Source organism: Citrobacter sp. On2M (assembly GCF_018035235.1).
Lineage (GTDB): Bacteria > Pseudomonadota > Gammaproteobacteria > Enterobacterales > Enterobacteriaceae > Citrobacter > Citrobacter meridianamericanus.
The window spans coordinates 1-57,671 of record NZ_WPCV01000009.1; the positions used below are offsets into that span (position 1 = coordinate 1).

Below are 57,671 nucleotides of genomic sequence, written 5' to 3' on the forward strand. Positions count from 1 at the left end.
CGAAGTTCTCAGTGGAACCCCGCTGACCCGGCGGCTTGTAATCCGTTGTTCCGTGTCAGTGGAGGCGCATTATAGGGAGTTATTTCAGGCTGACAAGGGGAAATTTAAAATAATTTTCCGAGTGATTATTTTTTATACTTTACGTTTATTTTGACACCGTTTTGTGGGTTAACTGAGCGATTTCCCGCGCGAAACCCGCAACCTGTTCCCAATCGGTATACACCACTTCTTTATTCGCATCCGTTTCACCGCCTGACATCTTCATTATCAGTTGGATCATAACGCGGTCATACCAGCGATAACGGGGATACCGCAAAGCACCGGCAATAACTGCGCTACGATCTGGCCGCCACGGCGAACTCATCAGGAACTTGCGCGCATAGCTGTTAGTTTGAGGCGTACGTTTTTCCGGTTTACGGGCAACCAGGTTAACGGAGTAGAACGCACTCGGCATCGCATTCAATCGCGTGGCATGCTTTTTCACAAATTCCTGGAAAGCAGCATGGTAATGACCATAGCGAATCGAGGCGCCAATCACCACGCTGTCATAATTTTGCCAGTCGGGCTCCGCGGTACGATGCAAATTAAGCACATCCGCCCAAACACCCAGCTCTTTGAGCTCAGAAGCCAGATACTCGGCGATTTCGCGCGTTTGTCCGTCCCGGGAAGAAAAAAGAATCAGTGTTTTCACGTGTTACTCCATTATTCACGCCAGAAGGTAGGTGTAAAAAGTACCAGCAGAGTAAAGACCTCCAGACGACCAAACAGCATATTGGCAATCAGGATCCACTTCGCTACGGGGTTCATACTGGCAAAGTTGTCGGCAACAACCCCCAGCCCGGGCCCCAGGTTATTCAGCGTCGCGACCACAGAGGCAAACGCAGAGAAGTCATCTACGCCGGTCGCAATAATCGCCAGCATACTGATAATAAAGACCAGCGCATAAGCAGAGAAGAATCCCCATACGGCTTCAAGAATTCGCTCCGGCAACGCACGATTCCCCAGCTTGATACTGTAAACCGCATTCGGGTGTACCAGTCGTTTCAATTCACGGTTACCCTGTTTAAACAGCAGCAGGATACGAATCACCTTCAAGCCACCGCCCGTCGACCCGGCACACCCGCCGATAAACGCAGAACACAGCAACAGCACCGGTAGGAACAGCGGCCAGCGGGCAATACTATCTGTAGTAAATCCGGCAGTCGTCGCCATCGACACTACCTGGAAAAAAGCCTGGTTGATGGTCGTGAGCGCCGACCCATAGGTATTATGTATCCACAACACCAGCGTACAGACAACCACCAGCGTCAACTGTACGCCGATGAACATACGGAATTCCGGATCGCGCCAGTAGACCTTCAGACTACGCCCGCTTAATAAAGAGAAGTGCAGACCATAGTTACAGCCGGAGATCAGCAAGAAGATAGCAATAATCGTATTAATCGTGGGACTGTCAAAATATCCCACGCTGGCATCGTGTGTGGAAAAGCCGCCGATAGCAATTGTGGCAAAGCTGTGCCCAATGGCATCAAACGCGGGCATCCCGGCAAACCATAGCGCCAGCGCGCAGGCCACCGTCAGTAATACATAGATAAGCCACAGCGTTTTTGCTGTTTCGGCAATACGCGGGCGCATTTTATTATCTTTCAGCGGTCCGGGCATTTCTGCCCTATAGAGCTGCATGCCACCCACGCCAAGAATAGGCAGGATAGCCACTGCCAGCACGATGATCCCCATCCCGCCGAACCATTGCAGCATCTGGCGATAAAAGAGAATCGCGTGTGGCAATGAATCCAGCCCCACCAGCGTCGTCGCACCTGTGGTAGTTAATCCGGAAAAGGATTCAAAAAAAGCGTCGGTTATTGTGAGGTTAGGACTTTCCGAAAAAATGAATGGCAACGCACCCACGCTCCCCAGCACGGTCCAAAATAAAACAACAATCAGAAATCCTTCGCGCGATTTCAGCTCGCCCTTCTCTTTACGGTTTGGCCACCACAGCATAGAGCCAATAGCCAGAGCAACGAAGAAAGTTTGGGTAAATGCACGCCCAGCCCCATCGCGATAAATGAGCGCTACCAGTCCGGGGATAATCATTGTCCCCGAGAATAAGATGACCAGTAGTCCAACGATTCGGGTGATGGCGCGAAAATGCATCTCTGCCGCTTCCTTAGTTCTTTAAAATGAGGTGGGGATTATTCTTCAATCGCTAACAATTGCAATGAACCACGACTAAAATCCGCCAGTTTTGCCGAAAATCCATCCACTTTGGCATAAGGAAGCGCCACCCTGAGCCGAACAAAAGCCTGGTAATCACTGGCAATGACTTTACCGTCAAACTGCCCCAACAAAGCTTCAATACCTGCCAACTGACCGTACTCACACTGCAAAGTATATTCGGTTAATGGCGTCTTGCGCTGTGTCGTTAACTGCCGCAGCGCCTGATTCACACCACCACCATAGGCTTTTACCAGTCCCCCCGTACCCAGAAGGATACCGCCGTAGTAGCGCACCACCACCGCGGTAATCTCACCGACGCCGCTCCCCATCAGCTGTGCGAGCATCGGTTTGCCTGCCGTACCCGCCGGTTCGCCATCATCGGAAAATCCCAGCTGTTGCGAGTCATTGGGCGCACCCGCCACCCACGCCATACAATGATGACGGGCGTCCGGGTGTTCCGCTTTAACTGACTCAACAAACGCTTTTGCCGCTTCTACACCGTCCGTATGGGCGATCAGCGTAATGAAGCGGCTTTTTTTGATCTCTTCAACGACGCTTACCGGCGCCGCAGGGATTAACCAACTGTCCATTACGCCAGTTTTAAATCCCGGGTCATGTTTTCGATATTGTTTTCGTGGACCACCACGTTGTCCTCAATACGAATACCGCCGAACGGTTTCAGGGCTTCGATTTTCTGCCAATTGAAGTGTTTGCTGAACTGCCCTTCACGCCACGGTGCCAGCAGCGATTCAATAAAATAGATGCCCGGTTCGATCGTCAAAACCATGCCCGGTTGCAAAACGCGGGTGCAACGCAGATAAGGATACTTCGACGGCGCAGCCAGGTGGGTACCGCTGTCATCCTGCATAAAGCCAGCAACATCATGTACCTGCAGGCCCAGCGGGTGACCAATACCGTGCGGCATAAACGGCCCGGTAAGATCGTTTTCAACCATCGCTTCTTCACTCATATCGGTGATAATTTGATGCTTACGTAGCAGTTTCGCGATGCGCTGATGGAACTGAATGTGGTAGTCCACATAGCTGGCGCCCGCTTTCATCGTGGCAATCAACGCCAGTTGCTCGTCATTCACATCCTTCACCAGATGCGCATAGTCGTTGTCGCTTTTCGCCGACCAGGTGCGCGTCAGGTCTGCCGCATAGCCGTTATATTCCGCACCTGCGTCCAGCAGGAAGCTACGGATTTCAGACGGAGCCTGATGATCCAGCTTGGTATAGTGCAAAACCGAAGCATGCTCGTTAAGCGCCACGATATTGCTGTACGGCACGTCGGTGTCGCGATGACCGGTAGCCGTCAGGTAAGCAAGGTTAATGTCAAACTCGCTCATTCCGGAACGGAACGCTTCTTCCGCGGCACGGTGTCCATTCACCGCCATTTTCTGCGCTTCGCGCATACAGGCCAGTTCGTAATCCGTTTTATAAGCACGGTAATAATGCAGGTAGTCGATCACCCCTTTCGGGTTGATGTTACTGGCCGCGATGTCCAGTTGCAGCGCGCGTTCCGGAACGGGACCGATGTAACCGATATTGCCGCGAGCAGCAGGCAGTTGGCTACCAATACCATCCGCTTTTGGCAGCGCGATGATCTCGATCTCTTCCGTCCAGAAGGAGGTCGGCAGCGGCTCAACGTTGTGCCAGTAATCAACCGGCAGGTAGAACCACAGCTTTGGCTTATTCACACCATCCACCAACAACCAGCAGTTAGGAACCTGCGTTACAGGCACCCAGGCTTTGAACTGCGGATTGACCTTAAACGGATATGGATGATCGTCGAGAAAGACGTTAATCAGCTCACCTGAATGAATAAGTAACGCATCCAGCTTATAGCGTTCCAGCGCGTCGCGCGTCCGTTCTTGTAGGGTAACGATATGATTTTTATAGAGTGCGGCCAGTGATTCCATTTTCTATCCTTCTGTTTTTTTGACCTCAAGTCTCCGCATCTTAGCACATCGCCTTGTGAGTGCGTGATTTCTACCGAGCGTGATCAAATCGTCATTTCTTTAATCATTCATTTGCATTTTTTTAACACAAAATACACACTTCGATTCATCTGGTATGACCAGATCACCTTGCGGATTCAGGAGACTGACATGCTTTACAAAGGCGACACCCTGTACCTCGACTGGCTGGAAGATGGCATCGCCGAACTGGTGTTCGATGCCCCTGGTTCGGTCAATAAACTCGACACGGCCACCGTTGCCAGCCTGGGCCATGCGCTTGACGTGCTGGAAAATCAACCGAATTTAAAAGGGCTGCTGCTGCGCTCTAACAAAGCAGCCTTTATTGTTGGTGCCGATATCACCGAATTCCTTTCACTGTTCCTCGTGCCTGCAGAGCAGTTGAGCCAGTGGCTGCATTTTGCTAACAGCGTCTTTAACCGCCTCGAAGATCTGCCTGTGCCGACCCTCTCAGCGGTAAACGGCTACGCACTGGGCGGCGGCTGCGAGTGTGTCCTGGCAACCGATTATCGCCTGGCAACACCAGACCTGCGCATCGGCCTGCCGGAAACTAAGTTGGGTATCATGCCGGGCTTTGGCGGCTCCGTACGTATGCCACGTATGCTGGGCGCAGACAGCGCTCTGGAAATTATTGCTGCGGGTAAAGATGTTGGCGCTGAGCAGGCGCTGAAAATCGGCCTGGTCGATGGCGTAGTGAAGCAAGACAAACTGCTTGATGGCGCGATTGCGGTATTACGACAGGCAATTAATGGCGATCTCGACTGGAAAGCCAAACGTCAGCCGAAGCTTGAGCCGTTGAAGCTCAGCAAAATTGAAGCGGCCATGAGCTTTACCATCGCTAAAGGTATGGTGGCGCAGACGGCAGGTAAGCACTATCCCGCACCGATTACCGCAGTGAAAACCATTGAAGCAGCGGCCCGTTTTGGTCGTGAAGAAGCGCTGAATCTGGAAAATAAAAGCTTTGTGCCACTGGCGCACACCAGTGAAGCTCGCGCGCTGGTTGGGATCTTCCTGAACGATCAGTTCGTGAAAGCCAAAGCCAAAAAACTCACCAAAAATATTGATGCGCCAAAGCAAGCGGCAGTGCTGGGCGCAGGTATTATGGGCGGCGGCATCGCGTACCAGTCAGCCTGGAAAGGCGTGCCGGTTGTGATGAAAGATATCAATGACAAATCATTAACGCTCGGTATGACCGAAGCAGCCAAGCTACTGAACAAACAGCTTGAACGCGGCAAAATTGACGGTCTGAAAATGGCGGGCGTGATTTCCACCATTCATCCTACCCTCGACTACAGCGGTTTCGAACGTGTGGATGTGGTAGTTGAAGCGGTCGTGGAAAATCCGAAAGTGAAAAAAGCGGTGCTGGCGGAGACTGAAGACAAAGTTCGCCCGGATACGGTACTGGCTTCGAATACCTCCACCATCCCAATCAACGAACTGGCCAGCGCGCTCAAGCGCCCGGAAAACTTCTGTGGGATGCACTTCTTTAACCCAGTACACCGCATGCCACTGGTTGAGATCATTCGCGGCGAGAAAAGCTCGGATGAAACCATCGCCAAAGTTGTCGCATGGGCAAGCCAGATGGGCAAAACGCCAATTGTGGTCAACGACTGCCCCGGTTTCTTCGTGAACCGCGTGCTGTTCCCGTATTTTGCCGGTTTCAGCCAGCTGCTGCGCGACGGAGCGGATTTCCGCAAAGTCGACAAAATCATGGAAAAACAGTTTGGCTGGCCAATGGGTCCGGCTTACCTGCTGGACGTGGTGGGTATTGATACTGCACATCACGCGCAGGCGGTAATGTCTGCAGGTTTCCCACAACGGATGCAGAAAGATTATCGCGACGCGATAGACGCACTGTTTGATGCTAACCGTTTCGGGCAGAAAAACGGTCTTGGATTCTGGCGCTATAAAGAAGACAACAAAGGCAAGCCGAAGAAAGAAGAAGATGCCACCGTTGATGGTTTGCTGGCAGATATCAGCCAGCCTAAACGCGACTTCAGTGATGAAGAGATTATCGCCCGCATGATGATCCCAATGGTCAACGAAGTGGTGCGTTGTCTGGAAGAAGGCATTATCGCCAGTCCGGCAGAAGCCGATATGGCACTGGTGTATGGCCTGGGCTTCCCTCCGTTCCACGGCGGCGCGTTCCGCTGGCTGGATACGCTCGGCAGCGCGAAGTATCTCGATATGGCCCAGCAATATCAGCACCTCGGAGCGCTGTATGAAGTTCCGGCCGGCCTGCGTGATAAAGCGCGCCATAACGAACCGTATTATCCCCAGGTTGAGCCTGCCCGCCCGGTTGGCAGCCTGAAAACGGCTTAAGGAGTCACAATGGAACAGGTTGTAATTGTTGATGCGATCCGTACCCCGATGGGCCGTTCAAAAGGGGGGGCGTTTCGTAACGTGCGGGCAGAAGATCTCTCCGCACACTTAATGCGTAGCCTGCTGGCGCGTAATCCGGCACTGGATCCAACCGCGCTGGATGACATTTACTGGGGCTGTGTGCAGCAAACGCTGGAGCAGGGTTTCAACATCGCCCGTAACGCCTCGCTGCTGGCGGAAATCCCGCACTCCGTTCCGGCGGTCACCGTGAACCGCCTGTGCGGTTCATCAATGCAGGCGCTGCACGACGCGGCACGTATGATCATGACCGGCGATGCACAGGCGTGCCTGATTGGTGGCGTGGAGCATATGGGCCATGTACCAATGAGCCACGGCGTTGATTTTCACCCAGGCATGAGCCGCAACGTAGCAAAAGCTGCGGGGATGATGGGCCTGACCGCAGAAATGCTTTCGCGCATGCACGGCATCAGTCGTGAAATGCAGGACGCCTTCGCCGCACGTTCACACGCCCGCGCCTGGGCCGCCACACAGTCCGGCGCCTTTAAGAATGAAATCATCCCAACCGGTGGTCATGACGCAGACGGCGTGCTGAAGCAGTTTAACTACGATGAGGTTATTCGCCCGGAGACAACCGTTGAAGCGCTGTCCACCCTGCGTCCGGCGTTCGATCCGGTGAGCGGAACGGTCACTGCGGGTACCTCCTCCGCGCTCTCCGACGGCGCAGCGGCAATGCTGGTGATGAGCGAAAGCCGCGCCCGTGAGCTGGGTCTGACGCCGCGTGCCCGTATTCGTTCGATGGCTGTTGTCGGCTGCGACCCCTCAATCATGGGTTACGGTCCGGTTCCGGCCTCAAAACTGGCGCTGAAAAAAGCGGGACTCTCCACCAGCGACATCGGCTTGTTTGAAATGAACGAAGCCTTTGCCGCCCAGATCCTGCCGTGCATTAAAGATCTGGGGCTGATGGAGCAGATAGACGAGAAGATCAACCTCAACGGCGGCGCAATCGCCCTGGGCCACCCACTGGGATGTTCCGGTGCGCGTATTAGCACCACCCTGCTCAACCTGATGGAACGCAAAGACGTGCAGTTTGGTCTGGCGACGATGTGTATCGGGTTAGGGCAGGGCATCGCAACGGTATTTGAGCGAGTTTAATCAAAGATAAATTCCCCTAAATAATTCGCGCTGCATCGCGGCGGCAACTGAGCGAATCCCCGGGAACATAGATAACTATGTGACCGGGGTGAGAAAAGGCAGCCAACAAAGAAGCAGTGTGAATTATGACGGGGAAAGGTTTAGTTGCCGTTCTTCCCGCCTGTCAGGGGCGGGTTTTTTATTACTAAATGAATGCAAAAGCATCGCCAAACAGACGGTCTTCACGCGCACTGCGTTCATTGCAGAACAGATCGCGCGCGATTTTGGCCATCTCAAAACGACCAGCAATGTAGATATCGTGTTCCGCCAGAGTACCGTAATCCTGCAATACTGCCGTTAACACGGTGCCCGTACGACCACGCCAGCCGTCTTCAGGCTGTTCCACCACCGGCTCAACGCGCAGGTTCGGGTGATTAACTGACAACGCTTCCAGCTCAGAGAGATCGTAGAGATGTTTCTCTTCGCGCCCACCCCAGTAAATGGTGATATCGCGGTTGGGATTACGCGCCAGCGCGGTGAGCAGAATGGAACGCACGTAAGAAAACCCCGTGCCGCCTGCGATCAGGATCAACGGGCGCTCGTCTTCATCACGCAGCCAAGCTTCGCCATGCGGAATATCGACCTTGATCTCCCGGTCTTTCAGAATGCGGTCCATCACGGCCATGGCATAAAGATTTAGCTCAGAAGCGCCAACGTGCAGCTCAATGAATCCTTTCTCGTCCGGCGTTGATGCCATGGAGAACGGACGCTTATCCCTTTCATCCATCACGACCATTAAATACTGGCCAGCACGAAAGGAAAACGCCGCGTCAGGCACTAAACGAACGCGATATACGGTGTCAGTGATAGCTTCTACCGAGGTCACTTTACAGCTTAAGGTTGTCATGCGCTCTCTCTGTCGGATCAATAGGCAAAATGATCGCGCCTCAGGCGCTTTTGCCGTCATTAAAGATGGCCAGTTCATCCCAAATAGCGTCAATACGCGCAGTCACTTCAGGATCTTTTTTAATCGGACGTCCCCATTCACGTTGGGTTTCGCCCGGCCATTTATTTGTGGCATCCAGCCCCATTTTTGAACCAAGGCCGGAAACCGGCGAGGCAAAGTCCAGGTAATCAATTGGCGTATTCTCTACCAGTACCGTATCCCGGGCAGGGTCCATACGGGTAGTAATTGCCCAAATCACATCATTCCAGTCACGTGCGTTGACGTCATCATCGCAGACAATAACAAATTTGGTGTACATAAACTGGCGCAAAAACGACCAAACACCCATCATGACGCGTTTAGCATGGCCAGCGTACTGTTTTTTCATCGTCACCACTGCCAGACGGTATGAACAGCCTTCCGGAGGCAGGTAAAAATCGACGATTTCCGGGAACTGCTTTTGCAGAATAGGAACAAATACTTCGTTCAACGCCACGCCGAGCACTGCTGGCTCATCAGGCGGACGTCCGGTATAGGTAGAGTGATAAATAGCATCTTCACGCTGGGTAACATGCGTCACGGTAAAGACCGGGAAGCTATCTACTTCGTTGTAATACCCGGTATGATCGCCATACGGCCCTTCCGGGGCCAACTCACCCGGCTCGATATACCCTTCGAGCACAATTTCAGCGCTGGCGGGTACTTCCAAATCGTTGGAAATACATTTGACCACTTCGGTCTTGGTACCACGTAACAGCCCGGCAAATGCATACTCGGATAATGTATCTGGGACGGGCGTGACGGCCCCCAGAATGGTCGCAGGGTCTGCACCCAGCGCAACTGAAACCGGGAAGCGCTCACCAGGATGCGCCGCGCACCATTCCTGATAATCGAGCGCTCCGCCGCGGTGGGACAGCCAGCGCATAATGAGCTTGTTTTTGCCAATCAACTGCTGGCGATAGATACCCAAATTCTGCCGCTCTTTATGCGGGCCGCGCGTTACGGTTAGCCCCCAGGTAATCAGCGGCGCCGCATCTTCCGGCCAGCAGGTCATAATCGGAATACGATTTAAATCAACGTCATCGCCGGAGAAGACCTTTTGCTGACAAGGCGCACCGCGCAACCGCTTAGTCGGCATGTTCAGCACCTGCTTAAACTGCGGCAGCTTATCAAACAGGTCGCGGAATCCTTTCGGTGGCTCTGGCTCTTTCAAAAACGCCAACAGTTTACCGACTTCCCGTAATGCCGAGACATCTTCTTGCCCCATACCCATCGCAACACGCTTCGGTGTGCCAAACAGGTTACACAACACCGGCATTGAATAGCCTTTAGGATTCTCAAACAGTAACGCAGGCCCACCGGCACGCAGGGTGCGGTCGGCAATTTCAGTGATTTCCAGGTGGGGATCCACCTCAAGCGAAATGCGTTTGAGCTCGCCCTGCTGTTCAAGCAGCGTCAGGAAGTCGCGTAAATCGTGATATTTCATGGCGTCCATTGTGGCCTCTTCGTAAGCGCTTCATTATACGGCGTTCATCATTGTGATGCTGTATTTTTGTTAAATTAGCGTGAACTCTGGCGATGCATTTAAGCTCTGGGAGTATATACCCATTGGGTTTCAGCCTGCTTTGAGACAGGTATAATTAACTTAACTCATGGCTTTTGCTATGCTGGCGCTCAGAACAAGCGGATAAGAGTTATTATGCAAGCCTGGTATTTACTGTACTGCAAACGTGGGCAACTTCAGCGAGCCCAGGAACACCTGGAAAGGCAGGCGGTGAACTGCCTGACGCCTATGATCACCCTGGAAAAAATGGTGCGCGGTAAACGTGCCACGGTCAGTGAACCGCTATTCCCTAATTACATGTTTGTCGAGTTCGACCCAGAAGTGATCCACACCACTACCATCAACGCCACGCGTGGTGTCAGTCATTTCGTACGCTTCGGCGCAACGCCAGCGACCGTCCCTTCTCCCGTTATTCACCAGCTTTCCATCTACAAGCCTGAAGGTATTGTTGATCCTCAGACCCCTCAGCCTGGGGACAGTGTGATTATCACTGAAGGGGCGTTTGAGGGGTTAAAGGCGATTTTCACCGAGCCGGATGGCGAAGCGCGCTCCATGCTGCTGCTTAACCTGCTGAATAAAGAGATTAAGCAGAGCGTGAAAAATACTGGCTTTCGAAAAATATAAGCCGTTAGAAGGCCACTTCGAACAGCGTTCTGACGTTAGCATCAATGGTTGCTGACAACCATTGAGGATCTTCTCCGCGCCAGTGTGCAATACGCTCAAGAATATGTGGCAGGTGCGCCGGTTCATTGCGCCGTGAGGCTGGTTTCGGCATTAAGTCGCGAGGAAGTAGATAAGGCGCATCGGTTTCTATCAGCAGTCTTTCCACCGGGATAAACGGCAGCAGCTCCCGTAGTTCCATTCCCCGGCGCTCATCACAGACCCATCCGGTAATACCGATATAAAGTCCTCGGTCCACGCAGTCCTGCATCTCCTGACGCGAGCCGGTGAAACAGTGCAGCACTGCGCCGGGGAGGCTATCCAGCCACGGCTCCAGTAATGTCAGAAAACGCGCATGCGCATCCCGACAATGCATGAAAATCGGCATCTGCAGTTCAGCGGCAATGCGAAGCTGTGCCTCAAACGCACGCTCCTGCTCTTGCGGGGTGGAGAAATTACGATTGAAATCCAGGCCGCATTCACCAATAGCAACCACCTTCGACTGGTTTGCCAGCGCGATAATCTCGTCTTCCGTTGAGGATTGCCATTGACTGCTGTTATGGGGATGCACGCCAGCCGTGGACCAGCAATGCGGATAATGTTGCGCCAGCTTTAACGCTTGCTGACTTTCGTGCAGGTTTGTTCCGGTCAGAAGCATACCGTTTACGCCCGCAGCAAAGGCGCGCGCCACGACCTCATCCCGGTCTTTCGCAAATTGTGAACTGGTTAAATTAACGCCAATATCAAACATGCTTCCTCCCATATGACAACCGCCCTGACGGGCGGTTGAATTTATTCTTCAGTTTTCTCAGTGGCTTCGGCTTCTTTTGCTTCTTCAGCCTCGTTGTCCTCATCTCGCGTACGTCGCTTACCGACATAGAAACGGGAGAAGAAAACACCCACCTCGAACAGGCAGTACATCGGTATCGCCAACAGCGTTTGCGAGAAAACATCCGGCGGGGTCAGTAACATCCCGACGACAAATGCCCCAACTACAACGTAAGGACGTTTCTTGCGTAAATCGTCAGGCGTTGTAATGCCCATCCAGCATAGCAGGACGATGGCAACCGGAACCTCAAAAGAGACACCGAAAGCCATAAACAGCGCCATGACGAAGCTGAGATAGCTGGCAATGTCCGTCGATACCTGTACACCTTGCGGAGCCGTGTTGGCCAGAAAACCAAACGCCAACGGGAAGACGACAAAGTAGGCGAATGCCATGCCGATATAAAACAATAACGAACTGGAAACCAGCAGTGGCACCACCAGGCGACGTTCATGTTTATACAAAGCTGGCGCAATGAATGCCCACACCTGGTAGAGGATCACTGGCGCTGACAGGATCAGCGACACCATGAAGGTCAACTTGATCGGGGTAAAGAACGGCGAGGCCACATCAGTGGCAATCATCGTTGCGCCCTGCGGCATCTGTTTAATCAGCGGCGCTGCAACCATATGGTAAATGTCGTTGGCAAAATAAACCAACGCCAGAAAGATCACGATTACCGCAATAATGCAGTTCAGGAGTCGCTTACGCAGCTCAATAAGATGCGTGATGAGCGGTTGGGTATCTTCTACAGACATGTTTACGGTTTATCACTCGACGAGGGTGAGGATTCGACAACAGGTGCGGCAGCTTTCTTTTCTGCATCCATCAACGTGGCGGAAGCGTTTTCCGTCGGCTCTGGCGTTGTAGCACCCGTGGATTCCGGTTTTTGCTCCGGCGAACTGGCCTGGTTTTCAGCGGCGGCAGGGGTGACCCCTTCTCGCTGCGCTTCACCTTCTTTCACCACCGGATTGTGGATAGTGTGCGCTTCATCGCTCGCTTTCTCAGGATCGTGCACGCTGTATGAACGCTTCATCGATTCTGCCGCTTCACGCAGCTCATCCATTGAGGCTTTCAGCTCCGGGGTCAGATTTGTCAGGCTCGCTTTCTCTACTTTCTTCAGGCTGTCCTGAAACTCCTGAAGCTTAAGCTCCTGGGTCAGTTCATTCTGAACAGTAGTTGCCAGGGAACGTAAAGCACGCACCCAGCCAGCAACCGTTTTTACCGCTACGGGTAATCGTTGCGGCCCCAGAACGATGAGGCCGATCACGAACACCAATAACAGTTCGCTAAAACCGATATCAAACACGGATTATACCTGCTCTTTATCTTGGCTTTTGGCGTCTTCCTTTTTCACTTCGCCCTGCTTATCGGTGATGGATTTAGCTGTAAAATCAGCGTCCTGGCTGGTTTTATCTTGCTTAGGCTCATCATCACCCATCGCTTTTTTGAAGCCTTTAATCGATGCGCCAAGATCGGAACCGATGGAGCCGAGTTTCTTGGTGCCAAATAGCAGTACAACGATGACGGCAATGATCAACAACTGCCAAATACTGATACCACCCATACATGTTCCTCTGTCATAGATGATGAATTAATAAGGCCGTAGTATACGTTACACGGCCTGCCTTGGGCGATGAAAAATTCAGCGCATTTTGCGCCAGCCGATTAACCAGGCCAGGACACCGCCTGCCATCAACCAGCCCGGCATAAGCCCCCACTCAGGACGGCTTACCAGCAGGAATGTTCCACTTAGCAACAATGTTGCGCCAATGCCCAATAAATAACGGGATTGTCCCTGACGTACATGATTCGCGTGAAGCTCGCGGGCAATCTTATCAACACTGTGCTGTAAATATTTGCCCTGGCGCAAACTGTCATACACCAGTTCAGGTATTTCTGGCATTTTTTCGACCCAGAACGGTGCTTTTTCTTTAAATGCCCTGACAAGTGCCGGAATACCGACCTGATCTTTGATCCAGGATTCGAGGAATGGCTTAGCCGTTTTCCATAAATCTAGCTGCGGATAGAGCTGTCGTCCGACACCTTCAACATACAGCAGCGTCTTCTGAAGCAATACCAGTTGAGGCTGAACTTCCATGTTGAATCGGCGCGCAGTGTTGAACAGATTCAACAGCACATGACCAAAGGAAATTTCCGCCAACGGCTTTTCAAAAATCGGCTCACACACGGTACGAATGGCAAATTCGAACTCTTCAACGTTGGTATCCGGCGGAACCCAGCCAGAATCCACGTGCAGTTCAGCAACTTTGCGGTAGTCACGGTTAAAGAACGCGATGAAGTTTTCAGCCAGGTAGCGCTTATCTTCTTTGTTTAAAGAACCCACTATCCCACAATCAATACCAATGTATTTCGGGTTTTCAGGGTGCTCATAACTTACGAAAATATTCCCGGGGTGCATGTCCGCATGGAAAAAGCTGTCACGGAAAACCTGAGTAAAGAAGACCTGAACACCGCGTTCAGCCAGCAACTTCATATTGGTGCCGTTCTTCTCAAGCGTGGCGACATCTGAAACGGGAATACCGTAAATGCGCTCCATCACCATCATGTTCTGACTGCAATAGTCGGAGTACACTTCCGGGATGTACAACATCGGGCTGTCTTCAAAATTACGTCGCAGCTGAATCGCGTTCGCTGACTCGCGCAGCAAATTCAGTTCATCAATCAACGTCTTTTCATATTCACGGACCACTTCTGTTGGCCGCAGGCGACGACCATCAGGCAGCAGGCGAGGAACCCAACGAGCAAGGCGATAGATCAGTTTTAAATCCGCTTTGATTACCGGCAGGATGTCCGGGCGAATAACTTTGATCACCACCTCTTTGCCATTCGATTTCAGCCGTGCAGTGTGAACCTGAGCAATAGATGCAGATGCCAGCGGCGTGATCTCAAAATCATCAAACCATTCTTCGACGGGCAGTCCGCCCATCGCTTCTTCGATTTGTTCTTTCGCGCGTTGCCCATCGAATGGCGCAACCCGATCCTGCAGTAGCGCTAGCTGATCGGCGATGTGAGGAGGGAAAAGATCACGACGGGTTGAGAGCATTTGCCCAAACTTGATCCACACCGGGCCAAGTTCCTGTAAAGCCAGTCTCAGCCTTTCTCCCAGTGGTTTATCTTTGTGTCGGTTGGGCATCCAGAACAGCGAGTAACGCCACAGCCGGAGCGGCAGCGTGATACGCATTTTAGGGATGAGTTCATCAAGGCCATAACTTAAAAAAGTGCGAATGATGAAATAAAGGCGCCGTACTTCACCTGGCGTCATTTGGCCTCCAGTTTTTCCAGCCGTGTTGCCAGAGATTCGACCGCGCGCTCAACGGCTGCCGTTTCTTCTGCAAACCATGCAACCTCAAGCGGACCAGGAGCCATGCGCCACTCTTCGGTGAGCGCTTCAGCAACATAGCGCTGCTGGCGTTGAATGTTGCGGCACAGGAACTTCGTTCCACCACGCAACACTTTGCTAACCCCTTCCGCGACGATATCGCCAGTATAGGGCGCTAACAGTTCAGCGGGATCAAACTCCGCCAGATCGGCCAACGCAACAAAGTTCTGTACGACCTGAATATCGCCCCGGACTTCCAGCTCACCGCTGCGAATAAGCGTGGTGAGTTGCTGCCGATCGCGTAGTTTCGGTAACACGCTGGCATGTGTGATTACGGTGCAATCGGCTTCGCCTTCCCATACCCCCAGCACATCGACCTGGCGCTCACTGAACACCAGAACTAACGGTGTTGAAAATCCTTTGAGATCAACACGTAGCACTTTTCCCTGTAAACGCGTTCTGGCTAACTTGAGCGCAGGGGAACGGTACAGAAAGGTGTTGAGCAGATTTTCAACGCCTGCGGTCACTAAGGGTTTTAAAGGCATCCCCAATCTCCTGTCAGAACTTGTAACCACGATGCAGCGCAACGACACCTGCCGTCAGGTTGTAGTAATCAACGCTTTCGAACCCGGCATCTTGCATCATTGCTTTTAAGGTGTCCTGATCGGGATGCATGCGGATTGACTCCGCCAAATAGCGATAACTGTCTGCATCGCTTGCTACCATTGAGCCAATACGCGGTAGAACGTGGAAAGAGTACGCGTCGTAGGCTTTGCTCAGCGGTTCGATAATCGGCTTAGAGAACTCCAGCACCAGTAGACGCCCGCCCGGCTTCAACACGCGATACATTGAGCGTAATGCTTTGTCTTTATCCGTCACGTTGCGCAGACCGAAAGAGATGGTGATGCAGTCAAACGTGTTGTCAGGGAAAGGTAATGCTTCCGCATTCGCCTGAACGTACTCAACGTTCCCCACTACACCGATATTGCGCAGCTTTTCACGACCCATTTTGAGCATCGAGTCATTGATATCCGCCAGCACAACTTTGCCGGTTTCGCCTACCATGCGAGAGAATTTCGCCGTCAGATCGCCGGTACCGCCAGCCAAATCGAGAACGGTTTGTCCGCGACGCACGCCACTGCAGTCAATGGTGAAGCGTTTCCACAAACGATGAATGCCGAATGACATTAAGTCATTCATAACGTCATATTTAGAGGCCACAGAATGAAAAACGTGGGCCACCATGTCAGCTTTCTGCTCTTTAGCGACGGTCTGAAAGCCAAAGTGCGTCGTTTCTTGTGAATTATCCACCATCTCAGTGCCTGCTCATTCAAAAAATGTTCGAGAAGTGTAACAGATTGGGCCAATTTGCCCTACCCTTCTGCCGGGTTCAACTACCCCAAATGGACTAGCTTGATTGCTGATTTACCGCTTCATCATCGGAGTAAGGCTCATCTTGTTGCGTTTCAGGGACCGAGCGCAAGCGGTACTCTTCATCCTGCGTAGTGGCTTGTTCAGCCAGCTCAGGATTAATCTCGCGCTTAATTTCCACTCCTAAACTGCGAAACGCTTCGGCCTGCGACAGGACGTTTCCACGGCCTGAAGAGAGTTTTTTCATCGCCTGTCGGTAGTTGTCCTGGGCTTTATCCAGGCTTTGACCAATTGCCGACATATCATCCACAAACAACCGCATCTTGTCATAAAGTTTGCTGGCCCGATCGGCAATTTGTTGCGCATTACGGCTCTGATGCTCGTAGCGCCACAGATTGGCAATCGTACGCAATGCCACCAACAGCGTGGTGGGACTGACCAGCATAATGTTATTTCTAAGCGCTTCGGTAATCAGTTCGGGCTGCCTGTCGAGCGCCAGTAAAAAAGCTGGCTCAACGGGGATAAACATCAGCACATAGTCAAGCGTACGTAATCCAGGAAGCTGCTGATAGTCTTTGCGGCCCAACAGACGAATGTGGTTTCGCACCGAGGCGATGTGCTCCTGTAGCGCGCTCTCGCGGGTGAATTCATCTTCAGCGTTAAAATAGCGTTCATAGGCGACCAGCGTCATTTTCGCATCAATCACCACATCTTTGCCCTGCGGTAATCGAACAATAACATCTGGCTGCATCCGTGAACGGGCGTCGTTTTCGATGCTGACCTGGGTTTCGTATTCATAGCCTTCGCGCAGACCGGAAGCCTCAAGCACCCGCGTGAGTACGACCTCGCCCCAGTTCCCCTGCGTTTTGTTATCACCTTTTAATGCCCGCGTCAGGTTTACCGCTTCCTGTGCCATCTGCGCATTCAGTTGTTGGAGATTACGAATTTCGTGCGCCAGAGTATGGCGTTCCTGCGCCTCTTTGCCAAAGCTGTCCTGAACCTGGCGTCGAAAACCGTCCAGTTGTTCGCGAAGCGGTGCCAGCAGGCTGTTCAGGCTTTGGCGATTTTGCTCATCTACGCGGCGATTGCTGTGCTCGAAAATACGGTTCGCCAGATTTTCAAACTGCTCGCTCAGGCGCTGTTCGCTGTTGATCATCTGACGGATCTTATCTTCCGCATGCTGTTGCGTTGCTTCCAGCCGGGTAGTGACTTCACGGAGATCGGCTTCCAGAGAGGTGTTGATACTGTGCAGGCTGCGCAATTCGTTATTAAGCAGTTCGCACTCATCACGCCAGTGGGCTTCCTGTGAGAGTTGTTGCCGGGCGGCGCTTAGCGCGATATCCAGTTCACGTCGTTCTTCGATGAGATCGGCACGGATCCTGTCGGCGTGCGCTTTTGTTGCCAGCCACCCGACCAGCAGTCCTGCGGCTAATGCCAGCACGGCACTCATCACAATTGAAATATCCACAACGCCCCCCTTACAGCTACGACTTACCGGCACAAAATAGAATTGTGCTGTATAAACGTCCAGTTTAAAAGGAATTTCCTGCGAGGCACTACGCAAAATAAAAAGGCCGAACGCGTCGGCCTTTTTGAATAGACGGGAGAATTACAGTAAACGACGCGCAGCTTCCACCACGATTTTCACCGCGTGGCTTTCTGTTTGTTTCATCGTTTCCGCATTAGGGATCTCTTGCTGAGTACGGTTCACGATAACACCCGCAACCATACCGGCACGCAGACCCTGGCTAGCGCACATGGTCAGCAGCGTGGCGGATTCCATTTCGTAGTTCATGACGCCCATAGACTGCCACTCTTCCATAGAGCCTTTAAAACGGCTCACTACGCGACCAGAGAAGGTGTCATAACGCTCCTGGCCCGGGTAGAAGGTATCAGAAGACGCAGTAACGCCAATGTGGGTGGTGGCGCCGATTGATTTCGCCGCTTCCACCAGCGCGGTGGTGCACTCGAAGTCCGCAACAGCCGGGAACTCCATGGGCGCGAAGTGCAGGCTTGCTCCATCCAGACGGACAGACGCCGTGGTGACCAGGACATCACCCACGTTGATATGTGGCTGGATAGCGCCAGTCGTACCGATACGCAGGAAGGTACGAATGCCCAGCTGTGCCAGTTCTTCTACGGCAATAGAGGTTGACGGGCCACCGATACCGGTAGAGCAAACGATCACGGCTTTACCATCCAGCTCAGCACGCCAGGTAGTGAACTCGCGATGAGATGCCAGCTTAACCGGCTTATCCATCAGCGCGGCGATCTTTTCCACACGCTCCGGGTCGCCAGGGACGATAGCAAGCGTAGCCCCTTGTAAATCGCTCTTAGTGAGGCCGAGATGAAAAACATCAGACTTAGACATAAAAACTCCTCTGTGAATCGGTTTTGTCAGAAGAAGCAAAAACACACTTTACCGAAGGCATGAACATATTTTCGTGACAGTAATCACTATGATGTAAATCAATTGCATTCAATTACCATCAAATAGTGACTTGAATCACATAAATGATGCGATGTAAGGAACCCCTGCACAAAAGATAGCCCGTTTAAGGCAATGTGGTTCGTTGCATGTGTCTATAGTTAACAATGCGCTTTTTGGCTGAATATTTAAGGGTACGGAGAATACCATGACAACACGACAATCTGGCTTTGCACCTGCTGTATCTCCACCAACGTCTACCACGGTTCACACTCCAGATAACGCAATTATCGCCGGAGTAACATCCATACCTTCACAAGGCGATGATATGCCAGCGTATCACGCACGACCAAAGCAAACCGATGGCCCGCTGCCCGTGGTTATTGTCGTGCAGGAGATTTTTGGCATTCATGAACACATTCGTGACGTTTGCCGCCGTCTGGCTCTGGAAGGGTATCTGGCTATCGCTCCAGAGCTCTATTTTCGCGAAGGCGATCCCAATGACTTTGCCGACATTCCCACGCTGCTCAGCGGCCTTGTCGCCAAAGTACCTGACTCTCAGGTACTGGCCGATTTGGATCACGTCGCCAGCTGGGCCTCCCGCAACGGAGGTGATGCGCATCAACTGATGATTACCGGATTCTGCTGGGGCGGGCGCATTACCTGGCTGTATGCCGCACATAATCCACAGTTAAAAGCGGCGGTGGCGTGGTACGGCAAACTGGTGGGCGATAAAACCCTCAACTCGCCGAAGCATCCCGTTGATATCGCGACCGATCTTAACGCTCCCGTTCTGGGGCTTTATGGCGGCCAGGACACCAGTATTCCACAAGATACCGTTGAAACAATGCGTCAGGCGCTACGCGCCGCCAATGCTAAAGCGGAAATCGTGGTCTATCCCGATGCCGGACATGCGTTTAACGCCGATTATCGCCCGAGCTATCACGAAGAGTCCGCTAAGGATGGCTGGCAGAGAATGCTGGAGTGGTTTACCCAGTACGGCAGTAAAAAATAAGGACAACCCTGGCTTCGGCCAGGGTATCCCTCAGAAAAAATAAGTGTATTGCGTCACATTCTTGCGACAATTTTTTTAATTATACAGTCTCGCTGCATCAATTTTTTTGCTGTTAAAGAAGGCGCTATGATCGCCTTCACATTTGACGTACTCCTCCCCCATCAAATGCAAAATTTTCGTTGCTTAGCGCCAAACTATTTTTCTGTTTAACATCGCTATTCTCCTGAATACTCAGTAACAGACCCAGCGAATTGCTTATTCTGTGAACAGGAGATTGATCATGACGCAACAGACTTTCCAGGCCCAACCTTTTGCTCTGCCTTTTGATCCGCATACCACCGCACTGGTGATGATCGATATGCAACGTGACTTTGTTGAGGCAGGTGGTTTTGGTGAAGCATTAGGTAACGATGTCTCGTTGGTTCGAAGCGCAATTGAGCCATGTAAAAAGGTATTAGCGGCTGCGCGCGATAAAGGCTTACTTGTGATTCATACTCGCGAAGGGCACCGCGCCGATCTTAGCGATTGCCCGGCGGCGAAACTCACCCGCGGCGGTAAAACTTTCATTGGCGAAACAGGCCCTATGGGACGCATTTTGGTTCGGGGCGAAGCCGGTCACGACATTATCCCTGAACTGTACCCGGTCTCGGGTGAACCGGTTATCGACAAACCAGGTAAAGGTGCGTTCTACCAGACTGATTTACATCTGATTTTACAAAATCACGGGATCAAAACGTTAATTGTCTGCGGCGTCACGACTGAAGTATGCGTGACGACGACGGTACGAGAAGCCAACGATCGGGGCTATGAATGCATCATTCCTGAAGATTGTGTGGGTTCCTACTTTCCAGAGTTCCAGAAATATGCGCTGGAGATGATCAAAGCCCAGGGCGCGATTTTTGGTTGGGTCAGTCACGCTGATGCCATTATCGCAGGGTTGAAAGGCTAACGTCATGACGCCGGCGGCACTTTCTGCGCTTTCGCTAGGGTATCTCTTTCCGGTGAAAGGACGACACATTCTGCGGGTTCACAGTGCATTTCAGCATGCTCTGAATCTGCGCTCAGAAGAAGGACGGCACCTCACGCTGCTGTGTGCAGAGAAGTATCAAAACCTGGCGGATGCGGCACGGATCATGCTGCCAGAATGGTGGGACTGGCGGCGGGAGATCACAGGAACCGGGACAATTCGGTTAGCCGATGGCGTATTAATAGCCCAGCGTTTTCGTGTGGACCTGAACGCAGCCGCAGTATGGCAGCCCCAACTCCGATGTGAATCGCTGGATCCGAAAACCTGTTTGTGGCCCCAACGGCACTACAGGACGCTGGATTCTCAACTGCTGCTGTTTTGCCTGGAACATGAGGTAGAAAGCGCACTGCAATGGCAGGGAAATATTCGCCAACGGGGGTTAAGGCCACAAGAGTCGCCGGAGCAACTTGAAGAACAGGTCCCCCGGTTAATCGGTTACGGCAAAGGGCTAACGCCGGATGGCGATGACTATCTACTGGGTTATCTGGCGGCGCTTTGGCAGTGGAAACTCTGTCCCGGTCTTGAGGCTCACTACACCAGATTGCAACAGGCTATTGAACGGCAACTACCGTACACAACTGACATCAGCCAGCATTATTTACACGGCGCGCTACAAGGTCATTTTTCGCAACCGATTTGCGAGTTGCTCAAACAGCTTAATGCTGACGCGCCTACAACAACGATTATCGCCTGTGCAGAACAGGTCATGCAATTTGGGGCGACATCGGGCGTCGACTGCCTGGCCGGTTTGCTTCACGGCATGAGAACGCTGTACGCACACCATTGAATAAATGAAATGCTCTCGTAGCGCAGATCGCTACGCGGAATCGCTGTACCCGACATCTGTTATCGGGTGATAAACGACGGACATAACACAATGAAAGTAAAGAATAAAATTTTCAGAAACCTCTATCAGGATTCCGTATCCCTGATGCAGATTTCGGCGCAAATCAGCGCGTTACCAGGCATTCAGCAGGCTTCCGTGGTGATGGGAACATCAACAAATCTTGAGCAGCTTAGTCACGCCGGGCTTGGCGACAACGTCAAAGCAGGGCCAAACGACCTGGTCATAGCGGTAATGGGAGAGGAGGATATCTGCGCCGAAGCGCTGGATATCGCAGAACAACGCCTGACCAGTAAACCGGAAGATGAAGGTGACGAGGGTGTAAAAACACCGGATATAGTGAGTATAGAAATGGCGCTGGAGAAAGTGCCTGATGCCAATCTGGCGCTGATTTCGGTCCCTGGTGACTACGCCGCGGCGGAAGCCATTAAAGCGCTGAATCTTGGTCTGAATGTGATGATGTTCAGCGATAACGTCAGCATTGAGCAAGAAAAAGCGATAAAAAACCTCGCTCGTGATCGTAACCGTATCGTCATGGGGCCCGATTGCGGAACCGCCATTATTAACGGCATTCCATTGGGTTTCGCGAATGTAGTAAACCGCGGTCATATCGGCGTGGTGGGAGCCTCCGGCACGGGATTACAGGAAGTCACCTGTCGTATTGACCAACTGGGTGCAGGTATCTCTCAGGCGCTCGGTACTGGCGGCCACGATCTGAGCGAAGACATCGGCGGGATTTCGATGCTGTTTGGGCTGCAAGCACTCATGGATGATGACGACACCCACGTCATCGTATTGATTTCCAAACCACCGTCATCAGTGGTAGCTGAACGTATTCTGCAACTGGCGCAGTCTGCCGGCAAGCCGGTCGTCGTCAATTTCCTGGGAGCCGACCCACAAACCGTTACGCGACCAAACGTAACCGCAGCGACAACCCTTGCTGGCGCAGCAGACCTTGCCGTCGCGTTGCTAAACAAACGCCCACTAACGGAAACTCGCTATCAGCCTTCACCGTCAGACCTTACTGCACTGCAACAAGCCTGCCAGCGTTTGGCTCCAACTCGTCAGGCTATCCGCGGTGTTTTTGCAGGAGGAACATTCTGCTACGAAGCGCAGCTCATCTGTCAGCAAAACGGTTTTACCGCCGCATCAAACACGCCGGTGTCGGGTAACCAAACGCTTGCCAATATCTGGCAAAGCCATAACCACACGCTGATAGATATGGGTGATGACGATTTTACCCGAGGTAAGCCACATCCCATGATCGACCCGACATTACGCAATCAACGTCTGCTCGCTGAACTTAACGATCCGCAGACCGCCGTCGTTCTGTTCGATTTGGTGTTGGGATACGGTGCGTCTGAAGCACCTGCTGCTGAATTACTCGAACAACTCACACAGATTGATCAACAGCAGGCACCACTGATGATTGCTCACGTTTGCGGTACCGAAAGCGATCCCCAGCAAAGAAGTCGCCAGGTCAGCGCTTTGCGTGATGCTGGCGTCATTATCGCTGACTGTAATGCCCAGGCTGCGCAATGGGCCAGCATCGTGGCGCAGATTCAGATTGAGAAGAAGGAAGTAATTGCATGAATACCTTGTTTAATCAGCCGCTGAAAGTGGTAAACGCCGGATTACAGAGTTTCGCCAACAATATTCAGAAAGTCGGCGGTGAAGCAATAGCGTTGAGCTGGCAGCCGCCCGCACAGGGAGATGTGAATGCCGGACTGGAGCTGGCCTCTTTAATACACCATCCGCTGGTTGAACAGGCGAATAAAATCGCCATGGAGCGCTATCTCAGCGCCCAACCGGTACTGGTCGATGTTATGCAGGCTCATGAAGCAATTCCAGAAATGGCTAAAAGTAAACGTATTCTTCACTCCGGCCCCCCCATTAGCTGGGAAAACATGTGTGGGCCGGTAAAAGGCGCAATCATCGGCGCAATGCTCTTTGAAGGGTGGGCCACCAGCCATGAAGAGGCGGAGTGCCAGATTCTGGCGGGAGATATCGAACTTGAACCGTGCCACCATTATCACGCTGTTGGACCAATGGCGGGAATTATCAGTCCGTCGATGCCGCTGTGGGTCATCGAGAACAAGACTAACGGTCAGCGTACGTTCAGCAATTTTAATGAAGGGCTGGGTAAGGTTTTACGCTTCGGAGCGAACAACGATGAGGTACTCAATCGCTTGTACTGGATGCGTGACGAGCTGGCACCGGCACTGAAAGCGGCTGTCATTCGTCTTGGCGAACTGGAGCTAAAACCACTCATGGCCCAGGCGCTGCATATGGGTGACGAGGTTCACAACCGTAACGCCGCCGCGACCGGCCTGCTCATCAAACGCCTACTGCCTGCGCTGTTGTCCAGTAATTTACCTGCGGAGCAGTTGCAGCGAACGGTCACCTTCATTACCAGCAATGATCACTTCTTTCTTAATCTCTCGATGGCGGCCTGCAAAGCAATGATGGACGCGGCAACCAATGTTCCTTTCAGTTCCATGGTTACCGTTATGGCCCGCAACGGCGTGAATTTTGGTATTCGTCTTTCGGGTACAGGCGACCAGTGGTTCCAGGCTCCGGCCAATGCGGTTGAAGGGTTATTTTTCCCCGGCTATGGAGTAGACGATGCCGCCGCCGATCTTGGCGACAGCGCTATTACCGAAACCGCGGGCGTGGGTGGTTTTGCCATGGCTTCTTCCCCAGCAATTGTGAAATTTGTTGGCGGAACACCTGCAGATGCCACCAACAACAGCAGACGCATGCAGGCAATCACCCTGGGCGGCAATCCGGCATTTACTCTGCCAGCACTCAATTTTGCTCCGACGGCGGCGGGAATCGATGCACGTAAGGTGGCCGACAGGGGGATTTTACCGGTCATCAATACGGGGATCGCCCATAAACAGGCAGGTGTCGGTCAGATTGGCGCAGGGATCACGACCGCGCCAATGCGCTGTTTTGTTGATGCCATTGCCGCGCTGGCGCGGATCGTCGCACAAGGAGAAAAACCGTGAATAAACCTCTGGCTGTCGTTGCCGTTGGCGGCAACGCGCTGATTCAGGACGATCGGCGTAATAGTATCTCCGATCAGTACGAGGCCGTCATGGAAAGCGTGAAGCACATTACTGATATGGTCGAAGCTGGATGGGACCTGGTACTGACTCATGGCAATGGCCCACAAGTGGGCTTTATTTTACGTCGATCCGAGTTAGCTAGCAGTGAAGTCTCGCCGGTCCCGCTGGATTATGCGGTCGGCGATACTCAGGGCGCGATCGGCTATATGTTTCAGAAAGCGCTGCATAACGAACTTGCGCGCCGCAGCCTCCATAAGCCGGTTGTGGCACTCATCACGCAAACACGGGTCAGCCAGCACGACGACGCTTTTGCTAACCCAAGTAAACCCATCGGTGCATTTCTGGACGAACACACTGCACGTGAACGCCAGCAACAGCTTGGCTGGACGATGATGGAGGATGCCGGACGAGGCTGGCGACGTACCGTACCGTCGCCAAGGCCTCTGGAAATCATTGAACGAGACACTATCGCGCAGTTAGTGCGGCAGGGCTATATCGTTATCGCCTGCGGCGGTGGCGGGATCCCTGTCATACGCGATGCGCATCACCAGTTGCAGGGGGTTGAGGCGGTGATAGATAAAGATCTCGCTTCCGCGCTGCTTGCCAGCCAACTGGGAGCGGACTTGCTGGTTATCCCGACTGGCGTGGAAAAAGTGGCGATTAACTTCGGCACACCACAGCAGCAATGGCTGGAAACGCTCAGCATCGCGCAAGCCGAACAGCTCCTGCAAGAAGGTCAGTTTGGCGTCGGCAGCATGCAGCCCAAAGTCGAAGCAATTCTCGATTTCATGAATGCCAGCCGACAACAGGGCAAGAACGCCAGCGGTCTGATCACCAGCCCGCAGGCGATCAAATCTGCACTGGACCATCAAAACGGCACATGGATAACCCTTTAGCTTTAGGAGAATAAGATGACTACAACAACCCTACTGGCCGTCAACGGAACCCTGATGCGCGGCCTGGAACTCAATAAAAATATGCAAAAAGCAGGCGGTGTCTTTATCCGCGAAGACCGCACTGATGCGCACTACCGTTTGTGGAGCATTAACGACCAACATCCGGGGATGATCCGCGTTGCCCAAGGTGGTACTCACGTGGCTCTGGAAATTTGGCAATTACCACTGGCCAGTTTTGCTGAACTGCTGATGAGTGAGCCAGCCGGACTGGCAATCGGCAAAGTCAAACTCGAAGATGGCAGTGAAGTTTTGGGTGTACTGGCGGAAAACTGGCTGACAGAAGGGCAACGGGAAATTACCGAATTAGGAAGCTGGCGCAAATACACCGGTCATTTTCATACCGTGTAATGCGCATTAACAGAGGGAACAGGATATGCGTAAAACAGAAGAGAGTATGAATACTGCATCAGGCTTGAGAATTGCCATGATTCTGTTGGGGATCGCAGTAACACCGGTTTTGCTGTCGTCCTCAAGTCTTGGCAACCAACTCTCCAGTAGCAGTCTGGTTACTGTAGTGCTGTTGGGTGGGTTAATCCTTACCATCCTTGCCGCCATCACGATCAGCGTTGGCGAAAAAGCCCGTCTGCCGACATACGGTATTGTTAAGTACGCTTTCGGTGAAAAAGGGGCCATTGCTATCAATATCCTGATGGCAATCAGTCTTTTTGGCTGGATTGCCGTGACTGCAAATATGTTTGGTCACTCTGTCCATGACTTACTGTTACAGCACGGCATAACGCTTCCTGTCCCTCTGCTGGTGATAGCGGGTTGCGTGGTATTCGTCGCATCTACGGCATTTGGCTTTGCCGTATTGGGTAAAGTCGCACAGGTCGCGGTGCCGATCATCGCCTTAGTACTGTGCTATATCCTCTATATTGCGACACACAGCGAAGTCACCGCGCCAGCGGAAGTTGTCAGCATGAATACAGGTGTCGCTGTCTCGACCGTCGTCGGCACCATTATCGTGCTTGTCGCTACGCTACCTGATTTCGGCAGCTTTGTGCATAATCGCAAACATGCTCTCATCTCTGCGGCTGTGACGTTCCTGATTGCCTATCCGCTACTTTACTGGGCTGGCGCAACGCCCAGCGCCCTCAGCGGTCAGGGTTCTCTGCTGGGAGCCATGACAATATTTGGCGCCGTATTGCCAGGCGCGCTGCTGCTGATCTTTGCCTGTGTAACAGGGAATGCCGGAAATATGTTTCAGGGTACGTTAGTGGTTTCAACACTGTTAACCCGGTTCCCTAAATGGCAAATTACTATCGCCCTGGGTGTACTCTCTGCGATAGTCGGAAGTCTGGATATTATGGCGTGGTTCATTCCCTTCCTACTGTTCCTCGGTATCGCGACGCCGCCTGTAGCAGGTATTTATATTGCCGACTTTTTCCTCTATCGCCGAAATGGTTATCAGGAATTGGTGCTGACGCAAGAGCCACAGATTAAGGTACTGACGTTTGTTGCATGGATCCTTGGCGCCGCTGTAGGTTTTATGACGGTAAAAGGCCTCTTCACTCTAACCAGTATTCCTTCGGTGGATTCGATTGTTGTAGCTTGTATCGCTTATATACTGTTAAGTCGACTGGGCCAACATCATTAGTTCCTGGGTATAATTGGCATTAACATTACGGCTGAACCGGGATCGGTTTAGCCGATCTCTGCCAACCAGGAAACCTTATGTTCATCTCTGACGAAACCCTTCGTGTTATTCATCTGGTCGCCAGGCATCAGAGCATCAGCATCGCCGCAGAACAATTAAATAAGGTGCCTTCAGCCATCAGTTACACCATTAAAAAAGCGGAAGAAAGCCTGGGGGTAGCGCTGTTTACTCGCAAAGGTCGATATATCGAAATCACACCTGCTGGCCGCTATTTTATTGAACATAGCAAGACCATTCTCGGTGATATGGAGGCGCTTAAGCGTAACACCGCTCTGATCCATGATGGCGTCGAGCGCGAATTAACAATTGCGGTGAACAATATTATTCCCGCCCCTTTGTTGGTGGCGTTTATCCACGATTTCGAACGACAATTTTCCTCGACAACTCTGACGGTCTGCCTTGAGGTATACAACGGTTGTTGGGACGCGCTCTACAGCAGACGTGCCGATCTGGTGATTGGCGCGCCACATGCCGTCCCCAGTACTGAAGGTATTGTCAGTGAACCTATTGGCCAGCTTGAATGGGATTTTGTCGTCAGCCCGCGACATCCGCTCGCCAGTGAGCGCCATCCGCTGGAAAACGCAGAACTTCGCCAGTACACCGCAGTGTGTATTCGTGATACATCCGTAAATTTTACGCCGTTACAAGCATGGTTACTGGAGGGACAAAAACCGCTGTTCGTACCAGACTTTGCTACCGCCATTGCACTTATCGAACAAAATGTCGGTATTGGCTATATCCCGCACCATTTAGCGCTCCCGCTGTTAAATAGTGGCAAACTGTTGAAAAAACCGATGCGCGAGCATAAACATGCGACAAAATTATTCCTGGCAGCCCGTTCGGATGGAATGGGGAAAGTGTGCCAGTGGTGCATCGACTATTTAAAGAAACCGGCGCTTTATGCCAGTTAACAGGGAAGAGCGGAGGCTTTTGCCTCCGCTGTAGAGGTTAAGCCTGACGCAGATTCTGCGCCGCTTTAACCATGTTGGCCAGCGCAGCACGGGTTTCCGGCCAGCCGCGCGTTTTCAGGCCGCAGTCCGGGTTCACCCACAGACGCTCTGCCGGAATACGCTGCTCGGCTTTCTTCAGCAGGGCTTCAATCCACTCCACGCTCGGGACGTTCGGCGAGTGAATGTCGTAGACGCCCGGCCCGATTTCGTTCGGATAGTCGAACTCTTCAAACGATTCCAGCAGCTCCATATCAGAACGTGAAGTCTCAATAGTGATCACGTCCGCGTCCAGCGCCGCAATGGAATCCATGATGTCGTTGAACTCGCAGTAACACATGTGGGTGTGGATCTGGGTTTCATCCTTCGCCACTGCCGCGTTAATGCGGAAGGCTTCCACGCCCCACTCCAGATACGCCGCCCAGTCGCTGCGACGCAGCGGTAAACCTTCACGCAGTGCCGGTTCGTCAATCTGAATAATACCAATCCCCGCCGCTTCCAGATCCGCGACTTCATCACGCAATGCTAGCGCAATCTGCTTCGCGATGGTTTCACGCGTCACGTCTTCACGCGGGAATGACCAACAGAGAATGGTCACCGGACCGGTCAGCATACCTTTTACCGGTTTGTCGGTCAGCGACTGGGCATACTTCGCCCACTCCACGGTGATCGCTTCCGGGCGGCTGACGTCGCCAATCACCACCGGCGGCTTCACGCAACGGGAGCCATAGCTCTGCACCCAACCGTTCTGGGTAAAGACAAACCCGTCCAGATGCTCACCAAAGTATTCCACCATGTCGTTACGTTCTGCTTCACCGTGTACCAGCACGTCGAGACCCAGGCGCTCCTGTTCGGCGATCGCCTGTTTGATATGTTCCGCGATCCCTGTGCGATAGTTACCGGCATCCAGGTTGCCTTTTTTGAAGTCCAGACGCAGGCCGCGAATTTCCGTGGTTTGCGGGAATGAGCCAATAGTCGTGGTCGGCCATGCCGGCAGATTAAAACGGGCACGCTGTGCCTCGGCGCGAACCGGGTAAGCGTTGGCGCGCTGGCTGTCCTGGGCGGTGATCGCCGCCAGACGTTTTTCCACTGCAGCGTTGTGGACGCGGGTAGAGTGACGACGAGCCTGAATCGGTGCGCTCCACGCCACAATTGCCGCCGTATCACCACTGTTTAGCGCATCGCGCAGCAGCGCCAGTTCGCCGCATTTTTGCAGGGCGAAAGCAAACCAGCTCTTCACTTCCGCATCAAGGCGGGTTTCCACACTGAGATCGATGGGGCTATGCAGCAGTGAGCAGGAAGAGGCCACCCACAGATTACGTTTTCCGACGATATCTTTAATTTGCGCATATTTCTCACTGAGATCGGCGCGCCATACGTTGCGCCCATTCACCAGACCCGCTGACAGCAACCAGTCGGCAGGCAGACGCTTGTGCAGCTCGGCGACATCATCTTTACCATGCACGAAGTCAACGTGCAGCCCCTGTACCGGCAGCGCGGTAATGGTATCCAGATTCGGCGTGACGCCTTCAAAATAGGTGGTCAGCAGCAGCTTCACCTGGCCTTGCAGGGCGTCATAAGCCGGTTTAAAGGCATCCAGCCACGCTTGCGGCAACTCCAGCACCAGAGCCGGTTCATCGATTTGCACCCACTCAATACCCCGTTTTGCCAGCTCCGCCAGCACCTGCTGGTAAACCGGCAGAATATCGTTCAACAGACTCAGGCGATCAAACTGTTCGCCCTTCACTTTCCCCAGCCACAGGTAAGTTACCGGCCCCAGCAGCACAGGTTTCACCTTATGGCCAAGCGCCAGCGCTTCGTCTACTTCATCCAGCAGTTGCGTCCAGGTCAGTTTGAACTGCTGACCTTTGGTGAACTCCGGTACCATGTAGTGATAGTTGGTGTTAAACCATTTAGTCATTTCTGCCGCCGCCGCTGGCTCACCGGTCGGTGCGCGGCCACGGCCAATGCGGAATAAGGTATCAATATCAACCGAACCGTCTTTGTTCTGATGACGAGCCGGAACGTTGCCGAGCAGCAGGCTGGTGGTCAGAACATGGTCGTACCAGGCAAAATCACCTACCGGCAGCAGGTCAACACCCGCCAGCTTCTGCTGATCCCAATGGCGGGCACGCAGCTCGCGGCCAACGGCCAGCAATTCTTCACGGGAGGAATTTCCCGCCCAGTAACTTTCTTGCGCTTTCTTCAACTCGCGACGAAGGCCAACACGAGGGAAACCGAGGGTGTGATTAAGTATTGTCATTATATGCCTCTTATTTAATTTGCAGGTTTTAGCCATCCAGATGTTTACACCGCTATATTTCGCAAGTACTGTATATTCCTCAAGCGCAATTTGTTCATGCCGAAGTGAAGGACTTTCATGATCGAGATTAAACACCTGAAAACGCTCCAGGCGTTGCGGAATAGTGGTTCGCTGGCAGCCGCCGCAGCGACGTTGCATCAGACCCAATCCGCCCTTTCTCACCAGTTCAGCGATCTGGAGCAGCGCCTTGGCTTTCGACTCTTTATCCGTAAAAGCCAGCCGCTGCGCTTTACGCCGCAGGGCGAAATTTTGCTGCAGCTGGCAAATCAGGTGTTGCCGCAAATTGGCCGGGCACTGCAGGCCTGCAACGAACCGCAGCAAACCCGGCTGCGAATCGCCATTGAATGCCACAGCTGTATCCAGTGGCTGACGCCCGCGCTGGAGAATTTTCGTGCCAACTGGCCGCAGGTGGAGATGGACTTTAAATCCGGTGTAACGTTTGATCCGCAACCGGCGCTACAGCAAGATGAGCTGGATCTGGTATTAACTTCCGACATTCTGCCGCGCAGTGGACTGCACTACTCACCGATGTTCGATTTTGAAGTCCGCCTGGTACTGGCGCCGGATCATCCGTTAGCCAGCAAAACGCAAATCACACCGGAAGATTTAGCCAGCGAGACGCTGCTTATTTACCCGGTGCAACGGAGTAGACTGGATGTCTGGCGGCATTTCTTACAGCCCGCGGGCGTGAGCCCGTCGCTGAAGAGCGTGGATAACACCCTGCTGCTGATTCAAATGGTTGCCGCCAGAATGGGTATCGCCGCGTTACCACACTGGGTGGTGGAGAGTTTTGAACGCCAGGGCCTGGTGGTGACCAAAACCCTGGGCGATGGATTGTGGAGCCGACTGTACGCCGCCGTGCGTGATGGCGAGCAGCGGCAGCCGGTCACGGAAGCGTTTATTCGCTCAGCGCGGAATCACGCCTGCGATCATCTGCCGTTTGTGCGGAGTGCGGAACGACCCACTTTCGATGTACCCACAGTGAGGCCACTATCACAGCCGCGCCAATGATGAAGCTTGGCCAGTGAGGCTGTTGATGCCAGATAGCCAGGTTGACCAACAGCCCGGCTGGCACATGCATATTGTTCATGATGCCCAACGTACCTGCATCCACTTGGGTCGCACCGTAGTTCCACATAAAGTAACCAATGCCGGACGCCGCCACGCCAAGAAATACCAGGATACCCCACTGTAGCGTAGTGGTAGGCATTTTCTGCGCATTGCCCAGCATGAACCAGGCCACGACAGCCACCATAAAGGCCCCCATGTAAAACCAGGCAAAAGCGTTATGCTGTGGCATTGGGCGGGTTTCCATCAGACGCTTATAGCCCACCATACCGATGGCAAAACTAATGTTGGAAAGCTGCACCAGCAGCAGGCCAGTCCAGAAGTGGCTGGTTACCTGATCGTAACGAATAATCCCCGCGCCAATCACCGCCAGTAACGCACTGAAAGCGTAGCTCCAACGCAGACGCCGCCCGCTCATCAGGTCATAAATCAGCGTGATGTAGAGCGGCGTCAGCACGGTGAAAAGCAATAGCTCTGAAACCGTCAGATACAGGTAGGCGTGAAAACTCAGCATATACATAATGCCAAGCTGCATGGCCCCCACCAGCATATACAGCGCGATTGTTTTTACGCTGTGCCCACGGGTACGTAAAAACGGCAGGAACACCAGCGCCGCGAGTCCAACGCGCACCAGCACTGCAAAATAGCTATCGACATGACCAGCAAGGTACTCGCCAAACAGGCTGAAGGAAAAGGCCCACAAAATAGTGGTAATGATGAGTAGCGCCACAATGGATGTCTCTTAGAACAGGGAACATCCATTGTAGCGGAGAGTTTAGTTGACAACTGGTCAACTAAAGAACAATTACTTTAAAAAGAGATCGCGCAGGTAGTGCGGCACGGCATCGTCGGCGTTGAGTCCGATGACTTCCAGTTCCGGATGCAGATCCTTCAGACGCTGGTGGGCGTTGCCCATGATGCAGCCTTTGCCCGCCATGGAGAGCATTTCCGCGTCGTTCATCCCGTCGCCAAAAGCGATACAGTCTTTCAGGTTGTAGCCCATCGCTTTCGCTACCGCTTCCAGCGCATGACCTTTCGATACGCCGCCCGCCATGACTTCCAGACAGGTAAGCGTAGAGAAGCTAACGTTGACGCGATCGCCCCAGCGGGCGTTAATCGCCTGCTCCAGCGGCAGCAATCTTTCGTGAGAATCGGTGGTGAAGAAAACTTTGCTGACGCCTTCCGGCTCCAGTAGCGCAGGTTCAAACAGGGAATAGTTAAACACCGCTTCTTTGAAAAAGCGCATTTCGTCGGGGCGATGGCGGTTCATAAACCACTCATCATCACGATAAACGTTGGTCACGATGTCCGGATTTGCATTCACTACGCCAAACAGGTCGCTGGCAATGTCGCGATCCAGGTTATGAGAAAACACCAGATTTCCATCAGAATCATGCACCCGCGCACCGTTGGAGGTGATCATGTAGGTTTTAATACCGAGGTTATCGCGAATTTGTCCCACATCAACATGATGACGGCCAGTCGCAAACACGAAGTTAACGCCACGAGCAGTCAGTAATTTCAGCGTCTCTTTGGCATAAGGGGACAAAGTATGGTCGGGGGAAAGCAGCGTACCGTCTAAATCAGACGCAACAACCTGATACATAAGAAAATTAAACCTCTAGGCAAAGCGGGTTCCGCTGGATGAGTTATGCTTGTCGAAAAATTCGACAATAGCGTTAAGCGCGACTGAGCGCATTGCGTCCTTTTCAAAAAGGATCTCATGGTACGCGCCTTTTATAACAAGCGGCTGACCTCCTTCTACAGGATGGCCCGCCGCGGCGCGGAGTTCACAAAAACGATCGTGCATGCGGTTATCCACCACACGCTCTTCTTCGGCCTGAATTAGTAGGGTCGGCGTCGCGTCATCTCCCGCACCAGCCAGAACCTGTTCGCCTGCCAGAATACCTTCACGTACCCAATGGTAGGTCGGGCCGCCTACACGTAGCCGCGGCTCATCAGCATAGAAACGTAGATTGCGCCGATAGCGCTGTCGACTATGAGTTAACGCATTCATGCCGAAGGGTAGCGCCCGCCAGCGCCCGGTGCCCATCGCATAGCCTTCGCGGATCCGTGGATGCCCTTCAGCCCAGTCCAGAATGTGGCGCACCATCCAGTCGGGAAAGCGCATCACAATACCAAACATCGGCGCGCAAAGCGCAATGGCATCACACTGATTCGGGTGGCGCTGCAGGAACAATGTGGCAATCGCACCGCCCATCGAATGCGCCAGTATATAGCGCTTTCTCCACGGACCGGGTAGCACTTCCTGCTGCCAGAAGGCGGTTAAATCGTCGACATAGTCATTAAAGTTATCGACATGACCGCGATGCGGATCCGACAGCATGCGCCCGGAGCGCCCCTGGCCACGGTGGTCGATAATGAGCACGTCAAAACCAGAATGAAACAGGTCATACGCCAGTTCAGCGTATTTCACGTAGCTTTCAATGCGTCCAGGACAGACGACGATGACGCGATCGTTTTTTTCTGCATGAAAACGAACAAAATGTACGGGGATATCATCCACACCCGTAAATTCCGCTTCTTCCCGCTGACGCCAGAAATCTGTCAGTGGCCCCATGGAAAAAGCAGCAAACGCGTTTTCTCTTGTTTCCCAGTCTTTTTGCTGCTGAAACATCGGGTATCCAGCCTCGCTGACCAAGTAAAATCGTTTTTTTCACCGTCGCTGACACAACCTAACGACAGTAGCGTATTGTGGCATAAAAATAGACAATTCGGGAGTTTCTCATGACCTTTGAATGGTGGTTCGCCTACCTGCTGACCTCTATTATTTTGAGCTTGTCTCCAGGTTCAGGCGCAATCAACACCATGACCACTGCCATCAGTCACGGTTATCGCGGTGCCAGCGCGTCGATTGCGGGTTTACAGACCGGGCTGGGCATTCATATCGTTTTGGTTGGCGTGGGGCTGGGAACGCTATTTTCTCGTTCGGTGATCGCGTTTGAGGTGCTGAAGTGGGCGGGAGCAGCCTATCTGATTTGGCTGGGCATTCAACAATGGCGGGCAGCGGGCGCTATCGATCTGAACACCATGGCAAATACGCAATCGCGCAGTCGCCTGTTCAAACGCGCGGTCTTTGTGAATCTGACCAATCCCAAGAGCATTGTTTTTCTTGCTGCTCTGTTCCCGCAGTTTATTCTGCCGCAGGAACCGCAGCTGATGCAGTATGTGGTGCTTGGCGTTACGACCATCGTGGTCGATATCATTGTGATGATCGGTTACGCGACGCTGGCTACACGCATTGCAGGATGGATTAAAGGGCCAAAGCAAATGAAGGCGCTGAACAAAGTGTTTGGTTCGCTATTTATGCTGATAGGCGCCCTGCTGGCATCGGCAAGGCATGCCTGATTACAGGACCGGACCCGCTAACGCTTATCGGGTCTGGAACGAACTCAGCGCGAAATGATCAGGTGGATACCGAAGCCCGCGAACAGCGCGCCAGCAAAACCGTCAATCCACTTCGCCAGGCGCTGATAGCCACGACGCATTTTCGGCAGCGCAAACAGGCTGGCAACCACGGTAAACCACGCCAACGTTTCCACGATGATCAGGGCAAAAATTCCCCAACGCGCGCCAGTTCCCACGTTGTCGCCAACGAATAATGAGAAGACAGAGCCAAAATAGATAATGGCTTTAGGATTCGCCAGATTGGTCAGCAGACCTTTCAAGAAGCTGCGTCCGCTCTGCGCCAGCTCAACCTGCGGATTGGAAGGAGCCACGTCCTGTTTTTTAAACGCACCGCGCAGCATCTGATACCCCATCCAGCACAGATACAGACCCCCGCCGACCATAATAATGGTATGTAGCCAGGCCATTTTTTCAATAATCAGATGCAGGCCGAGCAGCGCCACGCCAGCCCAGACCATGACGCCACAGGTAATACCCAGCACGCCCATCATCGCTTCTTTGCGCGAACGGCTAACGGCCGTTTGAGAGACAAAGAAAAAATCGGGGCCGGGACTCATCAGCGCAACGATGTGCACCAACGCAATGGTGAAAAATAGCGTTAACATAAAAAATGACTCGCGGGGGAATAGTTCAGTGAGTCACCATCCTGGCACTTTTTTGCCCGGCTGACTACTCTTCGTCGTCACCATCCACATGTGCGCGGATAAGTGCCATAAACTCTTTGCCAAAACGCTCAAGTTTACGCATTCCCACGCCATTAACGCTCAGCATTTCGCTCGGTGAAACCGGCATTTGTTCGGCCATTTCAATCAGTGTGGCGTCGTTGAACACCACGTAAGGCGGGATATTCTCTTCATCAGCAATGGCTTTACGCAGCTTACGCAGTTTGGCGAACAGTTTGCGATCGTAATTACCGCCAAAGGATTTCTGCATTGCGCGCGGTTTCAGCGCCACAATACGCGGCTCGGCAAGCTGTAGTGGAACGTCACCGCGTAGCACCGGACGCGCGGCTTCGGTTAACTGTAATGCCGAGTGATGGGCAATATTCTGCGTCACCAGACCAAGATGAATAAGCTGGCGAATAACGCTGACCCAGTGTTCATGGCTTTGCTCACGACCAATGCCGTAGACCGGCAGCTTGTCATGGGCCAGCTCGCGAATACGCTGGTTATTCGCCCCACGCAGAACCTCGACGACATAACCCATACCAAAACGTTGATTCACACGGTAGATGGTCGACAGCGCTTTACGCGCATCCATGAGTCCGTCGTACTGCTTTGGCGGATCGAGACAAATATCGCAGTTACCACACGGCTCCTGACGCCCCTCGCCAAAATAGTTCAGCAGCACCAGACGACGACAGGTTTGCGCCTCGGCAAACGCCCCCATCGCATTGAGTTTATGCCGTTCGATATCCAGCAGTTGTCCGGCGGGTTTCTCTTCGAGGCAACGGCGTAGCCACGCCATATCTGCCGGATCGTAAAACAACATTGCTTCCGCAGGCAGGCCATCACGCCCGGCGCGACCGGTTTCCTGGTAGTAAGACTCGATGTTACGTGGAATATCGAAATGCACCACGAAACGTACGTTGGGTTTGTTGATCCCCATGCCGAACGCCACGGTTGCCACCACAATTTGCAGATCATCGCGCTGGAATTTCTCCTGCACGTCGGCGCGTACGGTATTTTCCAGCCCGGCATGATAAGCCCCGGCACTGATGCCCCGGCTTTGCAGGCGCGCGGCGGTATCTTCTACCTTGGCGCGACTGTTACAGTAGATAATGCCGGACTTACCGCGCTGCTCTTGCACATAGCGCATCAGTTGATCGAGCGGCTTAAACTTCTCCATCAGCATGTAGCGAATATTTGGGCGGTCGAAGCTGCTGATCTGAATTAACGGGTCGTTGAGGCCCAGCAGACGCACAATGTCCAGCCGGGTGGTTTCGTCCGCGGTCGCGGTCAACGCCACAAACGGCAGGGTTGGGAAACGTTGACGCAACTGTCCCAGCGCCGCGTATTCCGGGCGGAAATCATGTCCCCATTGCGAAATACAGTGCGCTTCATCAACCGCCAGCAGCACCGGGTTCCAGTGCGCCAGGTTTTCAAGGAAGTTATCCAGCATCAGGCGCTCAGGCGCAATGTACAGCAGGCGAATCTGTCCGCTGCGACAGCCTGCCATCACCTCAAGCTGCTGCTCGCGACTTTGAGTGGAGTTAAGGCATGCTGCCGCCACGCCGTTGGCCAGCAGTTGATCGACCTGATCTTTCATCAGAGAAATCAGCGGAGAAACAACAACGGTGAGCCCGTTGAGCAATAATGCGGGAATCTGATAGCACAGGGATTTACCGCCGCCGGTCGGCATAACGACCAGGCAGTCGCGACCAGAGATCACGGTATCAATGATTTCTTCCTGACCCGGGCGAAACTGTTGGTAGCCAAAGGTTTCTTGCAAAACCTGTTTAGCGCCCATTTCCAGATTCAACACTTCCGCCTGCGCCACATTAACCCCATTAGCCTGAAATAAAAACAGGCGCTATTTTCAGCGCCTGAGAGAGAAACTGCAATGATTAAAATACTCTCAATACCTGTCAGAAGATATCGTTGAGCATCACGCCCACGCCAACACGGGTCTGATTGAAGTTATAGTCAATCAGCGATTCGCCGTAACCGCTGTAAACCTGGGTGTAAAGGCGCACATGCTTCGTAATGGGGTAACTGACACCCAACTCAGCACCGCCGTAGCCGGTATTCCAGTTGTACTGACCTTTCGCACTTAAGACGGCGTCACCGAGGTGATAACCCAGTTTGAGCTGATAGTAGCCCATATATTTTGTGATATCCGGGTTATCGTCGGTGCTGCCGATGACGTACCACGGCTTAACTTCCACCAGCCAGTTACCGTTTTCAGCCATCAAACGCGTGTAAAGACGATTCCAGCTACGTGAAGTGGGGTCAGACCGACCGTTGGAGTCATGGTTATAACCCATTTCGACATCGCGGAGCGTCCAACCAGCGAAGCGATAGTCGGTGGCGAAACCGAGGAACAATTGCGGTTCATAATTGGTTTCGCGAAATGGGGAAGATTCTTCGCTATTCGAAAGCTGCCACCAGGACTTCTGGGTATAGGAGCCGCCAAGTACCGAGTTCGGACCTAAGATCCCGCGCCAGAGCGGAAACGCCAGGCTTAGCTGAAACTTAACCTCATCTTTGCGCGCATTTTCGGACCAGCTATAACTGCTGATCGCTTCTTTGTTCATGTCGCTGGTATTGGTGTAGATAAGATAGTTGGTGTCATAAGGATAAAGCGTGAAAGGATTGTCATGCTCCTGCAGCATGTTGGCGATAATACTGCCGCGAACCGCCGGTGCATCATGAATCTCTTTCACTGTCGCTTCCTGCGCATACGCGGTCAACGGCAGCATGACTGCTGGTAGTAACCATCCCAGAATCGCCCGCATCGGTACTGTTCTCCTGAACCAAAATATTGATGAATTGTATAATTATCTGGCAAGTATTCTACATACTTAGCGAGTTCCTCGTTAGTTATCCCGTCCTAAAGTAGAAAACAACAAATAATAAGCATAATATCAACATTTCATTAACCATTAAGATGTAGGGATCGTATGTCTGCCGTACTTACTGCTGAGGAAGCGCTGAAGTTAGTGGGTGAAATGTTCGTCTATCATATGCCGTTTAACCGGGCACTGGGACTGGAGCTTGAACGCTATGAGAAAGAATTCGCTCAATTAGCCTTTAATAACCAACCGATGATGGTCGGCAACTGGGCGCAAAGCATTTTGCATGGCGGCGTGATCGCCTCGGCGCTGGACGTCGCCGCCGGTCTGGTGTGCGTTGGCAGTACGCTAACCCGCCATGAGACGATCAGTGAAGACGAATTACGTCAGCGGATGTCACGCATGGGAACCATCGATTTGCGCGTTGATTACCTGCGCCCGGGGAGAGGGAATCGCTTTACCGCCACCAGCAGCCTGCTGCGGGCGGGTAATAAAGTCGCCGTGGCGCGCGTGGAACTGCATAACGAAGAACAGCTTTATATTGCCAGCGCAACCGCCACTTATATGGTGGGGTAAGCAGCCAAAAAAAGGTAAACTGCTGTTACATTTCTGCAATGAGTTTTCCCGATGGATGCTAAACAAACGCGGCAGGGCGTGTTACTCGCTCTTGCTGCTTATTTTATTTGGGGTATCGCACCTGCCTACTTCAAGCTGATTTACTATGTCCCGGCGGATGAAATCCTGACGCACCGCGTCATCTGGTCATTTTTCTTCATGGTGGTGCTGATGAGCATCAGCCGCCAGTGGTCGGGTGTCAAAACATTACTCCAAACGCCAAAGAAGATATTCCTGCTGGCGCTCTCTGCAGTGCTCATTGGCGGAAACTGGCTGCTGTTCATTTGGGCAGTCAATAATCACCATATGCTGGAAGCCAGCCTCGGCTATTTTATTAACCCGCTGGTGAATATTGTGCTGGGAATGCTTTTCCTCGGCGAGCGCTTCCGTCGCATGCAGTGGCTGGCGGTACTATTAGCCGCCTGTGGCGTACTGGTACAGCTGTGGACCTTCGGATCGCTGCCAATAATTGCGCTAGGACTGGCGTTCAGCTTTGCTTTTTATGGTCTGGTGCGCAAGAAGATTGCCGTCGAAGCACAAACTGGCATGCTGATCGAAACGCTGTGGCTTTTACCCATCGCGGCCATCTATCTGTTTGGCATTGCCGACAGCCCAACCAGCCATATGGGGCAAAACCCAATGTCGCTCAATCTGCTGCTGATTGCTGCGGGTGTCGTGACCACCATTCCGCTGCTGTGCTTTACCGGCGCCGCAACCCGCCTGCGTCTGTCGACGCTGGGTTTCTTCCAGTACATTGGCCCTACGCTGATGTTCCTGCTGGCGGTAACGTTCTACGGTGAAGCCCCGGGTGCGGACAAGATGGTCACCTTCGCGTTTATCTGGGTCGCACTGGCGATTTTCGTAATGGATGCGATTTATACGCAACGACGGGCGCGCCGGAGCTGAAGAAGTGCCGGATGGCGGCTGCGCCTTATCCGGCACAGCCCTTACAGCCAGTTTTTGCGCTTAAAGTACAGATACGGCGCCAGACCGGCGAGCATCATAAAGACAATCGCCCCCGGATACCCGAAGCTCCAGTGCAGTTCCGGCATGAACTCAAAGTTCATCCCATAACTTGAAGCTACCAGCGTCGGCGGCAGGAACACCACAGAGACCACCGAGAAGATCTTGATGATGCGGTTCTGCTCAATGTTGATAAAGCCCATCGCCGCCTGCATCAGGAAGTTAACCTTCTGGAACAGCGATTCGTTGTGCGGCAGCAGAGATTCGATATCGCGCAGGATCTCACGCGCCTGTTCCAGCTGGCTGCCCGGCAACCGCGCTTTACGTACCAGGAAGTTCAGTGCGCGTTGGGTATCCATCAGACACAAGCGTACCTTCCAGCCGATATCTTCAAGTTCCGCCAGCGTCGACAGCGCTTCGTCATATTCATCGCCCTGACGCCCTTCCATGATCACACGGCTGAGTTTTTCCAGGTCGCTGTAGATATTTTCGATCTCATCCGCCAGCTGTTCAATTTTTGTTTCGAACAAGTCGAGCAACAGCTCGTAGGCGTTGCCATCCACCATCGCCTGGTTACGCGCACGCATGCGGTACAGGCGAAAGGCCGGTAATTCGCGCTCGCGCAGGGTAAACAGTCGACCTTCGCGAATAGTAAATGCGACGGTTGAGTTACCCGCGTGATCGTCGGCGTCTTCATAAAAGAAGAAGGAGTGAATGTGCAAACCGTCTTCGTCTTCAAAAAAACGCGCGGATGCTTCGATGTCTTCCAGTTCAGGGCGCGTAGCCAGATTCTGGCCCAAGTCCTTTTGCACACGGTTTCGTTCTTCGTCATCCGGCTCGACTAAATCGACCCAAACCGAACTGGCCAGGTGCTCGATCTCGTCTGCCTCAAGGCGAGTTAAACGATTGTTTTCCAGTTGAAATGCGCTCAGCATGACCGGGACTCCCAATGCAAAAAATTATCGGACAGTTCGGAGGGCACACAGAAACAAATTGGGTTTCAGACCATTAAACAGCCTGACTCAGCGCGACGGGAAAAAAACAGAAGGTCGCTGACAACCGCGAAGGCTATCAGCAAAAAGGGATAGCCTTAGGAGTTGATCCTGGATGACAGGATAATGAGCCAGTATCTACTGGGTGTGTCCAAGGCGAATGTCCTCTTAGCGTAATCGTGCGCGCATGTTACGCCAGCAAAATTTTGACGTCAACACGCAACGAAACGCTAGCCTGGATAAATTACCTGCTCATCAGTAAGGCTAGCAGATCGTTACAAAATAATGATATTTTTCTGAAAGTTATACCGTTTCCAGTCGGGCATAGGCTGCCACCAGCCATTTGATCCCCTGCCCCTGGAACGCGACCTGCAAACGACTGTGCTCACCGCTGCCTTCCAGATTGACAATGGTGCCCTCGCCAAACTTGGCGTGGCGCACGCGCTGGCCAAGCTTATAGCCAGTGTCGTTTTCCGCCATTGGCGTGCCCATCCGCTGATGGCTCACCGGACGGCTGACCGTGGCGCGCAAACGTACCTCTTCAACGCACGCTTCCGGCAGTTCACCAATAAAGCGTGACGGACGATGGTAAACCTCTTTGCCATACAAACGACGCGTTTCAGCGTAGGTTAGCGTCAGCTTTTGCATCGCACGGGTCACGCCGACGTAGGCCAGTCGGCGTTCCTCTTCGAGACGTCCGCCTTCGTCCAGCGACATCTGGCTGGGGAACATGCCTTCTTCCATGCCGACGATAAACACCTGAGGGAACTCCAGACCTTTCGCCGAGTGCAGGGTCATCAGCTGTACCGCGTCCTGCCAGGTATCCGCCTGTCCTTCGCCCGCTTCCAGCGCGGCGTGAGACAGGAACGCCTGCAGCGGCATCAGGTCTTCGTCTTCTTCGTTGTAACTAAACTGACGCGTTGCCGTCACCAGTTCGTCTAAGTTTTCGATACGCGTCTGGCCCTTCTCGCCTTTTTCCTGCTCGTACATCATGCGCAGCCCGGAGTCTTTAATCACCCGGTCAGTCTGCACGTGCAGCGGCATATCGGCGGTCTCCTGCGCCAGAGCGTCAATCAGCTCCATAAAACGCTGTAAGGCGCTGGCGGCACGACCCGCAAGGGCTTTTTCCTGCAACAGTTCACGACAGGCCTGCCACAGCGTTAGCTGGCGGTCACGTGAGGTCTGGCGCACCACATCCAGCGTACGATCGCCAATCCCGCGCGTCGGTGTATTCACCACGCGCTCAAACGCCGCATCGTCATTGCGATTGGCGATCAGGCGCAGGTAGGAGAGTGCATCTTTGATTTCCTGGCGTTCAAAGAAGCGCATCCCGCCATAAATACGATACGGCATACTGGCTTGTAACAACGCCTCTTCCAGCACGCGCGACTGGGCGTTGCTGCGGTACAGAATAGCGCATTGTTCAAGCGCACCGCCGTTGTCCTGCCAGGTTTTGATGCGGTTAACGACAAAGCGCGCTTCATCGAGTTCGTTGAACGCGCAGTATAGCGAGATCGGTTCACCGTCGACGCCGTCGGTCCACAGCTTTTTACCCAGACGCCCATTGTTGTTTTCAATCAGGGCGTTAGCCGCGCTGAGGATATTGTTGGTCGAGCGGTAATTCTGCTCCAGGCGAATGGTTTCTGCGCCCGGGAAATCGGTGAGGAAGCGCTGGATATTTTCCACCTGCGCTCCGCGCCAGCCGTAGATCGACTGGTCGTCATCGCCCACGATCATCACTTTGCCGGTGTCGCCTGCCAGCAGGCGGATCCAGGCGTACTGAATGTTGTTGGTATCCTGGAACTCATCCACCAGGATATTGGTAAAGCGTTCGCGGTAGTGCTGCAGGATATGCGGTTTGTTGAGCCACAGTTCATGGGCACGCAGTAGCAGCTCGGCGAAATCCACCAGCCCGGCGCGATCACACGCTTCCTGGTAAGCCTGATACACTTTCTGCCAGGTTTGCTCAACCGGGTTGCCATAGCTCTGCAGATGGTGCGGGCGCAGCCCTTCGTCTTTCTGACTATTGATAAACCACATCGCCTGACGCGGCGGCCACTGCTTCTCATCCAGGTTCATCGCCTTGATCAGGCGCTTGAGCAGACGCAGTTGGTCTTCGCTGTCGAGGATCTGGAAATCCTGCGGCAGGTTGGCATCCATATGGTGCGCGCGCAGCAGACGGTGCGCCAGACCGTGGAACGTACCCACCCACATACCGCCCTGGCTGGTTCCCATGATCTGACCAATACGGTGGCGCATTTCCGCCGCCGCTTTGTTGGTAAAGGTGACCGCCATAATGGAGTACGGCGAGTTGTTCTCTACCGTCAGTAACCAGGCGATGCGGTGCACCAGCACGCGCGTTTTACCACTCCCCGCGCCTGCCAGAACCAACATGTTGCTGCGTGGCGCGGCCACAGCCTGGCGCTGTTCGTCATTGAGGCTATCGAGCAGGTAAGAAACGTCCATTGGCACCGCCGGAATCAACAGGGCCCAGCCGGACCCCTGGGAATTTATACAGAGTTGTTGGTGATTATATCAGCGAGGTCAGAGATGCCAACTGTGAAATTTCGATATGCGGCAGCAAACGGCTGTCAGCGATGTGCATCAGGTCGGCATTTTCCGGTTTGATCCAGCAAGCCTGCATACCGCAACGGATGGCTCCCGCGACGTCTGTCGTCAGGTCATCGCCCACGTGCAGAATGTCACCCACGGGCATGTTCAGTTTTTCCGCCGCCAGCGCGTACATGTCGCTGAACGGTTTTGATCGCCCGTCGGGACCAGCGCGCAGCACAAACTCAAAATAATCGCCCAGGCCAAACAATTCCGGCTGCGCGTTACCGTTGGTAATCGCCACCAGCGGCCATTTTCGGGCCAGCGCCTTCAGCGTGTCATGTGTCGCCTGCGGGACATCAATACGGCTACGCCATTTGGCGAAATTCATCATCGCCGCATTCGCTCCCATTCTGGCTTCGGCCTCTGACAACCCCGCCTCCAGCATAGCGCGTTCTACGGCGCGGTGGCGCCATTGGGTAACGTCGTGGTAGATTTCCGGCTCAGCGTCGCGAACGGCCTGACGTAAGCGCTGGAGGTCGCTATTTTGCAGCGAACTCAGCGCCGGATGATAATTCTGTACAAACGCGAGCGCTTCCTGCTCGGTGCGTGTGATAACGGGACGGTTATCGTAAAGGGTGTCATCAAGGTCAAAGGTGAGCGCAGAAATGCGCCCCAAAGGCCGGTAAAAACGCATTATTTCCCCCGTTTGGCGCGCGGATGCGCCGCATCGTACACTGAAGCCAGGTGTTGAAAATCAAGATGGGTATAGATTTGGGTCGTGGAGAGATTGGCATGGCCTAATAATTCCTGCACACCACGCAGATCGCCGCTCGACTCCAGCATATGCGTCGCAAATGAATGCCGTAGCTTGTGGGGATGTACATGGCTGTTCAGCCCCTGCTTGATACCCCATTCAGCAAAACGTTTCTGCACGTTCCGTGCAGAGATGCGTTTGCCCAGTTTTGACAGAAATAACGCATCGTCATCGCAGCCAAAGAGTCCGCGCAGATCCAGCCAGTGCTCAATCCACGCCACCGCATTGCGGCCAATCGGCAGGCGACGCTCTTTACTGCCCTTGCCCATCACCCATACTTCGCCGGTGTCGAGATCGAGATGTTTAATATCCAGCCCAACCAGTTCAGATAAACGCAGCCCGGCGCCGTACATCACTTCCAGCATCGCGCGGTCGCGCACGGCGAGGGGATCGTTGAGATCGATATCCAGCAGGCGATTAACGTCGTCGACATCGATATTTTTAGGCAGATGACGCGGTGCTTTGGGTGCGGAAACGCTTTTTGCCGGATTGGCTTTCAGCTCGCCCTGATTAACCAGCCAGTCGAAAAAACTACGTAGCGCGGAAAGTCGCAACGCCAGGCTCGCCGGTCCCAGCCCTTTACGACGACTGCGCACGGCAAAGCTTCGCACCATAGCAGCGTCACATTGTTGCCAGCTTTGCAAACCGGTTTCTCCGGCTAACGCGATGATGGCATCAAGCTGGCGCTGATAATTAAGCAATGTGATCGGGCTAAGCTGGCGCTCAACGCCCAGATAGCGCAAAAAGCGCGCCACATCCTGAGAAAGGGGTGAATCGGTCATATGCGTTCAATCCAGCGCTCCAGCAGTTCCGGCAACATCAACGAGATTTCCTGCAATAACTGCGTACCTTGTCCCTGCTGGTAATGATTAACGTCACGACTGCTGAACAGCATCACGCCAAGGGAGCCATCTTGCCCGAGCATCGACATCGCGACTGAGCCTATCGCTTTCGCCTCCGGCATCATCACCAGCAACTCGGGGCCATTGAGCGGCCCAAGATAATGCCGAGACTGGCCCAGACGCTGAATTCGCAGCGGTTCAAAAGCCTGACGGCTTAATGCCAGATGGGTGAATTTTGAGGGCGCGCCTAGTCGCCAGCGATCCGGGAACAGACGAACCGTCGCTCCTGCCAGCCCTAACTCACGCGCCCAGCGATGAAATCGCATCAGCATATCGTCAAGGCTGCTGGCCGCCACCAGACGTCCTTGCAGATTTAACAGACGATAGAACAGGCTTTCATTGGCGTTGGCCTGTTCCATCAACAGCGCCATGTTCTCTTCCAGCACGTTAATATGATTACGCGCCCGTGCCATATGCCATTCCACTAAAGAGACCGTGCCGCGCACCGGGTGCGGAACACGCATCGCCTCAACTGCCTGGGCATTACGGATAAAAAACTCAGGATTACGTTGCAGGTAATCGACGACCGCCCGATCGTCGAGCTCCATGAGCGTTTCCTGTAGTTCTTCCCCTGGTTGCTTCATAAGTGAATAAATCCGTCGTAGACATGTGCCGCCGGGCCTGTCATATACAGCGGATGACCCGGACCTTTCCAGGCGATATCAAGTCGACCGCCCGGTAATTCCACCCTCACCTCTTCTGCCAGCAGACCCTGCTGAATACCAACCGCAACAGCGGCGCACGCCCCGCTACCGCAGGCCTGCGTTTCACCCGCTCCACGCTCATAAACCCGCAGTCGGATATGCTCGCGCTTCACCACCTGCATAAAGCCAATATTGGCGCGTTCAGGGAAGCGCTCGTGGCTTTCCAGAACCGGTCCCAGTGTTTCTACTGTGGCCGTATCAACATCATCAACCTGAATCACGCAGTGCGGGTTCCCCATTGAAACCACGCCGCACAATACTGTCTGTTCGGCCGCGCGCATAATATAGGTCTTCTCTGCTTTATTGGCGCGAAACGGAACCTGCGAGGGTTCAAAATTGGGTTCTCCCATATTCACCTGCACCAGCTCGTCGTCGGTTACGGTTAATACCATACGACCATTGGCGGTACTGACGCGAATATCGCGCTTATTGGTCAGCCCTTTCAGGCGAACAAAGCGGGCAAAACAGCGGGCGCCATTGCCACATTGTGACACTTCACTGCCGTCGGCATTAAAAATACGGTAGTGGAAATCCAGCTCCGGATCATACGGAGGTTCAACCACCAGCAGTTGATCAAATCCAACGCCGAGATGCCTGTCGGACAGGCGGCGGATCAGCTCTGGTGAGAAAAAGACATTCTGCGTTACCGCGTCGACGACCATAAAATCGTTGCCAAGGCCATGCATTTTAGAGAATTGCATCATTCACTCCGTTCACGCGGGTACAGAAATGTAAATCTATTCCTGCCGTCAGTAATTCACCTGGGAAGGCCCGTCACTAATCCCACGATCGTTTTTCTCAGGCGCGGTGGATTGCGATTGCGGCTGAACGCTCTTGGTCGGAGGCGGCGCGGTTTTATCTGCTGGCGGGAAATACAGCGGGCCTTTGAGCCCACAGCCCGTCAGGCTGAACAGAGTAAAAATGACAGCGAGTGGCTTTAACACGTTTTTCATTATGGATTGCCTGTAAAGTTCATGCTTTCTGTTTTCTATCATCGCAGGAGAAGGCGTAAAAGCAAGAGTTAGCCTGTAATCTGCAACGCGTTTTGTTTCAGGTTATACTGCCGTCATCACGAAAAACAGGATAAGAAAATGAACGACAGTGAATTTCATCGCCTTGCTGACACCCTGTGGATGACCATTGAAGAGCGTCTGGACGACTGGGACGGCGACAGCGATATCGATTGTGAAATCAACGGCGGCGTGCTGACCCTCAGCTTCGAAAACGGCAGCAAAATTATTATTAACCGTCAGGAGCCGCTGCACCAGGTGTGGCTGGCAACCAAGCAGGGCGGCTACCACTTTGACCTGAAAGGCGACGAGTGGATCTGCGATCGTAGCGGCGAAACGTTCTGGGATCTGCTGGAACAGGCGGCAACACAGCAGGCAGGTGAAGAAGTGAGCTTCCGCTAAGTGTGATTGCCGGATGCGCTTCGCTTATCCGGCATCATGTTCAGGAAAAATACTGCTGCAACTGCGGCGCGTCGTTGTCCTGATTGACGGGCGGAACAGCGCTAATCGGCTGGGTACGGAACGGAATTACCTGCGCGCGCCCGTCGGTTTTCACAATCTGATAGAACTGCGGCAGGTTAAAGTTGATAAAGCTTGAGCCATAGGTGAAGCGATCGTGCGACGATGAGTAGAAACGGCTGACGTCGCGTACCAGTTCCTCTTTGCTGCCTTCGCAGTGGTGATACACCTCGGCCCGGTTACTCTCGTCCAGAATGTAGATATTAAAGCCCTGCTCATCACCCGTTTCTTCGAAAAAGAACTGAATGATCCCTTCGCTGGCAAACCCGTCCACTACCGACGGAAGTTTCACATGGTTAGTCTCAACCTGAACGGAAAGTCCGTGCAGTTTGTTATGTGAAATCGCACCATAGAATTCAATCGCGTTTTCCAGCTTCTGTACCGAGACGTTCAGACGTTCGAAGAACAGCCCCCACGTCTGACCGGAAACACGCAGCGCTTTGAAGCGTCCAGTTTCCTGACGGGTACTGGAGAGGCGTAATTCGATGCACTCAGACACCAGTTGCTGTACGCGAGTACGAATTAACCCGCGCAGATGCTGGCTATAGCAGAAGACCTCGACGCTATCCGGCGGCGCGGCATCCTGATGCATTTTGCCCAGAATCGTTTTTAACGCTTCAATCATCGCCTGCTCACCGTTGAAGTGCAGCGTACGCACCTCATTCCACGAGTTGCGATACAGCAGGTCTACGCTACCGACCAGGCAATTTTGCTCTTCGCCAAAACTGAAGACGTCCAGCTTACGGAAATCAAAATGCACCACCTGATTGCGAAATGCCGCCGTCGGGTCATATTCGAGGTTAACGATAATTGCCAGATGCCGAATTTCGCACGGACTATAAAGCGCTTTCGGCGTTGGCGCTGGTAAACGCAGCGGGAAGTGGTGCGACACATCGGCGACCATTTCCTGCAGCTTCGGCAAATCAACGATGCCGTTACCCTTAATAAATAGATGCGTACGCGAGGTCAGCAGGCCATTAAACCAGGCCCACGCCACCAGCTTGTTGAGATAGCGGTTATATTCCAGTGGCTGATGGCTGATGATCGAGTCCATGTTCGGCGCTCGGTTGTAAAGATACCACCCCGAACGGTTGGCACGACCCGGAGGCACATGGATAAAGGTCAGATTCGGTTCCGAGAGGTCTGGAGATATCTGCGGGTTCACCAGCGTGACTTTACCCGGCAACGCTTCAAACGCGGCATACAGCTTACGGGTCAGCACGCCGATATCTTGCGGGCTGGCGCTGACGCTGAGGTTATTACGCCGCGCAAAGCGGATCAGGTTACGATAGCTCTGCATCATCGCATCGAGCAGTTCGTTATGCGCTTCACGCACCTGGTCAATCTTCCAGTTAGCGCGGTTATCCAGCATGGTCAGACGGGCATCATCCCAGCCCCACTCTGTCACTAATTGACTTAATACTTCACGGCGCCAGCCCACGCAGGCGCGCTCACGGCTCAGTTTCTCACACACTTTTAAGTAGAAACATCGACGCACTAAATCCAGACGTGTCGGGTCTTCGATCGCCGTAAGGTATTCGGTTACACGCTCCAGCATCATGCAGTAAGGGTCGAGACCAAATGAGACGATCTCACCATCGTGCAAGCGCTGTTTAATATCTTTCGCCAACAGGCGTGGATTGGGGTATTCCCAGGAATACGCCTCCAGCAGCAGCGTTTTCAGCACTGCTTTGTACGGAGAGTCGATACTCTTGTACAACTGCCAAAGGCTGGCGCCGAAATACTCTTCGGCAGAGAGCGAACTGAGCCCGCCGAGATCCAGCCATTCGTTTGGCGTTAGCACCCCTTGTGCGTAGAGCGTCATGACGTAATCGTCGTAATGCTCTTCTTCGTCGCCCGGTACCATATTCCACAGAATACGTTTACCCGCGAGGCGCACAGCGGTGCGATAGAATTCATCCAGCAACAGGATATGCTGCGTCGAGCCACAGTCTTCCCCACCCAGACTGCCGCTTTCATTGTGACGGAAACGGTTTTCGTCAATCAGGAAGAAGCTGACTTCCACGCCCAGCGAGGCAGCCCAGCTTTCCAGCAGGCTACATTTACGCTGCAGCAGTTGGCGCTCTTCGCTATCCAGCCAGGATTGATGGCAGACCCAGATATCAAGGTCAGACGAACAGCTTTGCCCTACCGAAGAGGTACTGCCCATCGAGTAAACGCCGGTGATCGGCAGTTCGCCCTTCGGCGGGTCCTGCGGCGACATGCCGCGGTACAGTTCCAACTCGTTCAGGTAGTGGCGTTGGGTTTCATCAGGCGTGTAAAGGCATATGCCTTTGGGAACGTTACCATCAAGGTAACCCGGCATCAGCGGATGGTGGTAGTGCAATAATGTCGGCAGCAGACTGTATACCTGCTGGAAAGCAGGTCCCATGGCAGCAAGCGCGCGATCCACACGCAGTTGATTTATGGCATCCAGTCTCTGTTTCAGAGTCTCAATATAGAGGTACAAGACGTATCGCCTGATGTTGCATCCGTCATGGCGTCGATAGCGGCGGCGCAAACGCTTACCACCCTCGTCATCAATCTGGATAAACCGTATGTCAAAAATAACCGTTACCTTTTTCACCTGCACTTTTATTAGTTACAGATGAAAAAATGGTCTAAAACGTGATCAATTTAACACCTTGCTCATTGACCGTAAAGAAAGATGCGCTACATACAAGTGTAGCACCGTTCGTTACGTGTAAATTCCTTCATACGGTCGGGAGGTTTTTCTCGTCATTCTTCACTGACAGTGATGATGCAGCGCCTTTTCCTCTCACTTACGTTTGAGCGTAACGCTGACATCCCTTTGATAAGGATGTTAGGATGGTCAATGATTGATAATGACGGTAACAAGCATGTTAGACAATGTTTTGAGAATTGCCACACGCCAAAGCCCCCTTGCGCTCTGGCAGGCACATTATGTCAAAGACGCCTTAATGGCAAACCACCCCGGTCTGATCGTGGAACTGGTTCCTATGGTAACCCGTGGCGATGTGATCCTTGATACTCCGCTGGCGAAGGTCGGGGGGAAAGGGCTGTTTGTTAAAGAGCTGGAAGTCGCGCTGCTGGAAAAACGCGCCGATATCGCCGTGCACTCCATGAAGGATGTGCCGGTTGAATTCCCTGACGGTCTTGGACTGGTCACCATTTGCGAGCGAGAAGATCCGCGTGATGCTTTCGTCTCCAATAAGTACAACACGCTGGATGAACTCCCGGCTGGCAGCATCGTCGGGACATCCAGTTTGCGCCGTCAGTGCCAGTTGGCGAAACGCCGTCCGGACCTCATCATCCGTTCGTTGCGCGGTAACGTAGGCACACGTCTCGGCAAACTGGATAACGGTGATTATGACGCGATTATTCTGGCGGTCGCCGGATTAAAACGTTTAGGTCTTGAGTCGCGCGTCCGTACCGCTCTGCCGCCGGAAGTCTCTCTGCCAGCTGTCGGGCAAGGCGCAGTTGGCATAGAATGTCGACTGGATGATATGCGCACTCAGGCGCTGTTAGCGCCGCTCAATCATGAAGAGACAGCGCTACGCGTCAAAGCCGAACGCGCCATGAACACCCGCCTGGAAGGGGGATGTCAGGTACCTATCGGCAGTTATGCCGAGGTCATTAACGGTGAGATTTGGCTGCGGGCGCTGGTCGGCGCACCTGATGGTTCGCAGATGGTATGCGGAGAACGTCGCGGTGCCGCGCAGGATGCTGAGCAGATGGGCATCTCTCTGGCTGAAGAGCTACTGGAGAACGGTGCGCGTGCCATTCTGGCTGAAGTTTACAACGGAGAAGCCCCCGCATGAGTATTCTGGTCACCCGCCCGTCTCCCGCTGGGGAAGAGTTAGTGAGCCGTCTGCGCACACTGGGGCAGGTGGCCTGGAGTTTTCCGCTCATCGAGTTTTCACCGGGTCGGGAACTGGCGATGCTTGCTTCCCGACTGTCAGCGCTGACGGAAAACGATCTGGTCTTCGCACTCTCACAGCACGCCGTCACCTTTGCTGATGCCGAGCTTCAGCAGCAAGGGAAAAGTTGGCCCTCCCTTCCGCATTATTTTGCTATTGGCCGCACAACGGCGCTGGCACTGCATACCGTTAGCAGCTGCAATATTCACTACCCTCTGGATCGGGAAATTAGCGAAGTCTTGCTACAATTACCTGAATTACAAAATATTGCGGGAAAACGCGCGCTTATTTTACGCGGCAACGGTGGTCGCGAGCTGATAGGTGAAACCCTGACGGCACGTGGAGCTGATGTCGATTTTTGTGAATGTTATCAACGCAGTGCAAAACACTACGATGGCGCGGAAGAAGCGATGCGCTGGCAATCTCGTGGCGTGACCACGCTGGTTGTCACCAGCGGAGAGATGCTACAACAGATCTGGTCGCTCATTCCGCAATGGTATCGTGAGCACTGGTTACTACGCTGTCGGCTGCTGGTCGTCAGTGAGCGTCTGGCGCACCTCGCCCGGGAACTGGGCTGGCAAGATATTAAGGTCGCTGATAACGCCGACAACGATGCGCTGTTACGCGCATTACAATAACTCTCATAATGGGATGCCATAATGACGGAACAAGAAAAATCCTCCGCCGTGGTTGAAGAGACCAGGGAGGCCGTGGAAACCACGTCACAGCCAGTCAATACTGAAAAAAAGAGTAAGAACAGCACGGCGCTGATTCTGAGCGCCGTGGCGATTGCAATCGCGCTGGCAGCAGGCGTTGGGCTGTACGGCTGGGGGAAACAACAGGCAACAACACAGACAGCAACCAGCGACGCGCTGGCAAACCAACTGACGGCGCTGCAAAAAGCGCAGGAAAGCCAAAAAGCTGAGCTGGAAGGTATTATTAAACAGCAGGCCACGCAGCTGGATGAAGCCTCTCGCCAGCAGGCCGCTCTGGTCAAACAGCTTGACGAAGTCCAGCAAAAAGTCGCCACTATCTCCAGCAGCGATGCCGGAACATGGTTACTGGCGCAGGCTGATTTCCTGGTGAAACTGGCCGGTCGCAAATTATGGAGCGATCAGGACGTGACCACCGCCGCGGCGCTGCTGAAAAGCGCAGATGCCAGCCTGGCGGATATGAACGACCCGAGCCTGATTACCGCCCGCCGCGCGATTACCGATGATATCGCTAGCCTCTCCGCGGTGACTCAGGTCGACTATGACGGCATTATCCTCAAAGTAAATCAGCTCGCAAACCAGATTGATAACCTGCGTCTGGCCGACAATGACACCGATGATTCGCCGATGGACTCCGACAGCAACGAGCTTTCCAGCTCGATCAGCGAATGGCGTATCAATCTGCAAAAAAGCTGGCAGAACTTTATGGATAGCTTTATCACCGTTCGCCGTCGTGATGAAACCGCCGTCCCGCTGCTGGCACCGAACCAGGACGTTTATTTACGTGAAAACATCCGTTCACGCCTGTTAGTGGCCGCCCAGGCTGTGCCGCGTCATCAGGAAGAAACCTGGCGTCAGGCGCTGGAAAACGTCTCTACCTGGGTGCGCGCCTACTACGACACCGATGATGCAACGACCAAAGCTTTCCTTGAAGAGGTAGACCAGCTGAGCCAACAAAGCATCAGTATGGATGTCCCGGAAACACTGCAGAGCCAGGCTCTTCTCGACAAGCTAATGCAGACCCGCGTACGTAATTTACTGGCGCAACCTGCCACAGCGCCAGTTGTACCTGCGCCTGCAACAGACGCTCCGGCGACTGCGCCGCAAGGAGAATAATGATGCTAAAAGTATTATTGCTCTTTGTGCTGCTGATTGCCGGGATCGTTGTTGGTCCGATGATTGCCGGTCATCAGGGCTACGTATTGATCCAGACGGATAATTACAATATCGAAACCAGCGTGACGGGACTGGCGATCATCCTGATCGTCGCCATGGTCGTCCTGTTTGCAATTGAATGGCTGCTGCGCCGAATTTTCCGCACAGGTGCGCATACCCGCGGATGGTTTGTCGGTCGTAAACGTCGTCGCGCCCGTAAGCAGACCGAACAGGCGCTGCTCAAGCTGGCGGAAGGTGACTATCAGCAGGTTGAGAAGCTGATGTCGAAAAATGCCGATCATGCAGAACAGCCGGTAGTGAATTACCTGCTGGCGGCAGAAGCGGCTCAGCAGCGCGGTGACGAAGCGCGTGCCAACCAACACCTTGAGCGTGCCGCCGAACTGGCAGGCAATGATACGATCCCGGTTGAAATCGCTCGCGTTCGCCTGCAGCTGGCGCGTAATGAAAATCATGCCGCGCGCCACAGCGTAGACAAACTGCTGGAAGTGACACCTCGTCATCCGGAAGTGCTGCGTCTGGCTGAACAGGCCTACATTCGTACCGGCGCATGGAGTTCGTTACTGGATATCATTCCATCCATGGCAAAAGCGCACGTGGGCGATGACGAACATCGCGCTATGCTGGAACAGCAGGCATGGGTTGGCCTGATGGATCAGGTTCGCGCCGATCAGGGCAGCGAGGGGCTACGCGCATGGTGGAAAAATCAGAACCGTAAAACCCGTCATCAGGTTGCCCTGCAGGTAGCGATGGCTGAACATCTGATTGAGTGTGACGATCACGACACGGCGCAGCAGGTCATTATTGATGGCCTGAAACGTCAGTACGACGATCGCCTGGTGCTGCCGATTCCGCGTCTGAAAACCAATAACCCGGAACAGATAGAGAAAGTGTTGCGCCAGCAGATTAAAGCCGTGGGCGATCGCCCGTTGCTATGGAGCACGCTGGGGCAGTCGCTCATGAAGCATGGCGAATGGCAGGAAGCCACGCTCGCCTTCCGTGCAGCCCTCAAACAGCGCCCGGATGCCTATGACTACGCCTGGCTTGCTGACGCGCTGGACAGACTGCATCAACCGGAAGAAGCCGCCATCATGCGCCGTGATGGCCTGATGTTGACGCTGCAGAACAACAATCCCCCGCAGTAATTCCCCATTGCCCGGTGACGCTTCGCTTACCGGGCATTTTCAATGATGCATAAATAAAAAAACGCCCGCTCTTTTGGAGCAGGCGTTAAACAGGTCTGTATGACAACATAAATGGGTGCTTCACTCAACGTTATGTCCATGGTGTTTGATGAGGCTACGCGACATCTGTCTGTGGACGATAAGCACCGTAAACGGCTCTGCATCATTCCTGAGTTTATGAGGCCAGATGGCGAACATAAGAGATGGAATGAGCATCTACCCGTATATTATTGCACAACGCGTGCCACGATTGCACTGCAAAAACCAGGTATTCGGACTTTTTAAGACAGCAGGTAATTCTTGGGAATAACGACTGAGAAAGGAAAATCAGAAAACAAAAAACCCCGCCGAAGCGGGGTTCAAAATTGGTCGGCGAGAGAGGATTCGAACCTCCGACCCACTGGTCCCAAACCAGTTGCGCTACCAAGCTGCGCTACTCGCCGTTTTACTGCTTTTTGAATTTTTAGTTCAATTCTTTAAGTCGTGGTGCGAGGGGGGGGACTCGAACCCCCACATCCTAAGGACACTAACACCTGAAGCTAGCGCGTCTACCAATTCCGCCACCTTCGCATTTCACAACTTTAAATTAATGGGGTGGCTAATGGGATTCGAACCCACGACAACTGGAATCACAATCCAGGGCTCTACCAACTGAGCTATAGCCACCACTGCAAATCTTTTACGCGGTATTAAAACCACCGCAGCTCCGGCACCTTACTAAATGGTGCGCCCGACAGGATTCGAACCTGAGACCTCTGCCTCCGGAGGGCAGCGCTCTATCCAGCTGAGCTACGGGCGCTTAGCGCCGTTGCGGGGCTGGATATTACGGAGGTCTCGGTCTGCTGTCTAGTGGTTTTTTAAAATAAATTATCGTTTGGTCATGGTTTGTGCGTTTTGTCGCTTATTCCTGCAATTTTTGGGCTGTGCCATGACGATTCAGGCCAAAAACCTTATAAATGAGTGTCACCGCCAGTAAGAAGCCAATGCCAACAAACAGTGACATTCGGGTATCTTCATTAAAGTACATGCCGATTAATACGCAAATCAGGAACGCCATCGTCAAATAATTCGCCCACGGGAACAGAATCGAACGGAAAGGATGACTGGCGATCGCCGCTTTATGGGCCTGGCGGAACCGCAGCTGGCTTATCAGGATCACAAACCACGGCACCATCCCCGGTAGCACGCTGGCGCTATAAACATAAACGAATACGCGCTGCGGGTTGGGAATAATGTAGTTCAGGCACGAACCAATCAGCAGTATCGCGATAGAAATAGCCACGCCGGCAACCGGTACGCCATGGCGAGAAACTTTTCCAACAGCGGCGGGGAGCTGACGATTCTTTGCCAGTGCGTAGAGCATGCGCCCGCAGCTGTACATCCCGCTGTTACAACCCGACAGCGCCGCAGTCAGAACCACAAAGTTAATAATCCCTGCCGCGGCGGTAATACCAATCTTGGCAAAGGTGAGAACAAACGGACTGCCGTTGCTGCCAATCTCGTTCCACGGGAAAATAGTGACGATAACAAAAATCGCCCCAACGTAGAAAATCAGGATACGCCACAGCACTTTACCTACTGCGCTACGCAGCGTGACCTGTGGATTCTTCGCTTCACCTGCAGTAATGCCGATCAGCTCCACGCCCTGGTAAGAAGCCACGACAATACACAATGCCGTCAGGAAGCCCTTCCAACCACCAGCAAAGAAGCCGCCATGCTCGGTCAGGTTGCCAAAACCGATCGCCTGACCACCGTTGCCAAACCCGAAGAAAATCACCCCTAACCCAATGACGATCATCACAATGATGGTGGTCACTTTGATCATGGCAAACCAGAATTCAATTTCACCATACAAGCGAACTGCGGCGAGGTTTGCCAACGCAACCAGTCCAACAGCAATCAGTGCGGGTATCCATTGCGCCATTTCCGGGAACCAGAACTGGACGTACACCCCGATGGCGGTAATCTCTGATATCCCCACTGCCATCCACATAAACCAATATGACCAGGCGGTGAGATAACCAAAGAAGGGGCTCATATAACGATGGGCGTAAACAGCGAATGAACCGGCAACCGGCTCGAGGAATAACATCTCCCCCATAGAACGCATAATGAAAAAGACGAACAGCCCGGCCACGATGTATGCCAGCAGAACCGACGGCCCCGCCCATTTCAGGGTACTGGCAGCCCCCATAAAGAGTCCGACGCCAATAGTGCCCCCAAGGGCAATTAATTCGATGTGACGAGCCTCCAGCCCACGCTGTAGCTCAGGTTTGTTCTCGGCCATAAATCCTCTTGTTGTGTTTGCATGCTGTCCGGTATTACCGGTTCTCGTTATGGGTACATCTTGTTATGCCATAACAGGCCACACGACACCGACCGCTTAGCGGTTGGCGTCAAAACTCCACGGCACTGGAATGATTGTTGCGAATGGTTTCCTAAAATCGCTTAAATGGCAATTAAAGCATTCAAAAAATAGATGGATTGTGCGATAAAGCAGCGATAATGTGGTGAATAAGTAGCGTAATTAATAGAAAACGCTACTTATCAGAGAAGAGAAGGTGTCAGAGGTTGCCGGTATAGTGCCAGCGGAGATAACGCAATAAGCGCAGTTGACGAGTGATGCGGCTTGGCTGCGACAGTAAGCGATACAGCCACTCCAGACCCAGATTCTGCCAAATTTTAGGTGCGCGCTTAACGTGACCGGTAAAGACGTCGTAGGTACCACCCACGCCCATATACAGCGCTTCTGGGTGAGTCTTGCGGCAATCACGCATAAAGATCTCTTGTTTCGGCGAGCCCATCGCCACCGTCACAATTTGCGCACCGCTGGTGTGGATACGCTCAAACAACGCCTGACGCTGCTCCGGGGTAAAATACCCGTCCTGGCTACCCACTATGTTCACGCGCCACTGCGCACGCAGTTTGGCTTCTGTTTGCGCCAGAACGTCAGGCTTACCGCCAATCAG

The 57,671-nt window shown here is 53.3% G+C and carries 54 protein-coding genes and 4 tRNA genes (1 of these 58 running past the window's edge); 21 read left to right on the forward strand and 37 right to left on the reverse strand.

All coding sequences use genetic code 11. The annotated features are described in order from the left end of the window. Positions 1-145 precede the first annotated feature (145 nt). Genes hemG through pepQ form a run of 4 tightly spaced genes read right to left on the reverse strand, consistent with a single transcriptional unit; the run spans position 146 to position 4,138 of the window. A complete protein-coding gene (hemG, locus tag On2M_RS23405; RefSeq protein WP_210905524.1) occupies positions 146-691 on the reverse strand; it encodes a menaquinone-dependent protoporphyrinogen IX dehydrogenase in 546 nt (181 codons plus the stop codon). 11 nt (positions 692-702) lie between these two features. Further along, positions 703-2,154 carry a Trk system potassium transporter TrkH gene (trkH, locus tag On2M_RS23410; RefSeq protein WP_151220027.1) on the reverse strand — a complete coding sequence of 484 codons (1,452 nt, stop codon included), beginning with the start codon at positions 2,152-2,154 and terminating at the stop codon, positions 703-705. 38 nt (positions 2,155-2,192) lie between these two features. After that, positions 2,193-2,807 (reverse strand): IMPACT family protein, encoded by a 615-nt coding sequence (locus On2M_RS23415; RefSeq protein WP_151220028.1) that lies wholly within the window; start codon positions 2,805-2,807, stop codon positions 2,193-2,195. Next, positions 2,807-4,138, reverse strand: a complete 1,332-nt coding sequence (pepQ, locus tag On2M_RS23420; RefSeq protein ID WP_187254157.1) for a Xaa-Pro dipeptidase — start codon at positions 4,136-4,138, stop codon at positions 2,807-2,809. The genes On2M_RS23415 and pepQ overlap by 1 nt, the downstream gene beginning before the upstream one ends. Before the next feature lie 189 nt (positions 4,139-4,327). Between pepQ and fadB the strand changes: the two genes are divergently transcribed. Beyond that, on the forward strand, positions 4,328-6,517 hold the full coding sequence (fadB, locus tag On2M_RS23425) for a fatty acid oxidation complex subunit alpha FadB (protein WP_151220030.1): 2,190 nt from the start codon (positions 4,328-4,330) through the stop codon (positions 6,515-6,517). 9 nt (positions 6,518-6,526) lie between these two features. After that, complete coding sequence (fadA, locus tag On2M_RS23430; protein ID WP_151220031.1) at positions 6,527-7,690, forward strand: acetyl-CoA C-acyltransferase FadA; 1,164 nt, start codon at positions 6,527-6,529, stop codon at positions 7,688-7,690. Positions 7,691-7,874: 184 nt separating this feature from the next. On the opposite strand, the gene fre is transcribed toward fadA, so the two are convergent. Then, positions 7,875-8,576, reverse strand: a complete 702-nt coding sequence (gene fre, locus On2M_RS23435; RefSeq protein WP_151225768.1) for an NAD(P)H-flavin reductase — start codon at positions 8,574-8,576, stop codon at positions 7,875-7,877. 40 nt (positions 8,577-8,616) lie between these two features. Further along, the gene (gene ubiD / locus On2M_RS23440; RefSeq protein ID WP_187254155.1) at positions 8,617-10,110 is read right to left on the reverse strand and encodes a 4-hydroxy-3-polyprenylbenzoate decarboxylase; all 1,494 of its coding nucleotides are present in this window, start codon (positions 10,108-10,110) and stop codon (positions 8,617-8,619) included. Positions 10,111-10,314: 204 nt separating this feature from the next. On the opposite strand from ubiD, the gene rfaH reads away from it, so the two are divergent. Then, entirely contained in the window at positions 10,315-10,803 is a 489-nt protein-coding gene (gene rfaH, locus On2M_RS23445) for a transcription/translation regulatory transformer protein RfaH (RefSeq protein WP_151220032.1), read from the forward strand. A gap of 4 nt (positions 10,804-10,807) precedes the next feature. On the opposite strand, the gene tatD is transcribed toward rfaH, so the two are convergent. The 9 genes from tatD to udp all read right to left on the reverse strand — a co-directional run bounded on the left by tatD (position 10,808) and on the right by udp (position 18,750). Next, positions 10,808-11,590, reverse strand: coding sequence for a 3'-5' ssDNA/RNA exonuclease TatD (gene tatD / locus On2M_RS23450; RefSeq protein ID WP_151220033.1), 783 nt, complete (start codon positions 11,588-11,590; stop codon positions 10,808-10,810). Between the two features lie 41 nt (positions 11,591-11,631). Then, positions 11,632-12,423 carry a Sec-independent protein translocase subunit TatC gene (gene tatC / locus On2M_RS23455; protein ID WP_003017884.1) on the reverse strand — a complete coding sequence of 264 codons (792 nt, stop codon included), beginning with the start codon at positions 12,421-12,423 and terminating at the stop codon, positions 11,632-11,634. A gap of 2 nt (positions 12,424-12,425) precedes the next feature. Then, on the reverse strand, positions 12,426-12,974 hold the full coding sequence (gene tatB / locus On2M_RS23460) for a Sec-independent protein translocase protein TatB (RefSeq protein ID WP_151220034.1): 549 nt from the start codon (positions 12,972-12,974) through the stop codon (positions 12,426-12,428). A 3-nt stretch (positions 12,975-12,977) separates the two neighbouring features. Then, a complete protein-coding gene (tatA, locus tag On2M_RS23465; RefSeq protein ID WP_003017888.1) occupies positions 12,978-13,232 on the reverse strand; it encodes a Sec-independent protein translocase subunit TatA in 255 nt (84 codons plus the stop codon). Positions 13,233-13,310: 78 nt separating this feature from the next. Beyond that, on the reverse strand, positions 13,311-14,951 hold the full coding sequence (gene ubiB / locus On2M_RS23470; protein WP_151220035.1) for a ubiquinone biosynthesis regulatory protein kinase UbiB: 1,641 nt from the start codon (positions 14,949-14,951) through the stop codon (positions 13,311-13,313). Beyond that, positions 14,948-15,553 carry an SCP2 domain-containing protein gene (ubiJ, locus tag On2M_RS23475; protein WP_210905525.1) on the reverse strand — a complete coding sequence of 202 codons (606 nt, stop codon included), beginning with the start codon at positions 15,551-15,553 and terminating at the stop codon, positions 14,948-14,950. Before ubiJ ends, ubiB begins: the two co-directional genes overlap by 4 nt. 13 nt (positions 15,554-15,566) lie before the next feature. Beyond that, positions 15,567-16,322 carry a bifunctional demethylmenaquinone methyltransferase/2-methoxy-6-polyprenyl-1,4-benzoquinol methylase UbiE gene (gene ubiE, locus On2M_RS23480; RefSeq protein ID WP_003017897.1) on the reverse strand — a complete coding sequence of 252 codons (756 nt, stop codon included), beginning with the start codon at positions 16,320-16,322 and terminating at the stop codon, positions 15,567-15,569. Between the two features lie 94 nt (positions 16,323-16,416). Further along, positions 16,417-17,847 carry a DNA recombination protein RmuC gene (gene rmuC, locus On2M_RS23485; protein WP_151220037.1) on the reverse strand — a complete coding sequence of 477 codons (1,431 nt, stop codon included), beginning with the start codon at positions 17,845-17,847 and terminating at the stop codon, positions 16,417-16,419. Between the two features lie 141 nt (positions 17,848-17,988). Further along, a complete protein-coding gene (gene udp / locus On2M_RS23490; RefSeq protein ID WP_057064426.1) occupies positions 17,989-18,750 on the reverse strand; it encodes a uridine phosphorylase in 762 nt (253 codons plus the stop codon). A 265-nt stretch (positions 18,751-19,015) separates the two neighbouring features. On the opposite strand from udp, the gene On2M_RS23495 reads away from it, so the two are divergent. The 9 genes from On2M_RS23495 to On2M_RS23535 all read left to right on the forward strand — a co-directional run bounded on the left by On2M_RS23495 (position 19,016) and on the right by On2M_RS23535 (position 28,288). Then, on the forward strand, positions 19,016-19,822 hold the full coding sequence (locus tag On2M_RS23495) for a dienelactone hydrolase family protein (protein ID WP_151220038.1): 807 nt from the start codon (positions 19,016-19,018) through the stop codon (positions 19,820-19,822). 280 nt (positions 19,823-20,102) lie between these two features. Next, the gene (locus On2M_RS23500) at positions 20,103-20,771 is read left to right on the forward strand and encodes a cysteine hydrolase (RefSeq protein ID WP_151216371.1); all 669 of its coding nucleotides are present in this window, start codon (positions 20,103-20,105) and stop codon (positions 20,769-20,771) included. A gap of 4 nt (positions 20,772-20,775) precedes the next feature. Then, positions 20,776-21,636, forward strand: coding sequence for a DUF2877 domain-containing protein (locus On2M_RS23505; RefSeq protein WP_210905526.1), 861 nt, complete (start codon positions 20,776-20,778; stop codon positions 21,634-21,636). Between the two features lie 90 nt (positions 21,637-21,726). Beyond that, a complete protein-coding gene (gene fdrA / locus On2M_RS23510) occupies positions 21,727-23,286 on the forward strand; it encodes an acyl-CoA synthetase FdrA (RefSeq protein WP_151216373.1) in 1,560 nt (519 codons plus the stop codon). Then, the gene (locus On2M_RS23515) at positions 23,283-24,704 is read left to right on the forward strand and encodes a DUF1116 domain-containing protein (RefSeq protein ID WP_151225763.1); all 1,422 of its coding nucleotides are present in this window, start codon (positions 23,283-23,285) and stop codon (positions 24,702-24,704) included. The genes fdrA and On2M_RS23515 overlap by 4 nt, the downstream gene beginning before the upstream one ends. Beyond that, complete coding sequence (gene arcC, locus On2M_RS23520; protein WP_210905527.1) at positions 24,701-25,660, forward strand: carbamate kinase; 960 nt, start codon at positions 24,701-24,703, stop codon at positions 25,658-25,660. Before On2M_RS23515 ends, arcC begins: the two co-directional genes overlap by 4 nt. A 15-nt stretch (positions 25,661-25,675) precedes the next feature. Further along, on the forward strand, positions 25,676-26,068 hold the full coding sequence (locus On2M_RS23525) for a glutamyl-tRNA amidotransferase (protein WP_151216376.1): 393 nt from the start codon (positions 25,676-25,678) through the stop codon (positions 26,066-26,068). Between the two features lie 25 nt (positions 26,069-26,093). Then, on the forward strand, positions 26,094-27,317 hold the full coding sequence (locus On2M_RS23530; RefSeq protein ID WP_200110929.1) for a cytosine permease: 1,224 nt from the start codon (positions 26,094-26,096) through the stop codon (positions 27,315-27,317). Positions 27,318-27,394: 77 nt separating this feature from the next. Further along, positions 27,395-28,288 (forward strand): LysR substrate-binding domain-containing protein, encoded by an 894-nt coding sequence (locus On2M_RS23535; RefSeq protein WP_151217230.1) that lies wholly within the window; start codon positions 27,395-27,397, stop codon positions 28,286-28,288. A 37-nt stretch (positions 28,289-28,325) separates the two neighbouring features. On the opposite strand, the gene metE is transcribed toward On2M_RS23535, so the two are convergent. After that, entirely contained in the window at positions 28,326-30,587 is a 2,262-nt protein-coding gene (gene metE / locus On2M_RS23540) for a 5-methyltetrahydropteroyltriglutamate--homocysteine S-methyltransferase (RefSeq protein WP_187260257.1), read from the reverse strand. A 117-nt stretch (positions 30,588-30,704) separates the two neighbouring features. On the opposite strand from metE, the gene metR reads away from it, so the two are divergent. Next, complete coding sequence (metR, locus tag On2M_RS23545; protein WP_003841224.1) at positions 30,705-31,658, forward strand: HTH-type transcriptional regulator MetR; 954 nt, start codon at positions 30,705-30,707, stop codon at positions 31,656-31,658. Here the strand turns inward: metR and On2M_RS23550 are convergent. From On2M_RS23550 to pldB, 3 genes are all read right to left on the reverse strand, one after another. Continuing rightward, entirely contained in the window at positions 31,546-32,445 is a 900-nt protein-coding gene (locus On2M_RS23550; RefSeq protein WP_003844634.1) for a carboxylate/amino acid/amine transporter, read from the reverse strand. The genes metR and On2M_RS23550 overlap by 113 nt on opposite strands. A gap of 75 nt (positions 32,446-32,520) precedes the next feature. Then, the gene (yigL, locus tag On2M_RS23555; protein ID WP_151217234.1) at positions 32,521-33,321 is read right to left on the reverse strand and encodes a sugar/pyridoxal phosphate phosphatase YigL; all 801 of its coding nucleotides are present in this window, start codon (positions 33,319-33,321) and stop codon (positions 32,521-32,523) included. Positions 33,322-33,336: 15 nt separating this feature from the next. Further along, positions 33,337-34,353, reverse strand: a complete 1,017-nt coding sequence (pldB, locus tag On2M_RS23560; RefSeq protein ID WP_003017911.1) for a lysophospholipase L2 — start codon at positions 34,351-34,353, stop codon at positions 33,337-33,339. A gap of 110 nt (positions 34,354-34,463) precedes the next feature. Between pldB and rhtB the strand changes: the two genes are divergently transcribed. After that, positions 34,464-35,084 (forward strand): homoserine/homoserine lactone efflux protein, encoded by a 621-nt coding sequence (gene rhtB, locus On2M_RS23565; RefSeq protein WP_003828938.1) that lies wholly within the window; start codon positions 34,464-34,466, stop codon positions 35,082-35,084. A 44-nt stretch (positions 35,085-35,128) separates the two neighbouring features. Here rhtB and rhtC read toward each other — a convergent pair whose 3' ends face one another. The 3 genes from rhtC to pldA form a co-directional block, all read right to left on the reverse strand. Beyond that, the gene (gene rhtC, locus On2M_RS23570) at positions 35,129-35,749 is read right to left on the reverse strand and encodes a threonine export protein RhtC (protein WP_210905528.1); all 621 of its coding nucleotides are present in this window, start codon (positions 35,747-35,749) and stop codon (positions 35,129-35,131) included. A gap of 64 nt (positions 35,750-35,813) precedes the next feature. Then, positions 35,814-37,643 carry an ATP-dependent DNA helicase RecQ gene (gene recQ, locus On2M_RS23575; protein ID WP_210905529.1) on the reverse strand — a complete coding sequence of 610 codons (1,830 nt, stop codon included), beginning with the start codon at positions 37,641-37,643 and terminating at the stop codon, positions 35,814-35,816. Between the two features lie 88 nt (positions 37,644-37,731). Then, entirely contained in the window at positions 37,732-38,601 is an 870-nt protein-coding gene (pldA, locus tag On2M_RS23580) for a phospholipase A (protein WP_003017916.1), read from the reverse strand. A 165-nt stretch (positions 38,602-38,766) separates the two neighbouring features. Here pldA and yigI point away from each other — a divergent pair, with 165 nt between their 5' ends. Next, complete coding sequence (gene yigI / locus On2M_RS23585; protein WP_003017917.1) at positions 38,767-39,234, forward strand: acyl-CoA thioesterase YigI; 468 nt, start codon at positions 38,767-38,769, stop codon at positions 39,232-39,234. A 51-nt stretch (positions 39,235-39,285) separates the two neighbouring features. Continuing rightward, a complete protein-coding gene (rarD, locus tag On2M_RS23590; RefSeq protein ID WP_210905530.1) occupies positions 39,286-40,179 on the forward strand; it encodes an EamA family transporter RarD in 894 nt (297 codons plus the stop codon). A gap of 41 nt (positions 40,180-40,220) precedes the next feature. On the opposite strand, the gene corA is transcribed toward rarD, so the two are convergent. The 8 genes from corA to On2M_RS23625 form a co-directional block, all read right to left on the reverse strand. Continuing rightward, positions 40,221-41,171 (reverse strand): magnesium/cobalt transporter CorA, encoded by a 951-nt coding sequence (gene corA, locus On2M_RS23595; RefSeq protein ID WP_003017920.1) that lies wholly within the window; start codon positions 41,169-41,171, stop codon positions 40,221-40,223. A gap of 155 nt (positions 41,172-41,326) precedes the next feature. Next, complete coding sequence (gene ysgD, locus On2M_RS24345) at positions 41,327-41,383, reverse strand: YsgD/CorL family protein (protein ID WP_212723238.1); 57 nt, start codon at positions 41,381-41,383, stop codon at positions 41,327-41,329. Positions 41,384-41,531: 148 nt separating this feature from the next. Continuing rightward, on the reverse strand, positions 41,532-43,694 hold the full coding sequence (uvrD, locus tag On2M_RS23600) for a DNA helicase II (RefSeq protein ID WP_003017922.1): 2,163 nt from the start codon (positions 43,692-43,694) through the stop codon (positions 41,532-41,534). A gap of 64 nt (positions 43,695-43,758) precedes the next feature. Then, the gene (gene yigB / locus On2M_RS23605) at positions 43,759-44,475 is read right to left on the reverse strand and encodes a 5-amino-6-(5-phospho-D-ribitylamino)uracil phosphatase YigB (RefSeq protein WP_151217244.1); all 717 of its coding nucleotides are present in this window, start codon (positions 44,473-44,475) and stop codon (positions 43,759-43,761) included. Then, positions 44,475-45,377 carry a tyrosine recombinase XerC gene (gene xerC, locus On2M_RS23610; protein WP_114681699.1) on the reverse strand — a complete coding sequence of 301 codons (903 nt, stop codon included), beginning with the start codon at positions 45,375-45,377 and terminating at the stop codon, positions 44,475-44,477. Before xerC ends, yigB begins: the two co-directional genes overlap by 1 nt. Beyond that, positions 45,374-46,081 carry a DUF484 domain-containing protein gene (locus On2M_RS23615; RefSeq protein ID WP_151217245.1) on the reverse strand — a complete coding sequence of 236 codons (708 nt, stop codon included), beginning with the start codon at positions 46,079-46,081 and terminating at the stop codon, positions 45,374-45,376. The genes xerC and On2M_RS23615 overlap by 4 nt, the downstream gene beginning before the upstream one ends. Then, complete coding sequence (dapF, locus tag On2M_RS23620; protein WP_151217298.1) at positions 46,078-46,902, reverse strand: diaminopimelate epimerase; 825 nt, start codon at positions 46,900-46,902, stop codon at positions 46,078-46,080. The genes On2M_RS23615 and dapF overlap by 4 nt, the downstream gene beginning before the upstream one ends. 48 nt (positions 46,903-46,950) lie before the next feature. Further along, on the reverse strand, positions 46,951-47,154 hold the full coding sequence (locus tag On2M_RS23625; RefSeq protein ID WP_210905531.1) for a lipoprotein: 204 nt from the start codon (positions 47,152-47,154) through the stop codon (positions 46,951-46,953). A gap of 138 nt (positions 47,155-47,292) precedes the next feature. On the opposite strand from On2M_RS23625, the gene cyaY reads away from it, so the two are divergent. Beyond that, entirely contained in the window at positions 47,293-47,613 is a 321-nt protein-coding gene (gene cyaY / locus On2M_RS23630) for an iron donor protein CyaY (protein ID WP_151217248.1), read from the forward strand. Positions 47,614-47,653: 40 nt separating this feature from the next. On the opposite strand, the gene cyaA is transcribed toward cyaY, so the two are convergent. Next, positions 47,654-50,200 (reverse strand): class I adenylate cyclase, encoded by a 2,547-nt coding sequence (cyaA, locus tag On2M_RS23635; RefSeq protein WP_040230071.1) that lies wholly within the window; start codon positions 50,198-50,200, stop codon positions 47,654-47,656. A gap of 391 nt (positions 50,201-50,591) precedes the next feature. On the opposite strand from cyaA, the gene hemC reads away from it, so the two are divergent. The 4 genes from hemC to hemY are packed head-to-tail and all read left to right on the forward strand — an operon-like array spanning position 50,592 to position 54,663. Then, the gene (gene hemC / locus On2M_RS23640) at positions 50,592-51,533 is read left to right on the forward strand and encodes a hydroxymethylbilane synthase (protein WP_151217250.1); all 942 of its coding nucleotides are present in this window, start codon (positions 50,592-50,594) and stop codon (positions 51,531-51,533) included. Then, positions 51,530-52,270, forward strand: coding sequence for a uroporphyrinogen-III synthase (gene hemD, locus On2M_RS23645; protein WP_210905532.1), 741 nt, complete (start codon positions 51,530-51,532; stop codon positions 52,268-52,270). Before hemC ends, hemD begins: the two co-directional genes overlap by 4 nt. Before the next feature lie 21 nt (positions 52,271-52,291). After that, positions 52,292-53,461 carry a uroporphyrinogen-III C-methyltransferase gene (gene hemX, locus On2M_RS23650; RefSeq protein ID WP_210905533.1) on the forward strand — a complete coding sequence of 390 codons (1,170 nt, stop codon included), beginning with the start codon at positions 52,292-52,294 and terminating at the stop codon, positions 53,459-53,461. 2 nt (positions 53,462-53,463) lie between these two features. Then, entirely contained in the window at positions 53,464-54,663 is a 1,200-nt protein-coding gene (gene hemY, locus On2M_RS23655) for a protoheme IX biogenesis protein HemY (protein WP_187260269.1), read from the forward strand. Positions 54,664-55,068: 405 nt separating this feature from the next. Here the strand turns inward: hemY and On2M_RS23660 are convergent. The 6 genes from On2M_RS23660 to wecG form a co-directional block, all read right to left on the reverse strand. Beyond that, positions 55,069-55,145 (reverse strand) — tRNA-Pro (locus tag On2M_RS23660). 41 nt (positions 55,146-55,186) lie between these two features. Then, positions 55,187-55,272 (reverse strand) — tRNA-Leu (locus tag On2M_RS23665). A gap of 20 nt (positions 55,273-55,292) precedes the next feature. After that, positions 55,293-55,368 (reverse strand) — tRNA-His (locus tag On2M_RS23670). 56 nt (positions 55,369-55,424) lie between these two features. Then, positions 55,425-55,501 (reverse strand) — tRNA-Arg (locus tag On2M_RS23675). A gap of 102 nt (positions 55,502-55,603) precedes the next feature. Next, complete coding sequence (locus tag On2M_RS23680; protein ID WP_151225755.1) at positions 55,604-56,989, reverse strand: amino acid permease; 1,386 nt, start codon at positions 56,987-56,989, stop codon at positions 55,604-55,606. Between the two features lie 277 nt (positions 56,990-57,266). After that, positions 57,267-57,671, reverse strand: the 3' portion of a protein-coding gene (wecG, locus tag On2M_RS23685) for a lipopolysaccharide N-acetylmannosaminouronosyltransferase (RefSeq protein WP_187254150.1). It continues 336 nt past the right edge of the window; the window shows 405 of its 741 coding nt (coding positions 337-741); its start codon lies off the right edge, out of view — the gene reads right to left on this strand; the stop codon is at positions 57,267-57,269.

Excerpts from the sequence above, each read along its gene's own strand:
- rfaH (WP_151220032.1), top strand. The coding sequence starts at position 10,315 with ATGCAAGCCTGGTATTTACTGTACTGCAAACGTGGGCAACTTCAGCGA.
- On2M_RS23615 (WP_151217245.1), bottom strand. The coding sequence starts at position 46,081 with ATGAAGCAACCAGGGGAAGAACTACAGGAAACGCTCATGGAGCTCGAC.
- cyaY (WP_151217248.1), top strand. The coding sequence starts at position 47,293 with ATGAACGACAGTGAATTTCATCGCCTTGCTGACACCCTGTGGATGACC.
- tatD (WP_151220033.1), bottom strand. The coding sequence starts at position 11,590 with ATGTTTGATATTGGCGTTAATTTAACCAGTTCACAATTTGCGAAAGAC.
- On2M_RS23495 (WP_151220038.1), top strand. The coding sequence starts at position 19,016 with ATGACAACACGACAATCTGGCTTTGCACCTGCTGTATCTCCACCAACG.
- On2M_RS23515 (WP_151225763.1), top strand. The coding sequence starts at position 23,283 with ATGAATACCTTGTTTAATCAGCCGCTGAAAGTGGTAAACGCCGGATTA.
- hemC (WP_151217250.1), top strand. The coding sequence starts at position 50,592 with ATGTTAGACAATGTTTTGAGAATTGCCACACGCCAAAGCCCCCTTGCG.
- udp (WP_057064426.1), bottom strand. The coding sequence starts at position 18,750 with ATGTCTAAGTCTGATGTTTTTCATCTCGGCCTCACTAAGAGCGATTTA.
- rarD (WP_210905530.1), top strand. The coding sequence starts at position 39,286 with ATGGATGCTAAACAAACGCGGCAGGGCGTGTTACTCGCTCTTGCTGCT.
- ubiB (WP_151220035.1), bottom strand. The coding sequence starts at position 14,951 with ATGACGCCAGGTGAAGTACGGCGCCTTTATTTCATCATTCGCACTTTT.
- rhtB (WP_003828938.1), top strand. The coding sequence starts at position 34,464 with ATGACCTTTGAATGGTGGTTCGCCTACCTGCTGACCTCTATTATTTTG.
- ubiE (WP_003017897.1), bottom strand. The coding sequence starts at position 16,322 with ATGGTGGATAATTCACAAGAAACGACGCACTTTGGCTTTCAGACCGTC.
- fadB (WP_151220030.1), top strand. The coding sequence starts at position 4,328 with ATGCTTTACAAAGGCGACACCCTGTACCTCGACTGGCTGGAAGATGGC.
- tatA (WP_003017888.1), bottom strand. The coding sequence starts at position 13,232 with ATGGGTGGTATCAGTATTTGGCAGTTGTTGATCATTGCCGTCATCGTT.
- On2M_RS23625 (WP_210905531.1), bottom strand. The coding sequence starts at position 47,154 with ATGAAAAACGTGTTAAAGCCACTCGCTGTCATTTTTACTCTGTTCAGC.
- corA (WP_003017920.1), bottom strand. The coding sequence starts at position 41,171 with ATGCTGAGCGCATTTCAACTGGAAAACAATCGTTTAACTCGCCTTGAG.
- metE (WP_187260257.1), bottom strand. The coding sequence starts at position 30,587 with ATGACAATACTTAATCACACCCTCGGTTTCCCTCGTGTTGGCCTTCGT.
- ubiJ (WP_210905525.1), bottom strand. The coding sequence starts at position 15,553 with ATGCCTTTAAAACCCTTAGTGACCGCAGGCGTTGAAAATCTGCTCAAC.
- fadA (WP_151220031.1), top strand. The coding sequence starts at position 6,527 with ATGGAACAGGTTGTAATTGTTGATGCGATCCGTACCCCGATGGGCCGT.
- rhtC (WP_210905528.1), bottom strand. The coding sequence starts at position 35,749 with ATGTTAACGCTATTTTTCACCATTGCGTTGGTGCACATCGTTGCGCTG.
- On2M_RS23525 (WP_151216376.1), top strand. The coding sequence starts at position 25,676 with ATGACTACAACAACCCTACTGGCCGTCAACGGAACCCTGATGCGCGGC.
- uvrD (WP_003017922.1), bottom strand. The coding sequence starts at position 43,694 with ATGGACGTTTCTTACCTGCTCGATAGCCTCAATGACGAACAGCGCCAG.
- On2M_RS23530 (WP_200110929.1), top strand. The coding sequence starts at position 26,094 with ATGCGTAAAACAGAAGAGAGTATGAATACTGCATCAGGCTTGAGAATT.
- pepQ (WP_187254157.1), bottom strand. The coding sequence starts at position 4,138 with ATGGAATCACTGGCCGCACTCTATAAAAATCATATCGTTACCCTACAA.
- trkH (WP_151220027.1), bottom strand. The coding sequence starts at position 2,154 with ATGCATTTTCGCGCCATCACCCGAATCGTTGGACTACTGGTCATCTTA.
- On2M_RS23500 (WP_151216371.1), top strand. The coding sequence starts at position 20,103 with ATGACGCAACAGACTTTCCAGGCCCAACCTTTTGCTCTGCCTTTTGAT.
- fre (WP_151225768.1), bottom strand. The coding sequence starts at position 8,576 with ATGACAACCTTAAGCTGTAAAGTGACCTCGGTAGAAGCTATCACTGAC.
- On2M_RS23505 (WP_210905526.1), top strand. The coding sequence starts at position 20,776 with ATGACGCCGGCGGCACTTTCTGCGCTTTCGCTAGGGTATCTCTTTCCG.
- On2M_RS23415 (WP_151220028.1), bottom strand. The coding sequence starts at position 2,807 with ATGGACAGTTGGTTAATCCCTGCGGCGCCGGTAAGCGTCGTTGAAGAG.
- hemX (WP_210905533.1), top strand. The coding sequence starts at position 52,292 with ATGACGGAACAAGAAAAATCCTCCGCCGTGGTTGAAGAGACCAGGGAG.
- yigB (WP_151217244.1), bottom strand. The coding sequence starts at position 44,475 with ATGCGTTTTTACCGGCCTTTGGGGCGCATTTCTGCGCTCACCTTTGAC.
- dapF (WP_151217298.1), bottom strand. The coding sequence starts at position 46,902 with ATGCAATTCTCTAAAATGCATGGCCTTGGCAACGATTTTATGGTCGTC.
- hemY (WP_187260269.1), top strand. The coding sequence starts at position 53,464 with ATGCTAAAAGTATTATTGCTCTTTGTGCTGCTGATTGCCGGGATCGTT.
- On2M_RS23535 (WP_151217230.1), top strand. The coding sequence starts at position 27,395 with ATGTTCATCTCTGACGAAACCCTTCGTGTTATTCATCTGGTCGCCAGG.
- On2M_RS23680 (WP_151225755.1), bottom strand. The coding sequence starts at position 56,989 with ATGGCCGAGAACAAACCTGAGCTACAGCGTGGGCTGGAGGCTCGTCAC.
- pldB (WP_003017911.1), bottom strand. The coding sequence starts at position 34,353 with ATGTTTCAGCAGCAAAAAGACTGGGAAACAAGAGAAAACGCGTTTGCT.
- metR (WP_003841224.1), top strand. The coding sequence starts at position 30,705 with ATGATCGAGATTAAACACCTGAAAACGCTCCAGGCGTTGCGGAATAGT.
- hemD (WP_210905532.1), top strand. The coding sequence starts at position 51,530 with ATGAGTATTCTGGTCACCCGCCCGTCTCCCGCTGGGGAAGAGTTAGTG.
- yigI (WP_003017917.1), top strand. The coding sequence starts at position 38,767 with ATGTCTGCCGTACTTACTGCTGAGGAAGCGCTGAAGTTAGTGGGTGAA.
- tatC (WP_003017884.1), bottom strand. The coding sequence starts at position 12,423 with ATGTCTGTAGAAGATACCCAACCGCTCATCACGCATCTTATTGAGCTG.
- pldA (WP_003017916.1), bottom strand. The coding sequence starts at position 38,601 with ATGCGGGCGATTCTGGGATGGTTACTACCAGCAGTCATGCTGCCGTTG.
- yigL (WP_151217234.1), bottom strand. The coding sequence starts at position 33,321 with ATGTATCAGGTTGTTGCGTCTGATTTAGACGGTACGCTGCTTTCCCCC.
- fdrA (WP_151216373.1), top strand. The coding sequence starts at position 21,727 with ATGAAAGTAAAGAATAAAATTTTCAGAAACCTCTATCAGGATTCCGTA.
- xerC (WP_114681699.1), bottom strand. The coding sequence starts at position 45,377 with ATGACCGATTCACCCCTTTCTCAGGATGTGGCGCGCTTTTTGCGCTAT.
- ubiD (WP_187254155.1), bottom strand. The coding sequence starts at position 10,110 with ATGGACGCCATGAAATATCACGATTTACGCGACTTCCTGACGCTGCTT.